54 protein-coding genes (1 of these 54 running past the window's edge) are annotated in these 55,466 nt (G+C 71.1%); 31 read left to right on the plus strand and 23 right to left on the minus strand.

Annotated elements, in window-relative coordinates:
• From B2W79_RS09980 to hpf, 5 genes are all read left to right on the plus strand, one after another.
• Window positions 1-461 (plus strand): response regulator transcription factor (locus B2W79_RS09980; protein ID WP_292789149.1); only part of this gene is annotated, 461 nt, incomplete at its 5' end.
• Window positions 462-468: 7 nt separating this feature from the next.
• Window positions 469-2,148: an MtrAB system histidine kinase MtrB gene (gene mtrB, locus B2W79_RS09985; protein ID WP_071328285.1), complete on the plus strand. Its 1,680-nt coding sequence runs from the start codon at window positions 469-471 to the stop codon at window positions 2,146-2,148.
• Window positions 2,145-3,863: an LpqB family beta-propeller domain-containing protein gene (locus B2W79_RS09990; protein ID WP_071328286.1), complete on the plus strand. Its 1,719-nt coding sequence runs from the start codon at window positions 2,145-2,147 to the stop codon at window positions 3,861-3,863. Before mtrB ends, B2W79_RS09990 begins: the two co-directional genes overlap by 4 nt.
• A gap of 91 nt (window positions 3,864-3,954) precedes the next feature.
• Entirely contained in the window at window positions 3,955-4,602 is a 648-nt protein-coding gene (locus tag B2W79_RS09995; protein ID WP_292789153.1) for a ComF family protein, read from the plus strand.
• A gap of 131 nt (window positions 4,603-4,733) precedes the next feature.
• The gene (gene hpf / locus B2W79_RS10000; RefSeq protein WP_071328288.1) at window positions 4,734-5,390 is read left to right on the plus strand and encodes a ribosome hibernation-promoting factor, HPF/YfiA family; all 657 of its coding nucleotides are present in this window, start codon (window positions 4,734-4,736) and stop codon (window positions 5,388-5,390) included.
• Between the two features lie 63 nt (window positions 5,391-5,453).
• Here hpf and B2W79_RS10005 read toward each other — a convergent pair whose 3' ends face one another.
• Window positions 5,454-6,782, minus strand: a complete 1,329-nt coding sequence (locus B2W79_RS10005; RefSeq protein WP_071328289.1) for a hypothetical protein — start codon at window positions 6,780-6,782, stop codon at window positions 5,454-5,456.
• An 80-nt stretch (window positions 6,783-6,862) separates the two neighbouring features.
• Window positions 6,863-7,495 (minus strand): PadR family transcriptional regulator, encoded by a 633-nt coding sequence (locus B2W79_RS10010; RefSeq protein WP_071328290.1) that lies wholly within the window; start codon window positions 7,493-7,495, stop codon window positions 6,863-6,865.
• A gap of 189 nt (window positions 7,496-7,684) precedes the next feature.
• Here B2W79_RS10010 and secA point away from each other — a divergent pair, with 189 nt between their 5' ends.
• Together secA and B2W79_RS10020 are read left to right on the plus strand one after the other, a co-directional pair.
• A complete protein-coding gene (secA, locus tag B2W79_RS10015) occupies window positions 7,685-10,489 on the plus strand; it encodes a preprotein translocase subunit SecA (RefSeq protein ID WP_292789160.1) in 2,805 nt (934 codons plus the stop codon).
• 67 nt (window positions 10,490-10,556) lie between these two features.
• Window positions 10,557-11,783 (plus strand): pyridoxal phosphate-dependent aminotransferase, encoded by a 1,227-nt coding sequence (locus B2W79_RS10020; protein ID WP_292789163.1) that lies wholly within the window; start codon window positions 10,557-10,559, stop codon window positions 11,781-11,783.
• Here B2W79_RS10020 and B2W79_RS10025 read toward each other — a convergent pair.
• Together B2W79_RS10025 and B2W79_RS10030 are read right to left on the minus strand one after the other, a co-directional pair.
• Window positions 11,674-12,957 carry an AAA family ATPase gene (locus B2W79_RS10025; protein WP_292789166.1) on the minus strand — a complete coding sequence of 428 codons (1,284 nt, stop codon included), beginning with the start codon at window positions 12,955-12,957 and terminating at the stop codon, window positions 11,674-11,676. The two genes, B2W79_RS10020 and B2W79_RS10025, sit on opposite strands and share 110 nt — an antisense overlap.
• Window positions 12,954-13,574: an SAF domain-containing protein gene (locus B2W79_RS10030; RefSeq protein WP_292789170.1), complete on the minus strand. Its 621-nt coding sequence runs from the start codon at window positions 13,572-13,574 to the stop codon at window positions 12,954-12,956. The genes B2W79_RS10025 and B2W79_RS10030 overlap by 4 nt, the downstream gene beginning before the upstream one ends.
• A gap of 98 nt (window positions 13,575-13,672) precedes the next feature.
• Between B2W79_RS10030 and B2W79_RS10035 the strand changes: the two genes are divergently transcribed.
• On the plus strand, window positions 13,673-13,951 hold the full coding sequence (locus B2W79_RS10035; protein WP_060923181.1) for a helix-turn-helix domain-containing protein: 279 nt from the start codon (window positions 13,673-13,675) through the stop codon (window positions 13,949-13,951).
• Between the two features lie 3 nt (window positions 13,952-13,954).
• Here the strand turns inward: B2W79_RS10035 and B2W79_RS10040 are convergent, their stop codons facing one another.
• Entirely contained in the window at window positions 13,955-14,566 is a 612-nt protein-coding gene (locus B2W79_RS10040; protein WP_292789174.1) for a hypothetical protein, read from the minus strand.
• A gap of 184 nt (window positions 14,567-14,750) precedes the next feature.
• Here B2W79_RS10040 and B2W79_RS10045 point away from each other — a divergent pair, with 184 nt between their 5' ends.
• Entirely contained in the window at window positions 14,751-15,137 is a 387-nt protein-coding gene (locus B2W79_RS10045; RefSeq protein ID WP_071328294.1) for an Rv3235 family protein, read from the plus strand.
• Window positions 15,138-15,161: 24 nt separating this feature from the next.
• Window positions 15,162-16,646: a sensor histidine kinase gene (locus tag B2W79_RS10050; RefSeq protein ID WP_060923178.1), complete on the plus strand. Its 1,485-nt coding sequence runs from the start codon at window positions 15,162-15,164 to the stop codon at window positions 16,644-16,646.
• 60 nt (window positions 16,647-16,706) lie between these two features.
• Here the strand turns inward: B2W79_RS10050 and B2W79_RS10055 are convergent, their stop codons facing one another.
• Window positions 16,707-16,955, minus strand: a complete 249-nt coding sequence (locus B2W79_RS10055; RefSeq protein WP_017203224.1) for a WhiB family transcriptional regulator — start codon at window positions 16,953-16,955, stop codon at window positions 16,707-16,709.
• A gap of 230 nt (window positions 16,956-17,185) precedes the next feature.
• Here B2W79_RS10055 and B2W79_RS10060 point away from each other — a divergent pair, with 230 nt between their 5' ends.
• Window positions 17,186-17,572 carry a hypothetical protein gene (locus tag B2W79_RS10060; RefSeq protein WP_292789180.1) on the plus strand — a complete coding sequence of 129 codons (387 nt, stop codon included), beginning with the start codon at window positions 17,186-17,188 and terminating at the stop codon, window positions 17,570-17,572.
• A 15-nt stretch (window positions 17,573-17,587) separates the two neighbouring features.
• On the opposite strand, the gene bcp is transcribed toward B2W79_RS10060, so the two are convergent.
• Genes bcp through aroA form a run of 3 tightly spaced genes read right to left on the minus strand, consistent with a single transcriptional unit; the run spans window position 17,588 to window position 20,461 of the window.
• Complete coding sequence (gene bcp / locus B2W79_RS10065) at window positions 17,588-18,061, minus strand: thioredoxin-dependent thiol peroxidase (RefSeq protein ID WP_071328297.1); 474 nt, start codon at window positions 18,059-18,061, stop codon at window positions 17,588-17,590.
• Window positions 18,062-18,070: 9 nt separating this feature from the next.
• Window positions 18,071-19,141: a ribosome small subunit-dependent GTPase A gene (gene rsgA / locus B2W79_RS10070; RefSeq protein WP_292789185.1), complete on the minus strand. Its 1,071-nt coding sequence runs from the start codon at window positions 19,139-19,141 to the stop codon at window positions 18,071-18,073.
• Window positions 19,142-19,144: 3 nt separating this feature from the next.
• Window positions 19,145-20,461: a 3-phosphoshikimate 1-carboxyvinyltransferase gene (aroA, locus tag B2W79_RS10075; RefSeq protein WP_292789190.1), complete on the minus strand. Its 1,317-nt coding sequence runs from the start codon at window positions 20,459-20,461 to the stop codon at window positions 19,145-19,147.
• Window positions 20,462-20,584: 123 nt separating this feature from the next.
• Between aroA and B2W79_RS10080 the strand changes: the two genes are divergently transcribed.
• The 3 genes from B2W79_RS10080 to B2W79_RS10090 are packed head-to-tail and all read left to right on the plus strand — an operon-like array spanning window position 20,585 to window position 22,781.
• Complete coding sequence (locus B2W79_RS10080) at window positions 20,585-21,190, plus strand: sigma-70 family RNA polymerase sigma factor (protein WP_200839056.1); 606 nt, start codon at window positions 20,585-20,587, stop codon at window positions 21,188-21,190.
• Window positions 21,187-21,432 carry a zf-HC2 domain-containing protein gene (locus B2W79_RS10085; RefSeq protein ID WP_025103064.1) on the plus strand — a complete coding sequence of 82 codons (246 nt, stop codon included), beginning with the start codon at window positions 21,187-21,189 and terminating at the stop codon, window positions 21,430-21,432. The genes B2W79_RS10080 and B2W79_RS10085 overlap by 4 nt, the downstream gene beginning before the upstream one ends.
• A gap of 47 nt (window positions 21,433-21,479) precedes the next feature.
• On the plus strand, window positions 21,480-22,781 hold the full coding sequence (locus B2W79_RS10090; protein ID WP_071328300.1) for a GNAT family N-acetyltransferase: 1,302 nt from the start codon (window positions 21,480-21,482) through the stop codon (window positions 22,779-22,781).
• 62 nt (window positions 22,782-22,843) lie between these two features.
• Here B2W79_RS10090 and B2W79_RS10095 read toward each other — a convergent pair whose 3' ends face one another.
• Window positions 22,844-26,527, minus strand: coding sequence for a multifunctional oxoglutarate decarboxylase/oxoglutarate dehydrogenase thiamine pyrophosphate-binding subunit/dihydrolipoyllysine-residue succinyltransferase subunit (locus B2W79_RS10095; RefSeq protein ID WP_292789196.1), 3,684 nt, complete (start codon window positions 26,525-26,527; stop codon window positions 22,844-22,846).
• A 161-nt stretch (window positions 26,528-26,688) separates the two neighbouring features.
• On the opposite strand from B2W79_RS10095, the gene B2W79_RS10100 reads away from it, so the two are divergent.
• The 3 genes from B2W79_RS10100 (at window position 26,689) to B2W79_RS10110 (ending at window position 30,634) form a co-directional block, all read left to right on the plus strand.
• Window positions 26,689-28,143, plus strand: a complete 1,455-nt coding sequence (locus B2W79_RS10100; protein WP_292789199.1) for a GuaB1 family IMP dehydrogenase-related protein — start codon at window positions 26,689-26,691, stop codon at window positions 28,141-28,143.
• Between the two features lie 113 nt (window positions 28,144-28,256).
• A complete protein-coding gene (locus tag B2W79_RS10105) occupies window positions 28,257-29,576 on the plus strand; it encodes a hemolysin family protein (protein ID WP_071328303.1) in 1,320 nt (439 codons plus the stop codon).
• The gene (locus B2W79_RS10110) at window positions 29,573-30,634 is read left to right on the plus strand and encodes a hemolysin family protein (protein WP_071328304.1); all 1,062 of its coding nucleotides are present in this window, start codon (window positions 29,573-29,575) and stop codon (window positions 30,632-30,634) included. Before B2W79_RS10105 ends, B2W79_RS10110 begins: the two co-directional genes overlap by 4 nt.
• Before the next feature lie 59 nt (window positions 30,635-30,693).
• Here B2W79_RS10110 and B2W79_RS10115 read toward each other — a convergent pair whose 3' ends face one another.
• Window positions 30,694-31,761 (minus strand): NADH:flavin oxidoreductase/NADH oxidase, encoded by a 1,068-nt coding sequence (locus tag B2W79_RS10115; RefSeq protein ID WP_292789204.1) that lies wholly within the window; start codon window positions 31,759-31,761, stop codon window positions 30,694-30,696.
• Between the two features lie 56 nt (window positions 31,762-31,817).
• Here B2W79_RS10115 and B2W79_RS10120 point away from each other — a divergent pair, with 56 nt between their 5' ends.
• The 5 genes from B2W79_RS10120 to B2W79_RS10140 are packed head-to-tail and all read left to right on the plus strand — an operon-like array spanning window position 31,818 to window position 36,074.
• Entirely contained in the window at window positions 31,818-32,648 is an 831-nt protein-coding gene (locus B2W79_RS10120; protein WP_292789207.1) for an ADP-dependent NAD(P)H-hydrate dehydratase, read from the plus strand.
• A complete protein-coding gene (locus B2W79_RS10125; RefSeq protein WP_292789210.1) occupies window positions 32,645-33,883 on the plus strand; it encodes a hypothetical protein in 1,239 nt (412 codons plus the stop codon). The genes B2W79_RS10120 and B2W79_RS10125 overlap by 4 nt, the downstream gene beginning before the upstream one ends.
• Before the next feature lie 4 nt (window positions 33,884-33,887).
• The gene (locus B2W79_RS10130) at window positions 33,888-34,220 is read left to right on the plus strand and encodes a thiamine-binding protein (protein ID WP_292789213.1); all 333 of its coding nucleotides are present in this window, start codon (window positions 33,888-33,890) and stop codon (window positions 34,218-34,220) included.
• Between the two features lie 9 nt (window positions 34,221-34,229).
• Window positions 34,230-35,459 carry an MFS transporter gene (locus tag B2W79_RS10135; RefSeq protein ID WP_292789216.1) on the plus strand — a complete coding sequence of 410 codons (1,230 nt, stop codon included), beginning with the start codon at window positions 34,230-34,232 and terminating at the stop codon, window positions 35,457-35,459.
• Between the two features lie 9 nt (window positions 35,460-35,468).
• Complete coding sequence (locus tag B2W79_RS10140) at window positions 35,469-36,074, plus strand: NUDIX domain-containing protein (RefSeq protein ID WP_292789220.1); 606 nt, start codon at window positions 35,469-35,471, stop codon at window positions 36,072-36,074.
• Between the two features lie 6 nt (window positions 36,075-36,080).
• Here the strand turns inward: B2W79_RS10140 and metX are convergent, their stop codons facing one another.
• Complete coding sequence (gene metX / locus B2W79_RS10145; RefSeq protein ID WP_292789223.1) at window positions 36,081-37,286, minus strand: homoserine O-acetyltransferase MetX; 1,206 nt, start codon at window positions 37,284-37,286, stop codon at window positions 36,081-36,083.
• A gap of 104 nt (window positions 37,287-37,390) precedes the next feature.
• On the minus strand, window positions 37,391-38,713 hold the full coding sequence (locus B2W79_RS10150; RefSeq protein ID WP_292789224.1) for a bifunctional o-acetylhomoserine/o-acetylserine sulfhydrylase: 1,323 nt from the start codon (window positions 38,711-38,713) through the stop codon (window positions 37,391-37,393).
• 159 nt (window positions 38,714-38,872) lie between these two features.
• Here B2W79_RS10150 and B2W79_RS10155 point away from each other — a divergent pair, with 159 nt between their 5' ends.
• Genes B2W79_RS10155 through B2W79_RS10165 form a run of 3 tightly spaced genes read left to right on the plus strand, consistent with a single transcriptional unit; the run spans window position 38,873 to window position 40,977 of the window.
• Window positions 38,873-39,655: an SDR family oxidoreductase gene (locus B2W79_RS10155; protein ID WP_177173796.1), complete on the plus strand. Its 783-nt coding sequence runs from the start codon at window positions 38,873-38,875 to the stop codon at window positions 39,653-39,655.
• Entirely contained in the window at window positions 39,652-40,365 is a 714-nt protein-coding gene (locus tag B2W79_RS10160; RefSeq protein WP_292789228.1) for a uracil-DNA glycosylase, read from the plus strand. Before B2W79_RS10155 ends, B2W79_RS10160 begins: the two co-directional genes overlap by 4 nt.
• A gap of 9 nt (window positions 40,366-40,374) precedes the next feature.
• Window positions 40,375-40,977 (plus strand): GNAT family N-acetyltransferase, encoded by a 603-nt coding sequence (locus tag B2W79_RS10165; RefSeq protein WP_071328315.1) that lies wholly within the window; start codon window positions 40,375-40,377, stop codon window positions 40,975-40,977.
• An 87-nt stretch (window positions 40,978-41,064) separates the two neighbouring features.
• On the opposite strand, the gene B2W79_RS10170 is transcribed toward B2W79_RS10165, so the two are convergent.
• The 6 genes from B2W79_RS10170 to B2W79_RS10195 form a co-directional block, all read right to left on the minus strand.
• Window positions 41,065-41,853 carry an ABC transporter ATP-binding protein gene (locus tag B2W79_RS10170; protein ID WP_292789232.1) on the minus strand — a complete coding sequence of 263 codons (789 nt, stop codon included), beginning with the start codon at window positions 41,851-41,853 and terminating at the stop codon, window positions 41,065-41,067.
• Window positions 41,850-42,641 carry an ATP-binding cassette domain-containing protein gene (locus B2W79_RS10175; protein ID WP_071328316.1) on the minus strand — a complete coding sequence of 264 codons (792 nt, stop codon included), beginning with the start codon at window positions 42,639-42,641 and terminating at the stop codon, window positions 41,850-41,852. Before B2W79_RS10175 ends, B2W79_RS10170 begins: the two co-directional genes overlap by 4 nt.
• Window positions 42,638-43,507, minus strand: coding sequence for an ABC transporter permease (locus tag B2W79_RS10180; RefSeq protein ID WP_071328317.1), 870 nt, complete (start codon window positions 43,505-43,507; stop codon window positions 42,638-42,640). Before B2W79_RS10180 ends, B2W79_RS10175 begins: the two co-directional genes overlap by 4 nt.
• Window positions 43,504-44,454: an ABC transporter permease gene (locus tag B2W79_RS10185; protein WP_071328318.1), complete on the minus strand. Its 951-nt coding sequence runs from the start codon at window positions 44,452-44,454 to the stop codon at window positions 43,504-43,506. Before B2W79_RS10185 ends, B2W79_RS10180 begins: the two co-directional genes overlap by 4 nt.
• A gap of 16 nt (window positions 44,455-44,470) precedes the next feature.
• A complete protein-coding gene (locus tag B2W79_RS10190; RefSeq protein WP_071328319.1) occupies window positions 44,471-45,988 on the minus strand; it encodes an ABC transporter substrate-binding protein in 1,518 nt (505 codons plus the stop codon).
• A gap of 92 nt (window positions 45,989-46,080) precedes the next feature.
• Complete coding sequence (locus B2W79_RS10195) at window positions 46,081-46,998, minus strand: alpha/beta fold hydrolase (RefSeq protein WP_071328320.1); 918 nt, start codon at window positions 46,996-46,998, stop codon at window positions 46,081-46,083.
• Between the two features lie 177 nt (window positions 46,999-47,175).
• Here B2W79_RS10195 and B2W79_RS10200 point away from each other — a divergent pair, with 177 nt between their 5' ends.
• From B2W79_RS10200 to B2W79_RS10210, 3 genes are read left to right on the plus strand one after another with little or no spacing between them, the layout of a single operon-like run.
• Entirely contained in the window at window positions 47,176-47,652 is a 477-nt protein-coding gene (locus B2W79_RS10200) for a carboxymuconolactone decarboxylase family protein (protein WP_071328321.1), read from the plus strand.
• Window positions 47,649-48,383 (plus strand): tyrosine-protein phosphatase, encoded by a 735-nt coding sequence (locus tag B2W79_RS10205; protein ID WP_071328322.1) that lies wholly within the window; start codon window positions 47,649-47,651, stop codon window positions 48,381-48,383. The genes B2W79_RS10200 and B2W79_RS10205 overlap by 4 nt, the downstream gene beginning before the upstream one ends.
• A gap of 33 nt (window positions 48,384-48,416) precedes the next feature.
• The gene (locus B2W79_RS10210; protein WP_071328323.1) at window positions 48,417-48,887 is read left to right on the plus strand and encodes an SIP domain-containing protein; all 471 of its coding nucleotides are present in this window, start codon (window positions 48,417-48,419) and stop codon (window positions 48,885-48,887) included.
• 1 nt (window position 48,888) lies between these two features.
• Here the strand turns inward: B2W79_RS10210 and B2W79_RS10215 are convergent, their stop codons facing one another.
• The 4 genes from B2W79_RS10215 to B2W79_RS10230 form a co-directional block, all read right to left on the minus strand.
• The gene (locus tag B2W79_RS10215; RefSeq protein ID WP_292789245.1) at window positions 48,889-49,332 is read right to left on the minus strand and encodes a Fe-S oxidoreductase; all 444 of its coding nucleotides are present in this window, start codon (window positions 49,330-49,332) and stop codon (window positions 48,889-48,891) included.
• Complete coding sequence (locus B2W79_RS10220) at window positions 49,329-50,132, minus strand: arginase family protein (protein ID WP_292789248.1); 804 nt, start codon at window positions 50,130-50,132, stop codon at window positions 49,329-49,331. Before B2W79_RS10220 ends, B2W79_RS10215 begins: the two co-directional genes overlap by 4 nt.
• A gap of 63 nt (window positions 50,133-50,195) precedes the next feature.
• Entirely contained in the window at window positions 50,196-50,939 is a 744-nt protein-coding gene (locus B2W79_RS10225) for a PspA/IM30 family protein (RefSeq protein WP_071328326.1), read from the minus strand.
• A 59-nt stretch (window positions 50,940-50,998) separates the two neighbouring features.
• Window positions 50,999-53,032 (minus strand): TPM domain-containing protein, encoded by a 2,034-nt coding sequence (locus B2W79_RS10230; RefSeq protein WP_292789250.1) that lies wholly within the window; start codon window positions 53,030-53,032, stop codon window positions 50,999-51,001.
• 122 nt (window positions 53,033-53,154) lie between these two features.
• Here B2W79_RS10230 and B2W79_RS10235 point away from each other — a divergent pair, with 122 nt between their 5' ends.
• The 3 genes in view from B2W79_RS10235 to B2W79_RS10245 are tightly spaced (at most 41 nt apart) and all read left to right on the plus strand, a layout consistent with a single transcriptional unit that may run on beyond the window.
• Window positions 53,155-53,994 carry a DUF3097 domain-containing protein gene (locus B2W79_RS10235; protein ID WP_071328328.1) on the plus strand — a complete coding sequence of 280 codons (840 nt, stop codon included), beginning with the start codon at window positions 53,155-53,157 and terminating at the stop codon, window positions 53,992-53,994.
• 41 nt (window positions 53,995-54,035) lie between these two features.
• The gene (gene trmB / locus B2W79_RS10240) at window positions 54,036-54,761 is read left to right on the plus strand and encodes a tRNA (guanosine(46)-N7)-methyltransferase TrmB (protein ID WP_292789255.1); all 726 of its coding nucleotides are present in this window, start codon (window positions 54,036-54,038) and stop codon (window positions 54,759-54,761) included.
• Window positions 54,758-55,466 carry the 5' portion of a CPBP family intramembrane glutamic endopeptidase gene (locus B2W79_RS10245; RefSeq protein WP_292789258.1) on the plus strand. Its footprint extends 143 nt past the window's final position, so the window shows 709 of its 852 coding nt (coding positions 1-709); it begins with the start codon at window positions 54,758-54,760; its stop codon lies off the right edge, out of view. Before trmB ends, B2W79_RS10245 begins: the two co-directional genes overlap by 4 nt.

Raw genomic sequence — 55,466 nt, forward strand, 5'->3', positions numbered from 1 at the left:
TGCCGATCATCATGCTGACGGCACGCAGCGACACGGCCGACGTGGTGCGCGGTCTCGAGGTCGGGGCCGACGACTACATGGTCAAACCGTTCAATCCCAAGGAGCTCGTGGCGCGCATCCGTACCCGGCTGCGGCCGACGCCGCAGGCCTCCAGCGAGCAGCTGCGGATCGGCGACCTCACCGTCGACGTGGACGCGCACGAGGTGCGCCGCGGGACGACGCCGATCGCCCTCACACCGCTGGAGTTCCAGCTCCTCGTGGCCCTCGCCTCCAAGCCCCAGCAGGTGTTCTCCCGGGAGATGCTCCTCGAGCAGGTCTGGGGGTACCACTACAAGGCCGACACCCGGCTCGTGAACGTGCACGTGCAGCGCCTGCGGGCGAAGGTGGAACTCGACCCGGACAACCCCAAGATCGTCATGACGGTCCGCGGCGTGGGCTATCGCGCCGGCAGCGTCACCTAGGGACCCCATGGCCGCGACGACAGCGACCACGGCCGTCGCCGTCCTCCGCGACTGGCGCGGTTGGCCGGACGTGCTGGCGGCGCTGTGGCGACGGTCGCTCCGGTTCCGCACCCTCGCGATCACCCTGGTCGCCACCTCGTTGGCGATCTTCATCACGTGCGTCACGATGGCGCTCGTCATCCAGAACGACCTCTTCGTCTCCCGGAAGAACGTGGCGCTGGAGGACGCACGGCGTGCGGTGGACCAGGCGCAGTCGCTTCTGGACGTGGCGGAGGTGGGCGATGATCCCGCCGCTCTGACCGATCTGTGGAACGGCATCCCCGACACCCTCTCCCGGACGTCGAGTGCTGATCTGCTCGCCGGCTTCAAGATCCAGGACGGCTCGGGGGCGGTCCGGCTCAACGGCTTCACCGCCGGACTCACACCGGATCTGCTGAGCCCCGAGCTGCAGGCCAGGGTCCGCGAGTTCGACGACCGGCAGGCCTGGCAGTCCGTCGCCCTGCCCACGGAGGACGGCGGCGTGGTGCCGGGCATCGTCGTGGGGCAGCAGCTCCAGGTGCCGCAGGCCGGGTCCTTCGAGATCTACTTCGCCTACGACCTCGCCGACGCCGACCAGACCCTCGTCTTCGTGCAACGCACCCTGTGGATCGCCGGGATCGGGCTGGTGGCCATCGTCGCGGCCATCTCCTGGATCGTGCTGCGGACGGTGTCCACTCCGATCGTCCAGGCGGCGGAGACGAGCGCGCGGCTCGCGGCGGGTGACCTCGGGGTGCGGCTGGAGGTGCACGGTGAGGACGAGCTCGCGACGCTCGGTCGCTCCTTCAACGCGATGGCCGACAGCATCGAGGCGCAGATCAAGGAGCTCGGCGAGCTGTCGATGGTCCAGCAGCGCTTCGTGTCCGACGTGTCGCACGAGCTGAGGACCCCGCTGACGACGATCCGCCTCGCCGCCGACATGCTCAACGACCAGCGCGACGAGTTCGACCCCACGACCGCACGCACCGCCGAGCTCCTGCACGCGCAGGTGCAGCGGTTCGACACGCTGCTGGCCGACCTGCTGGAGATCAGCCGGTACGACGCGGGGTCCGTGCAGCTCGAGCTGGAGGCGACGAGTCTCGCGCAGCTCGCGGAGGACGTCATCGAGCAGATGCGGCCGCTCGCGGAAGGACACGGCACGGAAGTCCGTCTGGTGGCGCCGGGGGGCTACTCGCCGGTGGACATGGACCCGCGCCGCGTGCGGCGGGTGCTGCGCAATCTCATCGGCAACGCGATCGAGCACGGAGAGGGACGCCCGGTCGTCGTCACGGTGGACAGCAACCAGCACGCGGTGGCGGCCGGTGTCCGCGACTTCGGGCTCGGCATGGACCCCGGAGACGCGGAACGGGTGTTCGATCGTTTCTGGCGGGCCGATCCGTCGCGCCAGCGCACGATCGGCGGCACGGGGCTCGGACTGTCGATCGCCCTCGGCGACGCCACGCTGCACGGCGGGACCCTGGCGGTCTGGTCGGAGCTCGGCGTCGGCTCGCACTTCGTGCTCACCATCCCGCGCCACGACGGAGTGCTGGACGGTCCGAGCCCGATCCCGGTGGAGCCGCAGGAGCCGCTCGCCGAACTCGGTGATGCCACGCAGCCGATCTCCATCGCCGAGGCCTACTCCGATCTGCTCGACGGGAAGGATCAGTCATGAGCACGCGCATGAGGAGTCGATTCGTCCGTGGCGCCGCACTGGCGTTGGTCGCGCTCCTGCTTCCCGCGTGCGCCGGGCTGCCGACGAGCGGAGACGTCGCCGTCGGGCTGGAGCTGGGGGAGTCGCCTGACGACGTCGACGTGCTCCCGGTGGCCTCCGGTCCCGTGGCGGGGGCGGGGCCAGAGGAGATCGTGGAGGGGTTCCTCGAAGCCGGCATCACCACCTCCGACAACTGGGCGACGGCCCGGGAGTTCCTGGCCCCGCCGCTGCAGCGCAGCTGGCGGCCTTCGGCGGGGGTTTCCATCGACGCCGGGCCGGAAGCCCGCACGTTCACCTCCGACCTCGCCGACGATCAGCTCGAAGACGCCGAGGAGGCCGAGGTCCAGGTCCTGCTCGAGCTGGTCGCGAGCGTCGACGACTCCGGGGCGTACAGCGGCGCCCCCGGCGATTCGAGCGTGCCGTTCGCTCTCGCCCGTGGCGAGGACGGCGAGTGGCGGATCACCGAGGCACCGGACGGCGTGGTGATCGACCAGAGCAGGTTCCCGAACGTGTTCGAGGGATACTCGCTGCAGTGGTTCGATGCGCGCTGGTCGCGGCTGGTCCCGGACATGCGATGGTTCCCGCGACGCCAGAGTCCGGCGACGACCGTCACGCAGGCACTCGTCAGCGGCACGCCGGCGGAGTGGCTCGATCCGGCTGTGCAGACGGCTTTCCCCGCGGACGTCCAGCTCGCCCAGGACGCGGTGCTGATCACGGGGCAGGCGGCGGAGGTGGCGCTGACGCGCCCCGCGGCGAGCCTGGACGACACGACCCTGGCCCGGATGCGCACGCAGCTGCAGGCCACGCTGAAGGCCGCGGGGGTGAACGTCACCCAGGTGCGCTTCAGCGTCGACGGCAGAGCGCTCGATGCGGGGGTCGTCGACGTCGTGGGCACCACGCCGGAACCGGGGACGCTCGTGCTGAAGGACGGCAGGTTCGGTCGCATCGTCGGCGACGAGATCGCGTCGATCCCCGGGATCAGTGCGCAGATCCAGGCCGTTCCGCAGCCGATCTCGGCGATCGACGTGGCCGCGGACGATGCGACCGCCGCATTGCAGCTGGACGACGGTCACGTGTACCTGGCGACCGAGGATGCCCGCAACGAGCTGGATGCCCGCCCGGGTCTCGTGCAGCCGTCCCTCGATCCCTATGGCTACGTGTGGTCGGTGCCCGCGGGAGCGCCGCAGGCACTGCTCGCGGTCGGCCCGGATGTCGTCGGGCACCAGGTGGCCGGCGCGTGGCCGAACGCCTCGGCCATCTCGGACATCCGGGTCGCCGCCGACGGCGCCAGGGTCGCTGCGGTGGTGCGCGTCGGCGGCCAGCTCTGGGTCGTCGTCGCGGCAATCGTCCGGGACGGCGCCGGGGTGCCCACAGAGCTCGGTGAAGTGCGACAGCTCATCCAGCTCACCGAGCCGTCGACCGGGCTCGTCTGGCTGGGACCCGATCGGCTCGCCGTGCTCACGGATTCCACGACGCCCCGGCTGATCATGCAGCCGGTCGGCGGACCGGCATCGGCGGAGAGCGCGCCCAGCGATGCCGCGTCCATCGCCGGTGCCAGGACTCCTGCAGGCGTGCGCATCCTGGACACCACGGGGCAGTTGTTCGCGCACGCCGGTTCGGCGTGGCGGGAGATCGCCGAAGGGGTCTCCGTCCTCGCCACACGCGCCGGCGAATGACCTTTCCTGCACGGAACGGGATCCCCCTCGATCGGTTTCACCGCTGCCGCGGGATGATTCGCGAGCACGCTTCCGGCGGCAGGATCTCGGCATGGGGATCACGACACGGATCGGCGAGCTCGCCGCGGAGACCGGGGCGTTGCTGCTCGCGGCGAGCTGCGCGGGGTGCGAGCATCCCGGTACCGTGCTGTGCGACTCCTGCCTGGGCGCTCTCGCTCCCGTGCCGCGGGAGGTGCGTACCCCGGACGGGCTGCGGGTCCACGCCGCCCTCGCCTTGGACGGCCCGGTCGTTTCCTGCATCCGGCGGCTGAAGGGAGCGGGGCAGACCGTGCTGGCCCGGCCGCTGGGTGCCGCACTCGCCGCCGTGCTCCTGCCGGCCCTCGTGCCGGGGGCGTGGGTGGTCCCCGTCCCCACCTCCCGGGCCGCGTTCCGTCGGCGCGGCTACCGCGTGCCCGAGCTCCTGGTGCGGCGCGCCGGCGCGGAGCCGCAACGCGTCCTCGCGCTCACCCGGCGCGTGCGGGATCAGCGGGAGCTGCCTGCTGCGGCGCGGTCCGACAACGTCCGCGGGGCGATGCGCGCGCGCCGACAGGGGCACGGTGCGCCTGCGGTCCTGGTGGACGACGTGGTGACGACGGGGGCCACGCTCGACGAGTCCACGCGAGCCCTCACCGCCGTCGGATTCGTGGTCGTCGGGGCCGTCGCGCTCGCCGCCACGCCGTCGCCGACCGAATCCGGATGAGGTTCATCGGAGACTCACTGGAGACACAGGGCCTCAGGCCGTGACATCCGCGGCGGGTCGGACTACGGTGGGATGTCACAAGGCGACCACGGTCCGCCCTTGGCCGGGAGGACCGGGACAAGGAGGCAGCAATGGAAACGAGCATCGTGGGCGTCGGAGTGGGCATCACCGATCGCTTCCGCACCGTCGTCGAAGAGAAGATCGCCAAGATCCAGACCCTCGCCGCCAAGGCGCAACGTCTGGACGTGAAGGTCACGCACCGGGTCTACCGCAACGGTCGCGTCCCGGATGAGACGGTCGAGCTGACCCTGGTCGGCAAGGGCCCCGTGGTCCGTGCCGAGGCCGTCGACGGCGACAAGTTCGTGGCGCTCGACCTGGCGATCGACAAGATGACCGAGCAGCTGCGCCGCGCGAAGGAGAAGCGCGTCGACGGACGGCAGCATCCGCGCGGACCGCACTTCGAGAAGGGCAGCGGTTCGCTCGAGGGCATCGATGTGCAGCCGGCCTCCGCCGAGGTGCTGCACGCCGTGGCGACGGGCAGCATCCCAGTGCAGACCGAGGAGGAGGAGGACTACTCCCCGGTGGTCATCCGCACGAAGAGCTTCGAGGCGGAGTGGATGACCGTGGAGGAGGCCGTCGACCGGATGGAGCTCGTCGGGCACGACTTCTTCCTCTTCGTCGATGCGCGCACGGACCACCCGAGCGTGGTCTACCGCCGCAAGGGCTGGGACTACGGAGTCATCGCCCTGAGCACGCAGGCGCCGCCCGCCGAGGCGCTCGCCTCCTGAGACGACCGAGAACGGCCCGACCCCGCGGGGGTCGGGCCGTTCTCGTGCGAAGACCGGACGGCGTCAGTCGAAGATGCCGTCGAGGAGGCTGCCGATGACGAGGCCGCCGAGGATGCCGGAGGCGAGGTCGCCACCGCCCATGCCGCCGCCGCGACGAGGGCCGCCACCCCAACCGCCGCCGCCCCAGTCCTGGTCCTGCGGGCGCGAGGAGTCGATGTCGCGCTGTGCGAGCTGGAGAGCCTCTGCCGCGAGATGAGCCACCCGGCGGGCCTGAGTCAGTGCCGCCTCGCGGGTGTCCTCGGCGGGGAGGAGAGCCGGCAGGTCGACCCGCAGCCGCTCGGCCTCCGCCAGCCGCGTGCGGGCGTCCGCGCCGATCCATCCGCGGTGGCCGGCGATGAGCCCGCGAGCGACGCCGAGCTGGCGGTCGGCGTCGTCCATCGCGTGCTGCACCTGTGCGATGGACGGCAGCGGGTTCTCGGCGCGGTGCCGCGCGGTGGCGATGGCGTGGTCGAGGCCCGCGTTCGCTTCGCGCAGCTGCGAGAGCTCGGCGAACGGGTCGTTGGGCTGACCCGAGGGTGTGAGCGCGGCGAGAGCCGCCTGCAGACGGGCGACGGCTTCCGCCACCGCGGGCGTGGACGGAGCGGTCCGCGCCGCGATGAGGTCGTTGCGGGAGTCGGCGATCACCTCGGCGAGGGTCGATTCGGCGCGCAGCGCCTCGATCTCGAAGTCCTCCACCGCATCGAGCAGGGCGCCCGCACGACGCGTCGCCTCGGTGGCCGTCTCCAATGCGAGGTTCGCCTCCTCGTTCTGCTTCGCGGCACGGCGGCGCTCCGAGATGTCGGCGCTGTGGGTGGCGAAGCGGATCAGCTGCTCCGCCTCGGCGGCGCTCGCGGTGATCTGGTGCATGGCGGAGTCGGAGTAGCGCGCGGAGAGCCGGGACACGGTCTCGTCCGTCTGCGGGATGCGGGCGCTCAGCGCCTCCGCGTCCGCCCGGACCTGCGCGATGATCTCGGGCGCGCGCCGCACCTTCGCGACGGACTCCGCGAGCACGGTGGTCTTCTCGTCGAGCAGGTCCTGGGCCCAGTCGCAGAGCTGCAGGATGCGCGCGTTCCGCGTGCGCAGCTCCTCGTCGGTGTCCGGGATCTCGTCGTGGTTGAGCTGGTGGAGCTGGAACGCCTCTCGCAGGTGCGTCCGCACCGACAGCAGCGCGGCCTTGAGGTCGGCGGTCAGGGACTCGCCGAGCTCGGCCTCCGCGAAGACGAGCTCGTCGGAGGTGGTGCGGATGCGCTCGTCGGCGGCGACGAGTGCCTGCTCCGCACGCCGGGCGAGGTCCGCGTCCTGCGCGGCGAGTTCTTCCTGTTCGCGTTTGCGTCTGCCCCAAAATCCAGCCATGTGCCGATCCTAGTTTCCCGGGCGAGTGCGCGGGCTGAGCATCCGCTCCAGGCGAACGGAGGGCGTCGTCGCCGAACTCTTCAGGCGGGCACCGCGACGGGGTCGCCGCCGGCGACGGCGGACGGCAGCGTCTTCGCCGGGCGCCCTCTCTTGGGGCGTTCCGTCGTGAGCTCCAGGGCCATCTCCGGATGCGGGTGCTGCGCGAGTCGTGCCTCCGCCTGATCGAGCCATCGCAGCTCGGCCTCCGCGGCGCACACAAGGGAGTCGAGGACGAGCGACCACGCGAGGTCCTCGGGACTGCCCGCCGCGAGTCCGGGGGAGGGCGTGCGGCGCAGCTCGTCCAGCCGCTGCTGCGAGGCGTCCCGCTGACTGCGGAGGATGGTCGCGGCATCGACTCCGGGCAGGGTGGCGGCGACCGCGAGCTTCACGGCGAGCTCCTCGCGCGTCGCCGGGGCGCGGAGCACCGGAGCGGCGAGCCAGCGCGCCGCCTCGGCCGAGCCCGCCGCGGTGATGCGCCAGTAGACATGGCCGTGCTCGTCGGCCTCCCCGCGCTGGACCAGCCCGTCGCGCTCGAGCCGCTCCAGGGTGTTGTAGATCTGGCCGACGTTGAGCGGCCACGTCGATCCGGTCCGGCGGTCGAACTCGTGCCGCAGCTGGTAGCCATAGCAGGGGCCCTGATCGAGGATGGCGAGCAGGCTCTGGCGTACGGACATGACCGGTCTCCTGAAGGCTGGCGGATGGAAAGCAGTGCCGAGTATATGCATACCGGGCAACTTCCCGGACGCGACGCGGCGGACCCATGCAGGCGACGTGGAGGTCACAGGCCGGTAACATGGCAAAGTATGCCTGGCGCCCGCCTTACGGCGGCCGGCGAATGACCCAATGACAGGGAGATGACATCCGTGGCGAATCCTCTTGAGAAGCTGCTGCGCGCAGGTGAGGGGCGGATCATCCGCCGTCTGAACCAGGTGGTGAAGGCGGTGAACGCCCTCGAGGAGGACATCTCCCAGCTCACGGACGACGAGCTGCGCAACGAGACCGCCGAGCTGCGCGCCCGCTACGAGAAGGGCGAGACGCTCGACCAGCTCATGCCCGAAGCCTTCGCCGCGGTGCGTGAAGCCGCCAAGCGGACACTCGGCATGCGCGCTTACGACGTGCAGATCATGGGTGGCGCCGCCCTGCACCTCGGGAACATCGCCGAGATGAAGACCGGTGAGGGCAAGACCCTCGTCGCCACCTTCCCCGCCTACCTGAACGCGATCGCCGGCGAGGGCGTGCACGTCATCACCGTGAACGACTTCCTCGCGAGCTACCAGGCGGAGCTCATGGGCCGCGTCTACCGCGCGCTCGGCATGACGACCGGGATCATCGTCTCCGGCCAGACGCCCGCCGTGCGCCGCGAGCAGTACGCGGCCGACATCACCTACGGCACGAACAACGAGTTCGGCTTCGACTACCTCCGCGACAACATGGCCTGGCGCAAGGAGGACCTCGTCCAGCGCGAGCACTTCTTCGCGATCGTCGACGAGGTGGACTCCATCCTCATCGACGAGGCCCGCACGCCGCTCATCATCTCCGGGCCGTCCTCCGGCGAGGCGAACCGCTGGTTCGCGGAGTTCGCCAAGATCGCGCGCACACTCGTCGCAGGCGAGGACTACGAGGTCGACGAGAAGAAGCGCACCGTCGGCGTCCTCGAGCCGGGCATCGAGAAGGTCGAGGACTATCTCGGCATCGACAACCTCTACGAGTCCGCCAACACGCCGCTCATCTCGTTCCTGAACAACTCGATCAAGGCGCTCGCGCTGTTCAAGAAGGACACCGACTACGTCGTGATGAACGACGAGGTCATGATCGTCGACGAGCACACCGGGCGCATCCTCGTCGGACGCCGCTACAACGAGGGCATCCACCAGGCGATCGAGGCGAAGGAGGGCGTGCCGGTCAAGGCCGAGAACCAGACCCTCGCCACCGTCACGCTGCAGAACTACTTCCGCCTCTACGACAAGCTCGCCGGCATGACCGGTACCGCCGAGACCGAGGCCGCCGAGTTCATGTCGACGTACAAGCTCGGCGTCATCCCGATCCCGACGAACAAGCCGATGATCCGCAAGGACCAGCCGGATCTGGTGTACAAGAACGAAGCCGCGAAGTTCGCGCAGGTCGTCGAGGACATCGCGGAGCGCCACGCGAGCGGGCAGCCGGTGCTCGTCGGCACCACCAGCGTCGAGAAGAGCGAGTACCTGTCGCGCCTGCTCGCCAAGAAGGGCGTCAAGCACGAGGTCCTCAACGCGAAGAACCACGCGCGCGAGGCGGAGATCGTCGCCCGCGCCGGCCGCCTCGGGGCCGTCACGGTCGCGACGAACATGGCCGGTCGAGGTACCGACATCATGCTCGGTGGAAACGCCGAGTTCCTCGCGGTGCAGGAGCTGAAGGCGAAGGGCCTCGACCCGGTGGAGACGCCGGAGGAGTACGAGGTCGCCTGGGACGAGACCTACGAGGCCATGAAGAAGGTCGTCGAGGAGGAGGCCGAGAAGGTCATCGAGGCCGGCGGCCTCTACGTGCTCGGCACCGAGCGGCACGAGTCGCGCCGCATCGACAACCAGCTCCGTGGTCGCTCCGGTCGTCAGGGAGACCCGGGCGAGAGCCGGTTCTATCTGAGCCTCACCGACGACCTCATGCGGCTGTTCCAGTCGGGTGCCGCCGAGGCGATCCTGGCCCGCACGAACTTCCCCGACGACGTCCCCATCGAGTCGGGCCTCGTGTCCCGGGCGATCCGCAGCGCGCAGTCGCAGGTCGAGGCGCGCAACGCTGAGATGCGCAAGAACGTCCTCAAGTACGACGACGTCCTCAACCGTCAGCGCGAGGCGATCTACGCCGACCGCCGTCACATCCTCCAGGGCGACGACATCGCCGACCGCGTGCAGCACTTCATCGAGGACGCGATCAGCGGTGTCGTGCGTGACCACACGGGCGAGGGCCACAACGAGAGCTGGGACTTCGACGCCCTCTGGACCGAGCTGAAGACCCTGTACCCGGTGAGCGTCACGATCGACGAGGTCGTGTCGGAGGCCGCAGGACGCAAGGGCGGCATCACCGCCGAGGGCCTGACGCGCGAGCTGCTGTCGGACGCGAAGATCGCCTACGAGAAGCGCGAGGAGTCGCTGGGCGAGGCCGCGACCCGCGAGCTCGAGCGCCGTGTCGTCCTCCAGGTGCTCGACCGCCGCTGGCGCGACCACCTCTACGAGATGGACTACCTCAAGGACGGCATCGGCCTCCGGGCGATGGCGCAGCGCGATCCGCTCATCGAGTACCAGCGTGAGGGCTACGCGATGTTCCAGTCGATGATGGGTCAGATCAAGGAGGAGTCGGTCGGCTACCTCTACAACCTCGAGGTCGAGGTCCGTCGCGCCGGCGATGCCGAGACGGCAGAGGTCGAGGCCAAGGGGCTCGCCACCGACGGTGGAGAGCAGCGCCTGGAGTACTCGGCGGCGAACGACGCCGGAGAGGTCGAGGTCCGCAACGACCGCGGGCAGGTCCAGCAGGCCGCGACCGACCGGATGCGCCAGGCCGCGGCACGGGCGCAGGCTCCGCAGCAGGCCGAGCCGGAGGAGGCCCCGCGCGGCGCCTTCGGCCAGCGCACGGAGCCGGCCGCCCCGGCGGCGGGCAACCGCGAGCAGCGGCGCGCGCAGAGCAAGAAGAAGAAGTAGCCTTCGGGTGACGAGGAGGGCCAGTCCGTGCGGATTGGCCCTCCTTGCGTCCCTGTAGGCTTGATCGATGACACCATCGCGCACCTTCGACCAGTCGTCGAAGCTCAAGAACGTCCTGTACGAGATCCGCGGAAACGCCCTCGTCGAGGCGGCGCGATTGGAAGCAGAGGGCCACCGGATCCTCAAGCTCAACACCGGCAATCCCGCGATCTTCGGCTTCGACGCCCCGCATCAGATCGTGCACGACATGCTCGCCGCGCTCCCCACAGCCCACGGGTACAGTGACAGCAAGGGCATCATCTCCGCCCGGCGTGCCGTGGTGAGCCGGTACGAGGAGATCGAGGGGTTCCCCCGTTTCGATCCCGATGACGTGTACCTCGGCAACGGCGTCTCCGAGCTGATCACCATGACCATGCAGGCGCTGCTGGACGAGGGGGACGAGGTCCTCATCCCCGCTCCCGACTACCCGCTCTGGACGGCCATGACCAGCCTCGCGGGCGGCACGCCCGTGCACTACCTCTGCGACGAGGAGCAGGGCTGGCAGCCCGACCTTGAGGACATCCGGTCGAAGATCACCCCGCAGACCAAGGCGCTCGTGATCATCAACCCGAACAACCCCACCGGGGTGGTCTATTCGCGACAGGTGCTGGAGGGCCTCGTGCAGATCGCGCGCGAGCACCAGCTCCTCATCCTCTCCGACGAGATCTACGACCGCATCCTCTTCGACGACGCGGTGCACATCCCGACGGCGACCCTGGCCCCCGACCTGCTCTGCCTCACGTTCAACGGGCTCTCCAAGACGTACCGCGTGGCCGGCTACCGCTCCGGCTGGATGGTCGTCACCGGGCCGCAGGACCACGCCAAGGGCTTCATCGAGGGCATCACGCTGCTGGCGTCGACGCGGCTCTGCCCGAACGTCCCGGCGCAGCACGCCGTGCAGGCGGCGCTGTCCGGCGTGCAGTCGATCGACGCCCTCATCGCACCGACCGGGCGGCTGCACGAGCAGCGCGACATCGCCTGGGAAGGTCTGGAGGCCATCCCCGGCGTGTCCTGCGTGAAGCCGCAGGGCGCCCTCTACGCGTTCCCCCGCCTCGACCCGGACGTGCATGAGATCCGCGACGACGCCAAGCTCGTCTACGACCTGCTGGTGTCCGAGCACATCCTGCTCGTGCAGGGGACGGGTTTCAACTGGCCGACGCCGGACCACCTGCGCCTGGTGACCCTGCCAGAGCCGCGAGTGCTGAGCGAAGCCGTCGAGCGCCTCGGGAACTTCCTGTCGAGCTATCGGCAGTAGTCTCCACGGAGACGGACGGGTCGAGGTCGGCCGCGAGCCGGCGCACGGCGGCCACCAGCGCCGACCGCGGCGCGACATCGGAGATCGGCCGGGCATGCAGGAGAGCCGCATCGACGGCACGGCGGTCCAGAGGGAGGAAGGCGATATCGGTGAGCCCGGCGAACCGCTCCAGCGTGCGTCGGATCTGACTGCGGGCGTCGAGGCCGAGCGGCCCGGGACGGACCTGGTTCACGACGACCGTCACCGGAGTCTGGCCGACCAGACGCCGCAGCTCTGCATGGTCCCGTAGGAAGCGGCTGATCCCCAGCGGGTCCGCCAGGGCCACGGCCACGACCCGGTCCGCCTCGCTCAACGTCGCGACGGTCGCGGCGTGTCGCCGCGGGCCGACCACGTCGTACATCGCCTCCTCGTCCGTGTCGACGGCGGCCGAGACGTCCACCACCGTCTCTTCCGCCCACCTCCGGCAGACCGACAACGTCGCCCGCATCCGCGCGTCGGAGAGCTCGGGCCAGCGGCTCGGCCGGTTGAGGCCCGCCAGCACGTCGACCTCGGTGCCGCCTGCCGCGAGCCGGGCGGACAGGCGGGTCAGCTCGGCCGGATCGAGCGCACCGGCCTCGGCGCGACGGCAGGCTGCCGCGAGCCCGGGGCCGTCGTCGTCCATCCCGAGGAGCAGAGCCAGAGAGGGCGCTACGGTGTCGGCGTCGATCAGCGCCGTCCGGCGTCCGCGCCGGGCGAGTTCCACGGCGAGCTGAACGGCGATCGTGGAACGCCCTGGTGCTCCGTGCGAGCCCCAGATAGCCGTGAGGCGGGACGCCGCCATCGGTGTGCCCGCGACAGGGGGCCGCACGTCGGTGGAGAGCGCTGCAGCGATCTCCCACCCCGGAGCATCCGCGCGCAGGGGCGGGGCGAGGCCCATCCGCAGGACCGCCCGACTGTCCGTGCCCCCGAGGGTGACGATGCGGACGCCGGCGCGATCGCACGCCGAAAGGAGTTCGGGGGTCAGCACAGCCCTGGTCGCGGGGGCGACGACAGCCTCCACGTCCGGTTGCAGGCGGGCGATGATCGCGGAAGCGGACGCGGACGGAAGGCTGAGCGCTGAGACGCCCTCCCATTCGAGTTCGGCGACCAGCTCGTCGGCTCGAGGCTGGGTCACGGCGAGGAGGACGACGCTCACGACCCGGCTCCGACCGGGACGACCGAGAGCGCGGCGCCACCGGTGACCGCGGCGAGGACCGCAGCGACGTCGCTCCGATCGATCACGATCTCCAGCTCCGCCGCATTCTCCGCCAGCAGTCCCTCCGGCTCGAGGACAGCGCGCACGACGACGTCTCCCACGAGGATGCGGGGTTCATCGTACGAGCGTCCGTCCTCGCGCAGCGGTGCCTGCCAGATCTCCACCTCGGTTCCCGCTGCGACGTCCTCCGGGAGACCCACGCTGCTCTCGACGACGACCGTCGTCGTGCGACTGTCCGAGGCCGCCGTCGTCGCTGTCCTTGGCACCAGCTCGCCCTCCGTGAGCGTTCGGACGGCGACCTGTCCCGCAGGGAGCTGATCCGGCCGGAGGTACTCGTCCGTCGCCGCGCCGAGCGCCACATCGACCGTCTCGAGATCGGCGGCTCGGAGGACCTCCCCGCGAACGATCGTGCGTCGTGCCTGGAGCACCGGGACCGCCTGGTCCGACGAGGTGAGCACGAACCAGACGCCGGCGATCGATGCGAGGACGAGCACGATGCCCACCGCGAAGCGGGCATCGCCGCGGAAGCGACGAGGGGAGCGGGAGAGCGGGGCCATGGCGATATGGTCACAGAAGCAGGGGACCGGGCCGTCGAGTTATCCACAGGCTCGCGCCTGCCCGTACGGCGTCCGCCGTGGGCACCCAGAATGAGGGCATGACACCCCCGCACCCGCACACCCCCCGGTTCCTCGCGCCTGCGCAGGTGGCAGAGCTGCTGAGCATCGACGTGGACGAGGTCATCGCGCTCGTCCACGCCGGTCACCTTCGCGGCGCCCCCCTGGGCGCTCCCGCGCGCTGGCGCATCGAGGAGCCGAGCATCGAGGAGTACCTCGCCGCGCAGACGGAGGAGGCGCGCCGGATGGCCCTGTGGCGGCAGTCGCAGGCCGCGAGCTTCCCCGAGCTGTGGGGCTCCTCCGCGGCGCGGCACCGCTGAGCGTCAGAGCGTCGCCGTCCCCTGCACCCGGATCGCCGCCAGCGCCGTGTACGGCACCATCCTGAATCCTCGGACGGCGTCGGCCCGACGCGCTGCGCCGCTGTCGTGCTCGGCGAGGTCGAGATGATCGGCGGCGGCGCGATCGATGGTCCCGTGGAGGTCGGCCCCGACGAGGAGACGGAGGTGCACCGGGAGGCGACGACGCGCGAGGTCGCGGAGAGCGAACCCCAGCGACATCCGCTCGCGGAGCGTCAGCGCCCCCTGGCTCTCGTCGACGAGGCTGCTCAGCATCGCACCATGGTCGACGCTGAGCCCGAGGACCGATGTCATCGGGATCAGCAGCAGGGAGCTCGGCACGCGCGCACCCTGGGGCACTCGGGAGACGGCGGCGAGCCAGTCCACTCCCAAGGACCGCAGCCCGACGGGGACGCGGGCCCCGTCGGCGAGGTGGAGCGTCGTGTCGGTGTGCTCGGCGCACAGATGCCGCAATCGTGCGCGCAGATCGAGCCGGGCTATGCGGAGCCGCTCGGACTCGGCGTCGCGGGCGGCGCGTTCCGCCTCCCACTCCGCGGCGAGCTGTCCTTCCAAGTCGTCGAAGAGGGATTCCCAGTGCACCCGACCGAGCGTAGGGGCCGGCGTCGCCTCGTCCGAGTTATCCACATCGCTGCCGAGACCGCACTCCTTTCGGCCCGTGGTGCGGTCGTCTACGGGTTGTCCACAGACCTGAGCCGGTGGCGCCCGCACCGCACCGGGATCGTGTTCTGCTGACGGCTCGCCGACCCCGTGAAGGGAGATCGAGATGATGCTGGCCGAGTACTTCGGACCGCAGCCCACCCCGGCCGATGAGCTTCCGGACCCCGCACTCCTCGTGCGGAGCCTCACCCAGGGCGCGCTCGAGGCTCTGGCGGGGGTGCGGGAGGTGGATCAGCTCGCCCGGTGGTTCAGCGAGGAGGCCTACCGCAGCGTGGTCGTCCGGGCCAACCTCGCCGCCCGTGCGCGCAGCGCTCGTGGTGTCGCGCCGACCCGGCCCACCTTCGTCATCCGCACCGTGCGGGTGACCCACCCACGGGACGGCATCGTTGAGGCAGTCGTGGTGGTGGCGGGACCGGGGCGCACACGTGCCGTGGCCATCCGGCTCGAAGGGCTGGACCGACGGTGGCGCGCGACGTCGCTCGCCATCCTCTGAGGCGGGGGAGCCTAGGCTGGTGAGGTGTCAACCCTCAGTGATCTCGCCCAGGCCCAGGGCCTTCTGACCGACGACGACGTGGAGTGGCTGCACCGGCTCGCCGGTGACGGACAGCTCCTCGCGGACCTCGCCTCCGCCGACATCGTCCTGTGGATCCAGACGGACGACGGATCGTTCGTCGCCGTCGCGCACGCACGACCGAGCGGCGCGGCGACGCTCTTCTACCGCGACATCGTCGGGGAGCGGGTGCGTCCGCAGTGGCGCACTCAGGTGCAGGGCGCCTTCGAGTCGGCGGAGATCGTGGACTCCTCCTCGCCCGACTGGTTCGAGGAGACGCCGACCAGGGTCCGCGCCGTCCCGATCGTCATCGAGCGTCGGGGTGAGGATAAGGCTCCCCGCGTCATCGGCGTGGTCACCCGGCACACGAACCTCGGGGAGGTGCGTACGCCGTCGCGTCAGCAGATCACCTTCGACGAGTGTGCCAACGACCTGTTCCGCATGATCGCAGACGGCAGCTTCCCGGACCCGGCAGCACCGACGTCACCGCGCCGTGGCGCTCCACGGGCGTCGGACGGCCTGATCCGGATCGACGTGGACGGCATCACGACTTTCGCCAGCCCCAACGCCCTGTCCGCGTTCAATCGGATGGGTTTCGACGACGAGTTGGAGGGGGAGTCCCTGGCCGAGGTGACCACCCGGCTCGTGCCGCCCTCCCGGCAGGTCGACGAGTCGCTGCCCGTGGTGGTGACCGGACGGGCACCGTGGCGGACGGACATCGAGGCGCGTGGCGTGACGGTCTCGCTCCGTGCCATCCCTCTGAAGGATCACGGCACGCGCATCGGGGCCATCGTGCTCTGCCGCGACGTCTCGGAGCTGCGCCACCAGGAGCAGGAACTCATCACCAAGGACGCGACGATCCGGGAGATCCACCACCGCGTCAAGAACAACCTGCAGACCGTGGCCTCCCTGCTCCGGATCCAGGCGCGACGCACCCACTCCGACGAGGCGCGGGATGCTCTCACACAGGCCATGCGTCGTGTGGACGCGATCGCGGTCGTGCACGATACCCTCGCCCAGGGTCTGACGCAGAAGGTCGACTTCGACGAGGTCTTCCATCGCGTGCTCAAGCTCGTCGCCGAAGTGGCGTCGGCTCCCAACACGCGCGCCCGCACCCAGTCGACGGGACACTTCGGCGTGCTCCCGAGCGAGTACGCCACTCCGCTGGCCCTGGCCCTGACGGAGGTCGTGACCAACGCGGTGGAGCACGGCCTCGCCGGGCAGGAGGGTGTCGTGACCATCGACGCCAAGCGCACCGAGGACAATCTCCGCGTGACGGTCCGCGACACGGGACACGGGCTTCCGGAGGGCCGGATCGGTCAGGGCCTGGGTACACAGATCATCCGCACCCTGATCCAGGGCGAGCTCGGTGGCACGATCGACTGGCGGGGGAGCGAGGGCGAGGGGACCGAGGTGGTCATCGACATCCCGCTGCGCTGGCTCGAGCGCTGACGCTCTACCGGAACATGCAGAAGCGGCCTGAGACGATGTCTCAGGCCGCTTCTGCGAATCTCAGGAAGCGCGGCGGGCGCGTGCGGCGCGACGCTTGAGCGCGCGGCGCTCGTCTTCGGACAGGCCGCCCCAGACGCCCGAGTCCTGGCTGGTCTCCAGGGCGTACTGCAGGCAGATCTCGGTGACCGTGCACGTCGCGCAGACGGTCTTGGCCTTCTCGATCTGATCGACGGCCGGGCCGGTGTTCCCGACGGGGAAGAACAGTTCGGGGTCGACGGTCAGGCAGGCGGCCTTGTCACGCCAGTCCATGGGGGCTCCTCGGTGTGGATTTCATGAGATGTCGCGATGCGACCTCTCGATTCGGGTGACGGTTCGGGTTCCGCTACCCTGTTGAGATACGGGCGGATGCCCGCTGATTGTGATGCGAACGCGAACGTTCGCCCCACGCCGCTGTGGGAGCACATGACTTTCTCTATTCTGTTACATGAATACCCTGAAATCAAGGGTTTTCTCGTCATTCGATCCCCGGGAGGACACCCGTGCGCGCACCGGGAATCGCCCGCGCCGCCGCCGCCGTCTTGGCGGTCGAAGCCGTCGCCCTGCTCGTGTTCGCCGCGATCGAGATGGCCGGCCTGGGGGCGGGGGACGCGGCGTCGCTGCCGACGGCCATCGCCCTCATCGTCCTGACGCTGATCGGCGCCGCGGCGCTCGCGGCTTTCGCGTTCGGCACCCGGGCCGGACGCTCCTGGGCGCGATCAGGCGGGGTGGTGTTCCAGGTCCTCGCGATCGCGCTGGCGCTCGGCGCTCTCACGCTGCCGCCCATACCGTGGGCCTTCGTGCTCGGACTCGGTATCCCGGCCGTCGCCGGACTCGCGCTCCTCATCGCGAGCGCGCGCCGCGAGGGGACCCGACGCGAAGCGGAGTGAGTCCGCGCCGTCCTGTCAGGCGTCGATGCCGAGCTGCTTGCGCAGCCGCGCGACGTGACCCGTGGCCTTCACGTTGTACTGCGCGCTGGTGATGACGCCGTCCTCGTCGAGGACGAACGTCGAGCGGATCACCCCTTCGACGAGCTTGCCGTAGTTCATCTTCTCGCCCCAGGCGCCGTACGACTCATGCACGGCGTGATCGGGGTCGCTGAGCAGCGGGAACGTGAGGCCGTCGCGGTCGCGGAAGGCGGCGAGCTTCGCCGGTTCGTCCCTCGAGACGCCGACGACCTGATACCCGGCGCCCTGGAGCGACGAGATGCTGTCGCGGAAGTCGCAGGCCTCGGTCGTGCACCCCGGGGTCATCGCCGCGGGGTAGAAGTACAGCACCGTCTTCGTGCCGCGGAGGTCGGCCAGGCGGACGGTGTTCCCGTCCTGGTCGAGCAGGGTGAAGTCGGGGGCGGCGGTTCCGGTTTCCAGGCGTTCGGTCACCGCCCCAGCCTATCGTCCGGGGGGCTGCTCCGCCTTGTCGGCGAAGGTCTGCAGGAGGCGCTGCAAGGAATCGAGGCGAGCGCGTCCGGTCTCGCTCAGCTCTCCGCGGTCCGCCGCTTCGATGAGGGCGCAGTCCGGGGCATCGGGCAGGTGGGTGCAGCCGCGCGGGCAGTCCTCCGCGATCACGGCGAGCTCGGTGAAGGCGGCGAGGATGTTCGCGGGGTCGACGTGCCCGAGGCCGAAGGAACGGACACCGGGGGTGTCGATGACCCAGCCGGTGCCGTCGGCGCCCTCGTAGCGCAGCGAGACGGTCGAAGAGGAGGTGTGGCGTCCGCGGCCGGTCACCTGGTTCACGTGTCCGGTGGCGCGGCCCGCGGTGGGCACCAGGGCGTTCACCAGCGTCGACTTGCCGACACCGGAGTGCCCGACGAAGACCGTCGAGTGGCCGACGAGCGCAGCGCCGATCTCGTCGATCGGCATCTCGTCCTGCGCGCTGGTGAAGACGCGGAGGTCGAGGCCGTCGAAGTGGGCGAGGAATGGCGCCGGGTCGGCGAGATCGGTCTTCGTCACGACGAGGAGGGGTCGGATGCCGGCGTCCAATGCGGCGACGAGGTAGCGGTCCACGAGACGGGCGCGGGGCTCGGGGTCGGCCGCCGCGACGACGACGAGCATCTGGTCCGCGTTGGCGACGATCACGCGCTCGACCTCGTCGGTGTCGTCGGCACTGCGACGGAGGAGCGAGGTGCGCTCGACGATTCCCACGATCCGGCCGAGCGTGCCCTCGTCTCCCGAGGTGTCGCCGACGACACGAGCCCGGTCGCCCGTCACGATCGGCGTGCGCCGCAGCTCCCGCGCGCGCGCCGCGGTGATCGTGCGCTCCTGCGGGGTGTCCTCGTCGAGGAGCACGGAGTACCGGCCCCGATCCACGCCGAGGACGCGGCCGATCTGCGCGTCCTCGTGCGCAGGACGGCGTTTGGTGCGCGGCCGGTTGGCCTTCGGGTTCGGACGCGTGCGGATGCTGCTCTCGTCGTAGTCCTCGAAGTCGTCCTCGAGGTCGTCGGCGTCGTTCAGCCAGCTCACCCGTCAGCCTCGCAGCATCCGCTCCCAGAGCATGGTGAACTCCGGGAGGGTCTTGGCGGTGGTGCCGATGTCATCGATCACGACATCCGGGACGCGGAGGCCGATCAGCGCGCCGGTCGTCGCCATCCGGTGGTCGTGGTGCGCGGCCCAGGTGCCGCCCCGGAGCGGGCCGGGAACGATACGGATGCCGTCGGGGAGCTCCTCGGCGGTCCCGCCGAGCGCGCGCAGGTTCCCGACGAGCGCCGCGATCCGGTCGGTCTCGTGGAGACGGATGTGGCCGATGCCGCGGATGGTCGTGGGGCCCTCGGCGAAGGCCGCGAGACCGACGAGGGTCGGCGTCAGCTCGCTGGCGGCGGAGAGATCGAGATCCAGTCCGCGGATTCCGGATCCGGCCCGCACGGTGAGCACCCCGCCGTGCCGGCTGACGTGCGCACCCGCCGCCTGCAGGATCTCGGGGAGCAGTGCTCCGGGCTGGGTCGAGTGCGCCGGCCAGCCGGTGATCGCGACGGAGCCGCCGGCGACGAGGGCCGCGGCGAGGAACGGGGCGGCGTTGGAGAGATCCGGCTCGATCGGGATCTCCTTGGCGCGGGGGACTCCGGCCTCCACCAGCCACTCGCCGACCGCGGGGCGCTCGATCCGGATGCCGCGGCGGCTCAGCGCCTCGATGGTCATGTCGATGTGCGGCAGGCTGGGCAGGCGCTCGCCGGTGTGCACGAGGTGCAGACCGACGTCGAAGCGCGGGGCGGCGAGCAGCAGGCCGGACACGAACTGGCTGGAGGCCGACGCATCGATCTCCACGCGGCCACCGCGGATGTGGCCATGGCCGCGGATGGTGAATGGAAGGGCCCAGGTGCCCTCGTCGTCGATGTCGACGCCCAGGTCGCGCATGGCGCTGATCAACCCGCCCATGGGGCGGTGCAGAGCCGTCTCGTGCGCGGTGAGATGGACGTCCTGCTCGGCGAGGCCGGCCAGCGGCGCGATGAAGCGCATGACGGTCCCGGCCTGGCCGCAGTCGATCGTCGTGCCGCCGCGGAGCTTGCCGGGCGTGATCACGAGGTCGGGACCGAACTCGTGGCCGGCCTCGACCTCCTCGATACCGACGCCGAGCGCGCGGAGGGCCTCCACCATGCGCTGCGAGTCGTCCGAGTGGAGCGGGGCGATCAGGCGACCGGGGCCGTCCGCGATCGCTGCGATGAGGAGTTCGCGGTTCGTGAGGGACTTGGAGCCGGGGATCGTGAGCTCGGCGTGCACCGGGCCGTCGATCGTGGGCGCGGGGTAGGCGCCCTGCACTCGGGTGGGGGAATACCTTTTGGCGCTCATCGGTTCTCACCTTAGTAAACACAGCGCCGTCATCGTGAGAGGCGGCCTCGGTGCGAAGGGAAGAGGATGCCTGCGACGCTGGAACGCGAGGTGATCGACCTCAGCCGCCTAGACTGGCCGGTGATGGACGACACCGCAACCGCAGCCACCGTCGGCGACCCTCGGCGCGAGTTCGAGGAGCAGGCGCTCCCCTTCATGGACCAGCTGTACGCCGCCGCGATGCGTATGACGCGCAATCCCGCCGACGCTGCCGATCTCGTGCAGGAGACCTTCGTCAAGGCCTACGGCTCGTGGTCGACCTTCGCGCAGGGCACGAATCTCAAGGCGTGGCTGTACCGCATCCTCACCAACACGTACATCAACATCTACCGCAAGCGGCAGCGAGAGCCCTTCCAGGGCACCATCGACGAACTCGAGGACTGGCAGCTCGGCGGCGCGGAGTCGACGACGGCTTCGCACAGCCGGTCGGCGGAGGCGGAGGCCATCGACCGCATGCCGGCGTCGGTCGTGAAGGACGCGCTGCAGGCGGTTCCGGAGGACTTCCGGCTCGCGGTGTACCTCGCCGACGTCGAGGGCTTCGCGTACCAGGAGATCGCCGACATCATGAAAACCCCCATCGGCACCGTGATGAGCCGTCTGCACCGTGGCAGGCGGATGCTGCGGGAGCTGCTGGCCGACTACGCCGCGGAGCGGGGAATCGCCGCGGCTGACCCGAGGAGCAAGAAATGAGCGACTGCGGCTGCGACAAGGCCCGTCAGGATCTGGAGGAGTACCTCCGCAACGAGGTGTGCAAGACCGAGCACGCCGAGATCCGCGAGCATCTGGAGAACTGCCCGGCGTGCCGGGACGAGGCTCTGGTGGCGACGACCCTCACCGAGGTCATCGCCCGCGCCTGCAAGGAGACCGCTCCGGAGGAGCTGCGCGACCAGGTGTTCGCCCGGCTCCGCGAGGTCCAGGCCGCGCAGCACTGAGCGCCCCCGGGGCGCGGAGCGTCGGAGACCGCCCGTAGGCTGTGTGCATGGCCCTCATCGATGCGCGCGGGATCCCCGCTGACCAGACGTCCGTCGACCGCCTCGCGGGGGAGGGCCTCGAGTACCGGGTCCTCGATACGACGGATTCGACGCGCGTCGCCGCTTTCCAGCGGGCGATGGCCCGCGGGTTCCTCGGCGCCGACCCCTCGGAGGCGGCTCGTGAGGAGGGCGTGGGCACGCTGAGGAGCCGGCGCAACATCGGCGTCTACGAGCCCGACGCCCCGGCCGACCGCTTCCCGGTGGCGACCATCGACTCCTGGGTGACGCCGCTGACGATCCCCGGCGGCGAGATCGGCATGTGGGCGATCAGCGGCGTCACGGTGGCAGGCACGCATCGCCGCCGTGGCATCGCGCGGGCGCTGCTGGAGGGGGAGCTCCGTGCCGCCGTCGGGGCCGGCCTCCCGATCGCGGGGCTCACCGTATCCGAGGCCACGATCTACGGGCGCTACGGCTTCGGTTCCGCGGTCCCGGTGTCGCGGTTCACTGTCGACGTCCGCCGCGCCGGGTGGGCGGGTCCCGTTCCGGCGGGCCGCGTGGAGTACATCGAGCGGCAGGAGCTCGCCGACGCGCTGGCGGAGGTGCACGAGCGCGCCCGCACCGCGCGGTCGGGGCAGGTCCCGGGGTGGGCTGCCCGCTGGGCGGGCATCGGCGGGCTCTCGACCACCGACACCGACCGGGACCGGGTGCGCGGCGTCCGCTATCGCGACGAATCCGGTCAGGTGCGCGGCGTGATGGCCTTCCACCTCAGCGAGCGCGGAGGAACATTCCGGTTCGCGTTGCACGTGCGCCTGCTCGTCGGCGAGACGGCGGAGGCGACGGCTGCGCTGTGGCGGTTCGCGCTGCAGCACGACCTCGTCGATGAGGTGACCGCCGATCTCCGACCGCTCGACGACGCCCTGCCGTGGCTGGTCGCGGATCCGCGCGGCGTCACCCAGGAGGTGCACGACCACGGTTGGCTCCGCGTCCTGGACGTCCCGTCCGCGCTCACGGCCCGGACCTACGCCGCGCCGCTGGACGCGGTGCTCCGCATCGACGACGCGCTCGGTTTCGCCGCGGGAACCTGGCGCCTCCGTATCGACGCCGAGGGCCGGGCGCACGTCGACGATGCTCCGGGCGCCGAGGCTGACATCGTCCTCGACGTCTCCGCGCTCTCGTCGATCTACGCCGGCAGCATCCGTGTCGCCGCGCTGCACGGTGCGGGCCGGATCGTCGGCGCGCCCACGGACATCGAAGCCCTGGACCGTGCGTTCGTCGCCTTCCCGGCGCCGTCCCTCGACATCTGGTACTGACCCACGGACCGAGAAGGGCGCCCCGGCCGAAGCCGGGGCGCCCTTCGTCGTCGGAGAGGCGGTCAGCCCAGGGTGACCGCCGCGCGGATGAGTGTGGCCTGCTCGGTGGCGTGCACCTTGGACGAGCCCGTCGCCGGCGAGGCAGACGCCGGACGCGAGACCGGGCGGAAGGAGCGGTCGCCGGGGACGTCCGCGAAGGCCAGTGCCAGGAACGGCCAGGCTCCCTGGTTCTCCGGCTCCTCCTGCACCCACACGAGCTCGGCGTTCGGGTACGAGTCGGTGATCTTCTTCAGCTCGTCGATGGGCGTCGGGTAGAGCTGCTCCAGACGCACCAGGGCGATCTCCGGGTTCGGGTTCTTCTCCAGCTCGGCGCGGAGGTCCCAGTGCACCTTGCCGCTGTGCACGAGGACGCGCTTCACGGCGGAACGGTCGAGACCGCGGTCGTCGTCGAGGACCGGCTCGAAGCGGCCGCCGGTAAACGCCTCCACCGGGCTGGTCGCGCCGCGCAGGCGCAGCATCGCCTTCGGCGTGAACACGATCAGCGGCTTGCGCGGACGGGCGTAGGCCTGACGGCGCAGCAGGTGGAAGTGCGACGCCGGGGTCGACGGGCGCGCCACGATCATGTTGTCCTGGGCACACAGCTGCAGGAACCGCTCGATGCGTGCGGAGGAGTGGTCCGGCCCCTGACCCTCGTAGCCGTGGGGGAGCAGGAGTGTGACGCTGGACTGCTGACCCCACTTCTGCTCCGCGGCGGAGATGTACTCGTCGATGACCGACTGGGCGCCGTTGACGAAGTCGCCGAACTGCGCCTCCCACAGCACCAGGGCCTCGGGAGCCTCCACGGAGTAGCCGTACTCGAAGCCGAGCGCGGCGTACTCGCTGAGCAGCGAGTCGTAGACGAAGAAGCGGCCCTGCGCGTCGGACAGGTTCGACAGCGGCAGCCACTCCTGGCCGTTCGCACGGTCGTGGAGCGCGGCGTGCCGCTGCACGAACGTCCCGCGGCGCGAGTCCTGGCCGGCGAGGCGCACCGGGGTGCCCTCGACCAGGAGCGAGCCGAAGGCGAGCAGCTCGCCGAAGCCCCAGTCGATGTTCCCGTTGCGGCTCATGTCGAGGCGCTTCTCCAGCAGCTGCTGGATCTTCGGGTGCACCGTGAAGCCCTCGGGCTTGTTCACGAACGCGTCGCCGATGAGGCGGATGACCTCGGCCGGCACACCGGTGACCTCGGGGGCTCCGACCTGGTCCTCGACCTGCGGGGCCTCCTCCGGGGCGATCGGGGTCGCACCGGTCTCGGCGGCGTGCGTCTCGGCGAAGGCGATCTCCAGACGGTTCTGGAAGTCGGCCTTGGCCTCGTCGTACTCCTCCTCGGTGATGTCGCCGCGACCGACGAGAGACTCCGTGTAGAGGCGGCGGACGGAGCGCTTCGCCTGGATGAGGTCGGTCATCAGGGGCTGCGTCATCGACGGGTCGTCGCCCTCGTTGTGGCCGCGACGGCGGTAGCAGACGAGGTCGATCACGACGTCGCGGTGGAAGCGCTCGCGGTACTCGAACGCGAGCTGCGCGACGTGGATGACGGCCTCGGGGTCGTCGCCGTTCACGTGGAAGACGGGCGCCTGGATCGTCTTGGCCACGTCGGTCGCGTAGACCGAGGTGCGGGCGTCGCTCGGCGTCGTGGTGAAGCCGACCTGGTTGTTGACGACCACGTGGATCGTGCCGCCGGTGCGGTAGCCGCGCAGCTGCGACATCTGCAGCGTCTCGACGACGACGCCCTGGCCGGCGAAGGCCGCGTCGCCGTGGACGAGGATCGGCAGCCAGGCGAAGGTCCCGATGGGCTTGCGGTCCTGCTTGGCGCGGACGATGCCCTCCAGCACGCCGTCGACCGTCTCCAAGTGGGAGGGGTTGGCCGCGAGATACACCGGCAGCGCCGAGCCGTCGTCGGCGACGAACGTGCCCTCGGTGCCCAGGTGGTACTTCACGTCGCCCGAGCCGCGCTGGTTGCCGGGGGTCTGCGTGCCCTCGAACTCGCGGAAGACCTGGCCGTACGTCTTGCCGGCGATGTTGGTCAGCACGTTCAGGCGGCCGCGGTGAGCCATGCCGATCGCGGCGCCCTCCAGCCCGGCCGTGGCCGCGCCCTGGAGGATCTCGTCGAGGAGCGGGATCAGCGACTCGCCGCCCTCGAGCGAGAAGCGCTTCTGGCCGACGAACTTCGTCTGCAGGAAGGTCTCGAAGGCCTCGGCCTCGTTGAGCTTGCGCAGCACGCGCAGCTGCTCGTCGTGGCCGGGCTTCTGGTACTTGACCTCCACCTTCTCCTGGAACCAGCGGCGCTGCTCCGGGTCCTGGATGTGCATGTACTCGATGCCGAGCGTGCGGCAGTACGAGTCGCGCAGCACACCGAGGATGTCGCGGAGCTTGGCGACGCGGCGTCCGCCGAACCCGCCGGTGACGAACTCGCGGTCGAGGTCCCAGAACGTCAGGCCGTGGCTCTCGATCTCCAGGTCGGGGTGCGAGCGCTGACGGTACTCGAGCGGGTCGATGTCGGCCATGAGGTGGCCGCGCACGCGGAAGGAGTTGATGAGCTCCTGCACCCGGGACTGCTTGTCCACGCGCTCGGCGAGGTCGACCGCGATGTCCGGGTTCCAGCGGATCGGCGCGTACGGGATGCGCAGCGCCGCGAAGATGTCGTCGTAGAAGCCGCGCTGGCCGATCAGCAGCTCGTGCACCTTCTTCAGGAACTCGCCCGAGCCGGCACCCTGGATGACGCGGTGGTCGTAGGTGCTCGTGAGCGTGATCGTCTTGCCGATCGCCAGCTCGTTGAGCGTCTTGTCGCTCGCGCCCTGGAACTCGGCCGGGTACTCGAGGGCGCCGGCGCCGATGATGCAGCCCTGGCCCTTCATGAGACGCGGGACCGAGTGCACCGTGCCGATGCCGCCCGGGTTGGTCAGCGAGACCGTCGTGCCCTGGAAGTCGGCGGCGGTGAGCTTGTTGGAGCGCGCGCGGGTGACGAGATCCTCATAGGCGGCGAGGTACTCGGTGAAGGTCATGGTGTCGGCACGCTTGATGCTCGGGACCATGAGGGCCCGGGTGCCGTCCGGCTTGGGCAGGTCGATCGCGATGCCGAGGTTGACGTGCGCGGGGGCCACGACGGAGGGCTTGCCGTCGATCTCGGCGTAGAAGACGTTCTGGCTGCGGAACTCGTCGAGGGTGCGGATGAGGGCCCAGCCGATGAGGTGGGTGAAGCTGACCTTGCCGCCGCGGGTGCGGGCCATGTGGTTGTTGATGACGATGCGGTTGTCGATCATCAGCTTGGCCGGGACCGTGCGGACGCTCGTGGCGGTGGGGACGGTGAGCGATTCGTCCATGTTCGCGGCGAGGGTCTTCGGCAGACCGCGCAGCGGGGTGACCTTGTCCTCTTCGGACGGCGGCTGCGTCTCCGTGGACTCCTGCTTCGGCTTCGGCGCCTGGGCGGGGATCGGCGCGGCGGCCGCCGGCTTCGCCGTGGTGCGGGCGACGGGCTGTGCACCGATCACGGGGATGGGAGCGGTCACGGGGTGCGCCGGTGCCGTGGTCGCGGCGGGAGAGGCAGCGCCTCCGGCTGCGGTGGTCTCGGAGTGGTACTTCTCCAGAATGGGCCACCACTCCTTGTCGACGGAGTCGCGGTTCTCCTTGAACTGCTCGTAGAGCTCTTCGACGAGCCAGGAATTGGCTCCGAACCCCCCGTCGCCACCGACGCCGGTCACCTGGTTCGACACGCTCTATCGCCCTCTTTCATCGCTGAAGATCTCCGATGCGGACGCACGACGCAGGATGCGCTCGGGCCCGCACACTCTCGACCACCAAGCCTAACCTGTTTCGATCCCAGAGACGTCGAAGAGACCGACCCGTGCCGCGCCGATCTGGGTACCGTGGAGGCATGGAGTTCTCAGGTGCGCAGCCGACCGTCGATCTGACCTACTCGGACGTCTTCCTGGTGCCGCGCCGTTCGGCCGTCACCAGTCGCCTCCAGGTCGATCTCGCTCCGCACGACGGTACGCCGGCGACGCTGCCGCTCGTCGCCGCGAACATGAACTCGGTGACCGGGCCGAGGCTCGCGGCCGTGCTCGCGCGCCGCGGGGCGCTGGGCGTGCTGCCGCAGGACCTCCCGCTCCAGGAGCTCGACGCCGCGATCCGCGACGTGAAGGGTCAGCCGGTGCTCTGGGACACGCCGCTCGTGCTGCCCCCGGAGGCGACCGTCGCGGACGCCCTCCGCCTGCTCCCCGCTGCGGCGGGCCACGGGATCGTGGTGGCCTCCGGCGCGGCGCCGATCCCCGTCGACCGCATCGTCGGCGTGCTCCCGGCCACCCGTCTCGCGACCGCGCTGCCCGACGCGCAACTCGGCGACCTCGTGCACCGGGGGATGCCGTCGATCGACGCGGACGACATCGGCTCCGAGCGGCATGCCTTCGACGTCATCACCGAGGCGGACGTCGAGATCGTCACCGTCGTCCACCACGGACACCTCGTCGGGACGCTGAGCGCCCGCAGCGCTCTGCGCGCCACGCTGTACCGGCCGGCCGTGGACGCCGACGGGCGCCTCGCCGTCGCCGCGGCGGTCGGCATCAACGGCGACGTCGGCGCCAAGGCGAAGGCGCTCGCGGCGGCCGGGGTGGACGTGCTCGTCGTGGACACCGCGCACGGCCACCAGGAGGGCATGCTCCGGGCGCTGCAGGAGGTCGCGTCCCTCGGACTCGGGCTCCCCATCGTCGCGGGGAACATCGTCACGGCGGACGGCGTGCGGGATCTGGTCGACGCGGGCGCCTCGATCCTCAAGGTCGGCGTCGGCCCCGGGGCGATGTGCACGACGCGGATGATGACGGCGGTGGGTCGTCCCCAGTTCTCCGCGGTGCTGGAGACCGCGCAGGCCGCCGCCGAGGCCGGAGCGCACGTCTGGGCCGACGGCGGGGTGCGCTACCCGCGGGACGTCGCGCTCGCGCTCGCGGCCGGTGCGGCCTCCGTCATGGTCGGCTCCTGGTTCGCCGGCACGATCGAGGCCCCGGGGGAGCTCCAGCGCGATGCGGACGGGCGTCTGTTCAAGGAGTCCTGGGGCATGGCCTCGACCAAGGCCGTGCAGGCGCGGTTCGGTCGGCTCGACGCCTACGAGCGGGCGCGCAAGGAGCTGTTCGCCGAGGGCATCTCCTCCTCCAAGATCTACCTCGACCCGCTGCGCCCGGGGATCGAGGACCTGCTCGACATGATCACGTCGGGCGTGCGGTCGTCCTTCACCTACGCCGGGGCCGCGACCGTGCCGGAGTTCCACGACCGCGCCCTCGTCGGACTGCAGTCCGCGGCGGGCTACGAGGAGGGCAAGGCGCTGCCGGTCAGTTGGTGACCACCCGCCGCGACCACAGTCCGCTTCTGTAGAATCGAGCGCACTATGGACGACCCTCCCAGTTGCCGAACATCGCCCCACCGTCCCGTTCTCTCCCCGGAGAGGAAGATCTGATGGACTACATCATGTTGGGCGTGGGGCTTCTGCTCACGGTCGGCACCGGCCTCTTCGTCGCGAGCGAGTTCGCCCTCGTGAACCTCGACCGTGCGGACCTCGAAGCGCGGCAGGCGCGAGGCGAGTCCCGCCTCTCGCTGACGATCAGCGCCCTGCGGCACACCTCGACGCATCTCTCCTCCGCGCAGCTCGGCATCACGCTGACCACGTTGCTGACCGGATACACGATGGAGCCGGCGCTGTCGAACCTCCTGCGCCCCACGCTCGTCGCCTGGAACATCCCGGAAGCCGCCGTCGCCCCCATCGCGACCGTGGTGGCGATGTTCGTCGCGACAGTGCTGTCGATGATCCTCGGCGAGCTCGTCCCGAAGAACTTCGCGCTGGCGCTGCCCCTGGCCACGGCGAAGCTCGTCGTGCCGTTCCAGATCGCCTTCACGACGGTGTTCAAGCCGGCCGTGGTCGTGCTGAACGGCAGCGCCAACGGCGTGCTGCGCAGCATGGGCATCGAGCCCAAGGAGGAGCTCTCCGGCGCGCGCAGCGCGGAGGAGCTCTCCTCGCTCGTGCGACGCTCGGCGAGTGCCGGAGTGCTGGAGGCCGACACCGCGACGCTGCTCGACCGCACGCTCACCTTCTCCCGGCTCACGGCGGCGGACGTCATGACGGCGCGCCCGAGCATGCACGCCATCGCCGCCGGCGACTCGGTGGACGACGTGATCCAGCTGGCGCGTCGCACCGGCCACAGCCGCTTCCCGGTCTTCGATGAGGACCTCGACGACATCACCGGCGTCGTACATCTCAAGGCCGCCATCTCGGTGCCGCGGGAGCGCAGGGCCGAGGTGCCCGTGGGTGCCCTCGCGACCGACCCGCTCCGCGTGCCGGAGACCGCCCACGTCGACGCGCTCATCTCCGACCTCCGCGGTCGCGGCTACCAGCTCGCGGTCGTCGTCGACGAGTACGGCGGGACGGCGGGCATCGTGACGCTGGAGGACCTCGTGGAGGAACTCGTCGGCGAGGTCTCCGATGAACACGACCGGAGCAGGGCCGGCGTCATCCGCAACCGCGACGGGGTGACCTTCCCCGGCGAACTGCGTCCGGATGAGCTGCGCAGCCGTGCGGGCGTCGAGGTCCCGGAGGGCGATGTGTACGACACGGTCGGCGGCTACGTCATGAGCGTCCTCGAGCGGGTGCCGGTCGTCGGCGACGAGGTGCCGCTGGAGAGCGGCACGCTGCAGGTGGTCCGCATGGACGGCCGCCGGGTGGATCGGGTGCGCTACGTCCCGAGACCGGATGCCGTCGTCATCGAGGGGGTGTCCCTGTGAGCGATTGGGGAGGCCTCGCCTGGCTCGTCGTCCTGCTGGCGGCGAACGCGTTCTTCGTCGGCGCCGAGTTCGCCGTGATCTCCGCGCGGCGCTCGCAGATCGAGCCGAAGGCGGAGCGCGGCTCGCGCCCGGCCAAGACGGCGCTGTACGCCATGGAGCACGCGACGCTCATGCTCGCGACCTCGCAGCTCGGCATCACGATCTGCTCGCTGCTCATCCTGAACGTGTCCGAGCCCGCCATCCACCATCTGCTCGCCGTGCCGCTGCACGCGCTGGGCTGGTCGGACGGCGCGGTGGACGTCGTGTCGTTCACGATCGCGCTGCTCATCGTGTCGTTCCTGCACGTCGTGTTCGGCGAGATGGTCCCGAAGAACCTCGCGTTCTCCGTCCCGGACCGGGCTGTGCTGCTGCTGGCGACGCCGCTGGTGTGGGTGTCGAAGGTGTTCATGCCGGTGATCTGGCTGCTGAACGCGGCGGCGAACGGCGTGCTGCGCCTCTTCCGCGTGGAGCCGAAGAACGAGGCGGCGTCGACGTTCACCCTCGACGAGGTGGCGACCATCGTCAACCAGTCGCGCCGTGAGGGTGTGCTCATGGACACCGCGGGCACGGTCACGGCCGCGGTCGAGTTCACCGACAAGAAGGCGCGCGACGTGGCCGTGCCGCTGGGCGACCTCGTCACGCTGCCGCAGACGACCACGCCCGACGACATCGAGAAGGCGGTCGCCCGCTACGGGTTCTCGCGCTACGTGATCGTCGACGACGAGGACGTCCCGATCGGCTACGTCCACCTCAAGGACATCCTGCGGGCCTCGGAGGGCCCGGATGCCGAGGCCAAGGTGCTCGAGCCGATCCCCGGCAAGCGCATCCACCACATGGTGCCCGTGCAGGAGGACACCGATCTGGAGGACGCGCTCGCCGTCATGCGACGGGCGGGTCGCCACCTGGCCAAGGTCCGCGACGCCCGGGGGGAGACCACCGCCGTGCTGTTCCTGGAAGACATCCTCGAGGAGCTCGTCGGCGAGGTGCAGGACGCGACCCGTCGCGTCCGCGGCCACTGACATCCGGACACGCGAAGGCCGCCGGCTCCCTCGGGAACCGGCGGCCTTCGTCGTGGGCGTCAGCGCCAGTGCGCTCGCTCGTACTGCGGCGGCCAGGCGACCTCGTCGCCCAGCTCGTGTGCGGCCCGCAGCGCGAAGTGCGGGTCGCGCAGCCACTCCCGTCCGGCGAAGATCGCGTCGGCCGCCCCGTCGGCGAGCACCTGCTCGGCCTGGGCGGCGGCGGTGATGAGGCCCACGGCCGACACCGGGATCCGCCCGCCCTGGCGGACGGTCTCGGCCAGCGGGACCTGGTAGCCGGGGGAGACGCTGATGCGCTGGTGCGCGACGAGGCCGCCGCTGGAGACGTCGATGAGGTCGGCGCCGCGCGCGGTCGCCCAGCCGCCGACCGTCGCGGCCTCCTCGGGCGTGAAGCCGCCCTCGGCATGATCGGTCGCCGAGATGCGGACGAACAGCGGCACGTCGTCGCCGGCCGTCTCGCGCACCGTGTCCACGAGACGCAGCAGCAACCGGGCCCGGTTCTCCAGCGAGCCGCCGTAGGCGTCCTCTCGGAGGTTCGACAGCGGAGACAGGAACTGGTGCAGGAGGTAGCCGTGGGTGCCGTGGATCTCGATGACGTCGAAGCCCGCATCGAGCGCCCGCCTGGTCGCCGCGGCGAACCCGTCGACCACGCGGTCGATGCCCGCTGCGTCCAGGGCGACCGGGGCGGCGAACCCCTCGTAGGCCACCGCAGACGGTGCGCTGGTGATCCATCCGCCTGCCGCGGCGGGGACCGAGCCGCGCTCGTCGGCCCACGGCCACCAGGTCGAGGCCTTCCGCCCGGCGTGCGCGAGCTGGATGCCCGCAGCGGACCCTCGATCGTGGATCGCGCGGACGATCGGGGCCAGTGCGTCGCGCTGAGCGTCGTCCCAGAGGCCGAGGTCGCGCGGGGAGATCCGCCCCTCCGGGACGACGGCCGTGGCCTCGGCGACGATGAGTCCGGCACCGCCCGAGGCGAACTGCGCGAGGTGGGTGTGATGCCATTCCTGCGCCACGCCGTCGACGGCGCTGTACATGCACATGGGGGACACCCAGAGGCGGTTGCGGAACGTGGCGGAGCGGATGGTCAGCGGAGAGAAGAGAAGACTCACCGTTCGACGGTACCGCCGGCGCGGACCGGACAGGGCCGTCGGGCTAACGTGGAGTCATGAGCGACGTGCGCGAGTGGTCCCGCAGCGACGCGGCGCGGTTCTTCCGCACGCCGACCGCCGAGGATGACAAGTACTCGCGGGGCGTCGTGGGCGTGCGCACCGGATCGGCCGCCTATCCCGGCGCCGCGGTGCTGGGCGTCGAGGCCGCGTGGCGCACCGGTGCCGGATTCGTCCGCTACGTGGGAGCGGCCGCGGCGGTGGCGGCGGTGCTCGCCCGGCGCCCCGAGACCGTCGGCGGGCCGGACGCCGGACGCACGCGCATCGGCGCCTGGGTGATCGGCTCCGGGACCGATCCGGACGACCGGAGCGAGACGGAGGCGCAGGCGCTGCGGGGGATCGTCGACGGGGACGTTCCCGTGGTCATCGACGCCGGAGCGCTCGATCTGGCGCCGACCGCCCGCGCCCCGTTCGTCGCCACGCCGCACGGCCGGGAGTTCGCGCGGCTGCGGGAGCATGTCGGCATCGACGGGGCGGGGGACGATCTCGCCGATGTCCGCGACGTGTCCGCCGCGATCGACGGCGTGGTGCTGCGCAAGGGCGCGCGCACCGTCCTCGCGGCACCGGACGGCACGCTCATCGCCGTCGAGGCGGGGACCGGGTGGCTCGCGACGGCCGGGACGGGGGACGTGCTGGCGGGGATCGTCGCCGCCGTGATCGCCGCGAATCCGGGCGGCCCGCTCGTCGAGTCCGCCGCGGCGGCCGTCTGGCTGCACGGGCACGCCGCCCGCCTCGCCGCCGCGGCGACCGCGGGCGCGAGCGGTCATCCGATCGTGGCGCTCGACGTCGCGGAGGCGCTGCCCCGCGCGGTCGCGGACCTCCTGTCGTGAGGACCACGGCCCGGAGGAACGTAGTCGCGCTGTGGATAGCCTTCCTCCTCGTCCACGTCCTGACCGCATGGCTGGGCTGGGTCTACCCGAGCCAGCCCATGGGGGACGTCGTGCTGGTCTACGAGCCCTGGGCGACGGCCGCGTGGAGCGGCGGGGAGATCGTGGGCGTCACGGAGTCCTGGGTGTACCCGCAGCTCGCGCTCCTGCCGATGATGCTCGCTGCCGTGCTCGCCGCCCCGTTCCTCCCGCTGCTCGGCGTCTCCGGCGCCTACCTCATCGGCTGGGCGCTGCTGGTCACGGTGCTCGACGCCGTCGCCTTCGCCGTGCTCGTCGGGCGCGGACACGTGCGGGCGCGGCGCACCGCCGCGTGGTTCTGGTGCGCGGCCCTGCTCCTCCTCGGACCCATCGCGCTGTACCGCATCGATGCCGTCACCGTGCCGATCGCCGTCGTGGCCGGCCTCTGGCTGGTGACCCGCCCGACCATCGCCGCGGCGCTGCTGGCCATCGGCGTCTGGATCAAGATCTGGCCCGGTGCGCTCCTCCTCGCGGCGGTCGCGGCCGGGAGGGCGCGGCTGCGGATGCTTCTGGCCGCCGCGGGCGTCACCGCCGGTGTGGTGGTGGTGCTCCTGATGCTCGGCGCCGACACCGAGATCCTCGGCTTCCTCACCGCGCAGACCGGCCGGGGGCTCCAGATCGAGGCGGTCGCCGCGACGCCGTTCCTCTGGATGGCCGTGACGGGGGCCGCCCGCATCGAGTACAGCTACGACATCCTCACCTTCCAGATCGTCGCGCCGGGCGCGGAGGTCGTCGCGACGGTCCTCACCCCGCTCCTGGTGCTCGCCGCGGCCGTCGTCACCGTCGTCGGCGGGGTCAAGGCCGCGCGCGGTGCGTCGTTCGCGCGACTCTTCCCGCCGCTGGCCCTGCTCCTGGTGACGGTGCTCATCGGCCTGAACAAGGTCGGCTCGCCGCAGTTCCAGACCTGGCTGCTCGCACCCGTGATCCTGTGGCTCGTGCTCGACCGCCGCAGGGCACGCACCGCCGCCGCCCTGGTGCTCGCGCTGTGCCTGCTCACGTGTCTCGTGTATCCGCTGAGCTATGACGGGCTGCTGCGTGCCGAAGCCGCCCCCGTCCTGCTGCTGACGATGCGCAACGTCCTGCTCGTCGTCCTCGCCGCCGTGAGCGCCGTCGCGCTCGCGCGGGTCCCCGTCGTCCGTCGTCCTCGAAACCAGGAGTGAACCCATGCTGATCGCCTTCTCCGTCGCCCCCAGCGGCACGCCCGCCGACGGCGCCGAGCGCCCCGATGCCTCCGTGCACGATGCCGTGGCCGCCGCGGTGCGCGTCGTCCGCGCGTCGGGCCTCCCGCACCGTACGACGAGCATGTTCACCGAGATCGAGGGGCCCGACTGGGACACCGTGATGGACGTGGTCAAGCGGGCGACCGAGGCGGTCATGCCGTACGGATCGCGGGTGTCCCTCGTCCTCAAGGCGGACATCCGCCCCGGCTACACGGGAGAGCTCGACGCGAAGGTCGAGCGCCTGGAGGCGGCGATCGAGGAGTCCGACGACCGGTAAGCTGAACCGGTGAATCCCTCGACACCTTCGAGGGGTGCGGCGAAGTGGGCGCTCCTCTCCCTCGCCATCGGCAGTTTCGGCATCGGCATGACCGAGTTCGTCGTCATGGGCCTGCTGCCGAACATCGCCGCCGACCTCCTCCCGTCCGTCTGGGCGTCGAGCCAGGAGGAGGCGCTGAGCCAGGCCGGCTGGCTGATCTCGCTGTACGCACTCGGCGTCGTCATCGGCGCCCCGACCATCGCCGGCTTCGTCGCCCGCTACCCGCGGCATCGGGTGATGATCGTGCTCGCCCTCGCGCTGACCGTCTTCAACGCCCTCACCGTGGTGCTGCCGACGTTCGAGCTCGTCGGGGTCTCGCGCTTCCTCGCCGGACTCCCGCACGGCGCGTACTTCGGCATCGGCGCGCTGGTCGCCGCCGATGTGATGGGGCCGGGCAACCGTGCCAAGGGCGTCGCGTTCATCCTCACCGGGCTCACGGTCGCCAATGTCGTCGGCGTGCCGCTGGGCACCTTTCTCGGCCAGGAGTGGGGCTGGCGCGCGGCCTTCGCGGTCGTCGCGCTCGTCTTCGCGCTCGCCACCGTCTTCATCGCGCTGTTCGTGCCCGCGCACCCGGGGAACCCCGGACGCACGATGCGGGCGGAGCTCGGGGTGTTCCGCATCGGTCAGGTCTGGTTCACGCTTGGCGTGGGGGCGATCGGCTTCGGTGGGTTCTTCGCCGTCTACAGCTACATCGCCCCGCTCGTGACGGAGGTGGCGGGGTCCCCGGACTGGGTCGTGCCGATCGTGCTCGTGCTCATGGGGCTCGGCATGACGGGCGGGAACCTCGTCGGCGGTCATCTCGCCGACATCGACCTCCGCCGGACGCTGCTGCTGGGCCTCGCCGCGATGGCCGTCGTGTTCGCTCTCCTCGCCGTGCTCTCGTTCTGGATCGTGAGCCTGAGCCTCGTGGTGGTCCTCGTCGGGTTCGTCTCGTCCGTGCTGAGCCCGACGATCCAGACGCGGTTGATGGACGTGGCCGGCGACAACCAGTCCATCGCGGCGGCCATGAACCACTCCGCCCTGAACATCGGCAACAGCCTCGGTGCCTTCCTCGGCGGCATCGTGATCGCGATCGGCTGGGGCTTCACGGCGCCGGCATGGACCGGGGCGGTGCTCGCGGTGGCCGGACTCCTCATCGCTCTGGTGTCGTTCCGCGTGGAGGCACGGCGGGTGGCGCAGACGCCGGTCCTCGCGTCGTAGAGTGACGGGGTGACCGCTCCCGACGACGACCTCCCGCTCGCCGGGACCGTCGTGCTGCTGCGCCCGAGCCCCGGCGGCTTCGAGGTACTGCTGCTGCGCCGTCCGTCGCGAGGCTCCTTCGCGGACGCCTGGGTGTTCCCCGGCGGGAAGGTCGAGCCGGGGGACCGTCAGGCGGGCGCCGCGGACGTCGAGGACGCGCGCCGTGCTGCCGCCAGAGAGACCGCGGAGGAGGTCGGACTCGTCGTCGACGACCTGGTGCCTCTGTCGGAATGGCGGCCGCCCGCAGAGGCGCCCGTGCGGATCCGCACCTGGTTCTTCCTCGCCCTCGCCCCCGACGCCGAGCCGTCGCCTGCCGCCGACGAGGTCGTCGAGCTCGCCTGGGTGTCACCGGGCACGGCCTTCGAGCGGCACGCGGCGGGGGAGTGGCGGCTCTTCCCGCCCACCTGGCTCACGCTGCACCGGCTCTCCGCCTTCACCGACGTCGAGGCCGCGCTGGCCTCCGGCGGAGCGGTCGAGCTGTTCCAGACGGAGGTGCGCGACGGGGGGCGGGCGTTCGGCTGGGCACAGGGGACCCTGCACGCCCACATCCTGCCGTGGCGGTTCGACCCGGCCTGACGCGGTTCAGGCGTCGAGCAGGCGCCGCAGGTGCGTGCCGACGGCCTCGGTCTCGATGAGGAACCCGTCGTGGCCGAAGTCGCTCGTGAGTACCACCGCCTCGCCGTCGAGCACGTTCCGGATGCTCCGGGCGATCCGCTGCTGACCGTCGACGGGGAAGAGGCGGTCGCTGTCGATGCCGAGGACGAGGGTCGTCGCGGCCACCGCCTTCAGGGCCTCCTCCACACCGCCGCGGCCCCGGCCGACGTCGTGCGAGTTCATGGCCTCGACGAGGGCGATGTAGCTGTTGGCGTCGAAGCGGCGCGTGAACTTGTTCCCGTGGAAGTCGAGGTAGGACTCCACGGCGAAGCGTCCGCCGTGGCCGAGCGGCGACACGTCCGACTGCCAGGAGCGCTGGAATCGCTGGTTGAGCTCGATCGGGCTGCGGTAGTTCAGCAGCGCCATGCGGCGGGCCAGGGCCAGGCCGCGGTGCGGGCCGTCGCCGTCCGCGAGGTCGTAGTACTCGCCGCCGTGGAAGCGCGGGTCCATGCGGATCGTCTCGAGCTGCACGGTGTTGAGCGCGATCTGGTCGGCGGTGGTGACCGGGGGCGAGGAGAGCACGGCGAGGCGCTGCACGCGGTCCGGCTGCGCCACGCCCCACTCGAGCGCGTGCATGCCGCCCATCGAGCCGCCGATCACCGCCGCCCAGCTGTCGATGCCGAGCGCGTCGGCCAGGCGCACCTGCGCCGCCACCTGGTCGCGGATGGTGAGGTAGGGGAAGCGCGACGCCCACTCGTAGCCGTCCGGGGCGATGCTCGCGGGGCCGGTCGATCCCTGGCAGCCGCCGAGCATGTTCGGCGCGATCACGAACCACTCGTCGGTGTCGAGCGGCGCACCGGGGCCGACGACGTCCTCCCACCAGCCGGCGGTCGGGTGGCCGGCACCGGCCTCTCCACGCACATGGCTGTCCCCGGTGAGGGCGTGCAGGACGAGAACGGCGTTATCGCGAGCCGCGTTGAGCTCGCCCCAGCTCTCGTACGCGAGGCGGATGCCGGGGAGCTGGGCTCCGCTCTCCGTGGTGAAAGCGCCGAACGCGGCGAACCGGCGGCCGCCGACGGGGTCGCCGTCCCGCCAGGCGCCGGTGGCCGGCGGGCGGGCACGGAGCAGCCGGACGTCGGCCTCCGTCACCGGTGCCGACGGCACCGTGTCCTCGGAGGTCGTCTGCCAGTCCATGTCTCCATTCTCGCCTGGCCGGTCGGTCCCGGCCCGCAGGTTACGACACCGGGGACGACGAAGGCCCCGGACTTTGCGGTCCGGGGCCTTCGCGGAGAGGGTGCTCAGGCGCGCGCGGCCTCGGAGACGGCGCGGGCGGCGGCGAGCGCCTGGTCGAGATCGGACTTGAGGTCCTCGATGTTCTCGAGTCCCACGGACAGGCGCACGAGGCCGGGGGTCACGCCCGCGGTGAGCTGCTGCTCCGGGGTGAGCTGCGCGTGCGTCGTGGAGGCCGGGTGGATGACGAGCGAGCGCACGTCGCCGATGTTGGCGAGGTGGCTGAACAGGGAGAGGCTGTTGACGAACTCGCGTCCGGCCTCGACCCCGCCCTTGAGCTCGAACGACAGCACGGCGCCGACACCCTTCGGGGCGTACTCGTTCGCCTTGGCGTACCAGGGCGAGGACGGCAGGCCGGAGTAGTTGACCGCGGCCACGTCGTCACGGCTGTCCAGCCACTCGGCGATCTCCTGGGCGTTCTGCACGTGGCGCTCGATGCGCAGCGACAGCGTCTCGACACCCTGGATGAGGTTCCACGCGCTCTGCGGGGCGATGGCCGAGCCGAGGTCGCGGAGCAGCTGCACGCGGGCCTTGATGATGTAGGCGAGCGGGTCGCCGACCGCGGCCGTGTAGCTGGCGCCGTGGTAGGAGGGGTCCGGCTCGGTGAGACCGGGGAACTTCTCGACGTTCTCCGACCAGGCGAAGGAGCCGCCGTCGATCACGACGCCGCCGATCGTGGTGCCGTGGCCGCCGAGGAACTTCGTGATCGAGTGGACGACGATGTCGGCGCCGTGCTCGAACGGACGGATGAGGTACGGGGTGGCGATCGTGTTGTCGACGATCAGTGGGACGCCGCTCTCGTGCGCGATGTCGGCGACCGTGCGGATGTCGAGCACGTTGATCTGCGGGTTGCCGATGGTCTCCGCGAAGAAGAGCTTCGTGTTCGGGCGGACGGCGCGACGCCACTCCTCGGGGTCGTCCTGGTTCTCGACGAAGGTGACCTCGATGCCGAGCTTGGCGAGGGTGTACTTGAAGAGGTTGTAGGTGCCGCCGTAGATCGAGCTCGACGCGACGAAGTGGTCGCCGGCCTGCGCAATGTTGAGGATCGCGAAGGTCGAGGCGGCCTGACCGCTGGAGAGGACGAGGGCGCCGGTGCCCCCTTCGAGCGCGGCGAGGCGCTGCTCCAGGACGTCCTGGGTCGGGTTCTGGATGCGGGTGTAGATGTTGCCGAACTCGGCGAGCGCGAAGAGGTTGGCGGCGTGGTCGGCGCTGTCGAACACGTAGGACGTGGTCTGGTAGATCGGCGTCGCCCTGGCCTTGGTGACGGGGTCGGGGGCGGCGCCCGAGTGGATCTGCTTGGTCTCGAAACGCCAGGTCTCGGGTGCGGACATGTGTTCCCCCTGGAACGGTCGGAAGGTCGGATGGGCTGGTGCCCTTGCAGCGAGAGTACGGAATATCGCGCCGTGTCAACAACGACCGGGAAATGTGACGTAACACGATGAGGGGCCGAGAACGGGCGGAACCTCCGCGGACATCGTACGGTGGAGGGCATGGCCAACAGACGTGCAGTGGTGACAGGTGCGAGTTCCGGGATCGGTCAGGCGACGGTGCGGGTGCTGCGGTCTCGGGGGTGGGACGTCGTCGGCGTCGCCCGCCGTGCCGACCGGCTCGCCGCGCTCTCCGCGGAGACGGGGGCATCGACCATCGCCTGCGACCTGACCGACGACGCGGCGGTGGCGGCGCTCCTCGCCGAGCTGGAGCGCACGGGACCGGTGCACGCGCTCGTCCAGGTGGCCGGCGGCGCGCGGGGGACCGACCGCGTCGAGGACGCCGCGCTCGCCGACTGGCAGTGGATGTACGACGCGAACGTGCTCGCAACCCAGCGCCTCGTCGCCGGGCTGCTGCCGCTGCTCCGCCGCACCGCGGACGCGGACGGCCATGCCGACCTCCTGTTCGTGACCTCGACGGCCGCGCAGACCGCCTACCCGGGCGGCGCGGGCTACAACGCGGCGAAGGCGGCTGAGGCGATGCTCGTCCGGGCGCTGCGTCAGGAGCTCAACGGCGAGCCGCTCCGGGTGGCCGAGGTCGCCCCGGGCATGGTGCACACCGAGGAGTTCACGCTGAACCGGCTCGGGGGCGACGCCGTCGCCGCGGAGGCCGTGTACTCCGGGGTCGAGGCGCCCCTTCGCGCCGAGGACGTGGCGGACGTGATCGCCTACGCCCTGGACGCGCCGGCCCACGTGAACCTCGACCTCATCACGATGCGTCCGGTCGCGCAGTCGGCGCAGCACCTGCTCGCGCGGGGACCGCTGCGGGTCCGGCCCGTCGAGTGACCGGAGGACGCACCCTCGCCGAGCTCGCGGACGAGGGGCTGATCGACGCAGGGTGGGCGGAGGCGCTGGCTCCGGTGCAGGACACCGTCACGGCGCTCGGGGAGCGGCTGCGCGCCGAGCAGGCGGCCGGCCACGGCTACCTTCCGGCGGGGCCGAACGTGCTGCGTGCCTTCCAGCGACCGCTCGCCGACGTGCGGGTGCTGATCACGGGTCAGGACCCGTATCCGACCCCGGGGCACCCGATCGGACTGTCGTTCGCCGTGGACCGCGACGTGCGGCCGCTGCCGCGGAGCCTGACGAACATCTACAAGGAGCGGGAGACCGACCTCGGCCTCGCGCCCGCGCCGCACGGAGACCTCACCGCGTGGAGCGATCAGGGCGTGCTGCTGCTGAACCGAGTCCTGACCGTCCGCCCCGGTGCGGCCGCCTCCCACCGCGGCTGGGGGTGGGAGCAGGTGACGGAGCTCGCGATCCGTGCCCTGGTCGCGCGCGACCAGCCGCTCGTCGCGATCCTCTGGGGGCGGGATGCCGCGAACCTCCAGCCGCTGCTCGGCGACACCCCGGTGATCGCGTCGGCTCATCCGTCCCCTCTCTCCGCCCGCCGCGGCTTCTTCGGCTCCCGGCCCTTCTCCCGCGCGAACGCGCTTCTGGAAGAGCTCGGCAGCGCTCCGGTGGACTGGAGGGTGGAGGGCGAGGGCCCTGGTCTCTAAGCTGAGCGCATGCAGTTCGAGCCCGGGGACCGACGTCGCGTTCTCCCGCGTCATCTCCGCAGGACCACCGCGCCGGACACGTTCTCCTATGTCATCCGTCCCGCGCGGGCGGCGGATCTGCCCCACGTCCGGGAGATCTACAACCACTTCGTCAGCAATTCGGCCGTGACCCTGGACGAGCGACGCAGCAGCATCCCGTACTGGAGGGACAAGTTCACTCTCCTGGAGCGCCTCGGGCTGCCGTTCCTCGTGGCCGTGTCGCCGTCCGGTGCGGTGCTCGGATACGCGCTCGTGCAGCCGTGGGCCGGCAAGAACGCCTACCGCTACACCGTCGAGGACGCGATCTACCTCGGGCCGGGGGCTGCGGGGAAGGGGCTGGGATCGGCGCTCCTGCAGGCGCTGATCGAGGCCTGCGAGCAGCGGGGACTCCGCGAGATCATCGCCGTGATCAGCGATCAGGGGGCGGAGGCCTCGATCCGGCTGCACGAGAAGCTCGGCTTCGTGGAGGCCGGACGCATGGGGCGCGTCGGTCGGAAGTTCGGGCGCGATCTGGGCACGGTGTCGCTGCGTCGCCCGCTGCGTCCGCGTCGTCGTTCCCTCTTCCCGCGCTGACCTGTCGACCCACCCCCTTGCGCGCCTCCCACCCCGTTGCGGGCGAACGCAACGGGCCGGGGCGGCCGCAAGGGGGTGGGTCGGCGATCAGGCGTCGGGGATGACGGGGATCGCGGAGAGCAGCGTGCGGGTGTAGTCGGCGGTCGGGTGCAGGAGCACGTCGCGGGTCGGACCGCGCTCGACGATGCGGCCGTCCTTCATGACGACGACCGCGTCGCAGAGGTTCTGCACCACGCCGATGTCGTGCGACACGAGCAGCAGCGTGAGCTCGTCCGCGACCCGCAGCTCCGCGAGAAGCTCGAGGATCTGCGCGCGCACCGTGACGTCCAGCGCCGACAGCGGCTCGTCGCCCACGAGGATCCGCGGACGATGGACGAGAGCGCGCGCGAGAGCGATCCGCTGCCGCTGTCCGCCGGAGAACTCGTGCGGATAGCGGTCGCCCATCTCGGGGTCCAGGCCGACCCGGGCGATGACCTCGCGCACCCGGGCGCGGTGATCGCCGTCGATGCCGAGGGCCCACAACGGCTCCCGCACGATCTGCCCCGCGGTCATCCGGGGGTCGAGGGAGGCGTAGGGATCCTGGAAGACGAGTCCCGTCTGCCGACGCAGCCAGTGCAGCGACCGGGCGGAGGCCCCCGCGTCGACGATCCGGCCGTCCACCGACACGGTTCCCGCGGTCGGTCGGTCCAGACCCAGCAGGAGCCGCACGAGGGTCGACTTCCCCGAGCCGGACTCGCCGATGATCCCCAGGGAGGCGCCCTCGGAGACGTCCAGGTCGGTCGGCTCCAGGGCCGTCTGCCGCCGGGTGCGCTCGAACGCCGTCCGCTTCGGCATGACGAAGTCCCGTCGCAGCCCGCGCGCTTCGATGAGGCTCATGCCTCTCCTCCCTCAGGCCGCCAGAGCGTCGCGGTCGCGTCCCGCAGCAGCCCCTGCGTGACAGGAGAGGTCGGCGCGGTCAGCAGTCGCGACACCGGCGCGCTCTCGACGACCCGACCGTGTTCGAGCACCACTCCCTCCGTCGCCACCTGGGACAGCACCGCGAGGTCGTGCGTGATGAACAGGAGCGACATGCCCTCGTCGGCGACGAGCCCGAGCATCAGGGACAGGATCTCGGCCTGGATCGTCACGTCCAGGGCCGTCGTGGGCTCGTCGGCGATCAGCAGCCGCGGACGGCAGGCGAGGGCCATGGCGATCGCGACGCGCTGCCGCTGGCCGCCGGAGAGCTGGTGCGGATACCGGTCGACGATGGTCTCCGGGTCGGGGAGTCGCACGCGGGCGGCTTCCGCGATCGCCCGGTCACGGGCCTCGCGCCGGCCCAGGCCTTCGTGGATGCGGATGGACTCCGCGATCTGGCGGCCGACCGTCCGGATCGGGTTGAGCGCCGTCCGGGGTTCCTGGAACACGATGCCGATGTCGTCGCCGCGCAGCCGGGCGAGCTCACGGTCCGGCATCCCGATCAACTCGGTCCCGTCCCACCGGATGCTCCCGCGTGCCGTCGCCCCCTCCGGCAGCAGTCCGAGCACGGCGAGCGCCGTGAGGGACTTCCCGGAACCGGACTCGCCGATCACCCCGAGGCGGGTGCCGTCGGGGACCTGGAGCGAGATGCCGTCGACCACCCGGCGTCCGTCGATCTCGATGACGAGATCCTCGACCGTCAGACTCATGCGACCACCGCCGGTGTGTGCGTCTCAGCGGCACGGTGCCGCAGGGTGGGGTCCGTGGCTTCCCGGAGCCCGTCGCCGAGCAGGTTGAGGGCCAGCACGGTCAGGGTGATCGTGAGCCCGGGCCAGATCACGGTGAGCGGGTGCACGCCGATGTAGCGCTGGAGATCCGCGAGCAGCAGACCCCAGCTCGGTTCCACGACCGAGGCCCCGAAGCCGAGGTACGACAGGCCGGCCTCCGCGAGCACGGCCACGGCCATCGACCATGAGAGCTGCACGATGAAGACCGGTGCCACGTTCGGCAGGAGGTGACGGACGAGGCTCTGCGCGGGGGTGAGGCCCGACGCGCGCGCGGCGAGCACGAAGTCGCTCTGCTGCACGCGGCGCAGCTCCGGCCGCGTGACCCGCGCGATGTTCACGCCGAAACCGATCCCCACCGCCCAGATCACGACCCAGAGCGATCCGCCCCACACCGACGAGATCATCATCGCGATCAGCAGCACGGGGAAGGCGATGAGGATGTCGACGAACACGGCGACCGTCTCCCGCACGAGCCGGGTGGTCAGGGCGCCGAGGGCGGCGAGGGCGATCCCCACCACGGTGGCCACGAGTCCGGCGCCCACGCTGACGAATACAGTGGTCCGCGCCCCCGCCATGAGCAGGCTCAGGATGTCGCGCCCGGTGTCGTCGGTCCCGAGCACGTGCGGCCACCCCGGCGGCAGCCAGCGGTCGCCGATGTTCGAGGCCCGCGGGTCGAACGGCGTCCAGAAGAGGGACACGACGGCCGCCAGGGCGACGAGGGCGATGACGATCAGTCCGAACCGGCCGGTCGAGGTGCGCCAGAGTCGAGGGAACCAGCGCGTGCTCATGCGGCCTCCCGCTGTCGAGGGTCGATCGCCCGGTGCAGCAGATCCACGAGGAAGCCGACCACCAGCACGAAGCCGGTCAGCACGAGCAGCTCACTCTGCACCTTGACGAGGTCACGCGTGCCGACGTCGGTCACGAGCATGCGGCCGATGCCCGGAAGCGTGAACAGCTGCTCGATCACGACCGACCCGACGATGATCCCGGCGACCTGGAGGCCGAGGACCGTGATGATGGATAGCCCGACCGCCGGGATGCCGTGCTGGATGAGGGCGCGGGTCTTCGTCAGCCCCTTGGCGGCCGCGGTGCGGACGAAGTCCTGTCCGGCCGCCTGCAGGGTCGCGCTGCGCACGAAGCGCATGAGCATGGCGCCCTCGACGATGCCGATGGTGAGGGCCGGCAGCAGCAGCGCCTCGATCGCTCTTCCCGGCGTGGACCATCCGGTGCGGGGGAAGCCCTGGGGCGGCAGCCAGCCGAGCCACACGGAGAACACGACGATCAGCATCATGCCCGCCCAGACGACGGGCACCGCCGCGAGCGCCTGGGCGCCGACGCTGAGCGCCGTGCCGTCGCGGTGGCCGCGGCGCAGGGCGGCGAGGATGCCGAAGGGCACCGCGATGAGCACGGCGATCACCAACGACATGATCCCGAGCGGAACGGTGACCTGTGCCTTGAGCAGCAGCTCCTCGCCGACGGAGGCACCGGACAGCAGCGAGGTGCCCAGGTCGCCGCGGAGGATGCCGCCGATCCAGTCGGCGTACTGCGCGAGCAGAGGCTGGTTCAGCCCCAGCGACTCCCGCAGCGCCTCGACCTCGGCGGGGGAGGCCTGGGTGCCGGCGATGAGCTGGGCCACGTCGCCGGGGAAGACGCGCAGCGTGAGGAAGATGAGCGCGCTCGACACGAGGAGCCCTGCGATCAGCAGGGCTCCTCGGACGAGCGCGTAACGCAGCACGGAGCGTCGACCGTCGTCAGCTCGCGGCGGAGACGGTCACACCCGCGAGGTTGATGCGCGAGTTGATCGAGTCCTCCGGGAAGCCGCTGACGATCGGGCTCACCGCCGTGATCGTCTGACCGTTGTAGAGCCAGTCCGCCGCGTGGTCCTCGGAGACGATCCGCGCCGCCTCGGCGAGGAGCTTCGCGGAGGCATCCGGGTCGACCTCGGCCAGCGCCTGCGCGTAGAGGTCCTGCACCTCGGCGTTGTCGTAGCCGAAGTAGTAGTCCGGGTTGGCGAAGTTGCCGAAGTCCCGGGGCTCGACGTGCAGGACGAAGCTGAGGTCGTAGTCCTTGTTGGTGTACACGTCCTCGAGCCAGGTCGGGAACTCCACGGAATCGACCTCGAGGTTCACGCCGACCTTGTCGAAGTCCGAGATGAGGACCTTGGGGACGGTGGTGCCGTAGAACGACGGGATGGTCAGGGTGAGGTCGAGGTCCTCCTGGCCGGCCTCGGCGAGCAGCTCCTTGGCCCGCTCAGGGTCGTAGGAGATGACGTCGGAGAGGTCCTCATAGCCGGGGTCGAGCTCGGGGATGGGGCCGTACAACGGCGTGCCGGCGCCGACGGCCTCGATGAGCGCGTCGTGGTCGATGGCCAGGCGCAGCGCCTCGCGGACCCGGACGTCGTCCAGCGGAGCCTTCTTGTTGTTGAAGGCGAGCGTGGCCTTGTCGGTCGTGCGGCCCGTCGTGAGGGTGAAGTCACCCGAGTCCTCGAGCTGCGGAGCGAGGTTCGGGTCGACGGCGGTGAGGACGTCCACGTCACCGGCGAGAGCGGCGTTCACTCCGGCCGTGAAGTCGGGGATGTACTGGAACTCGACCTCGGCGACGCCCGCCGGCTCGCCCCAGTAGTCGTCGTTGCGGGCGAAGGTGATCGTGCTGCCCTTGTTCCAGCGCGTGAGGGTGAACGGTCCGGTGCCGTTCTCCGCGGTCTTCAGGTCGGTGGTGTCGCCCTTCTTGAAGACGAGGCCGGCCGGGCCGGTGAGGGCGAAGAGGAAGTTCTGGTTCGGCTCGGACAGCACGATCTCGACGGTCGTGTCGTCCGGAGCGGAGATCGAGGAGACGGACGCGAACTCCGCGTTGCCCTGCACCGTCGCGTCGGTGCGGACGGTCTCGTAGGAGGAGACGACGTCGGCCGCCGTCAGGGGCGAGCCGTCGTGGAAGGTGATCCCGTCGTTGAGGGTGAAGGTGTACGTGAGGCCGTCGTCCGACACCTCGTACTCCGAGGCGAGCCGCTCGACGATCTCGTTCTCCTGGGTGCGGCTGACCAGTCCCTCGTAGATGTTGTCGATGAGGATCTGCTCCAGCGCGGCACCGCTGGTGTGCCGGATGTCGAGATTGGTGGGCTCGAGCACGAGACCGACATGCAGGGTGGCGTCGGGGTCGGGCTCGCCACCCGTGGACGGGGCAGGCTCGGCAGAGCCGGAGCAGGCGCTGAGGATCACGGCGGTGGCCGCGAGCGCGGAGATCAGCGCGAGGCGTCGATAACGTCGGAACATGGGTGTTTCCTCTCGGTGCGGCAGGTGCTGTGTGCCGGTGGGACGAGCCTAGGGTCGGGCGGGATGCGGCGCGGCGGCCGTGGAACGGAACGTCATATTCCGGCCGCGGCCGCGGAGCCGACGAGGGCGGCGAGGTCGCGAGGCGCCGTCTCCTGCACGTTGTGCGTGGCGTCCATCGCGACGACGCGCGCTTCGGGGAGGCGGCGCTGGAACTCCTCGGCGTCGGCAGCGCTCACGAAGCCGCGCTCGGCGCGGACGAGCGTGACGGGCGCGGTGACCGCCGCCAGGTCGTCCCAGCCGTTCTCGTGCAGGACGGACGGGTCAGCCGAGGTGCCGGGGTCGTGGGCGGCGAGTGCGGTGGCGGCGAGGTGGGCGAAGTGGTGCTTCCATTCGACCCGGCCGTCCGGACGGACGCGGGTGTTGAGGAAGACACCCCGCTCGGTCTCGGGGCGGGTGCCGCCGAACCCCAGGGACATCGCCTTGTCGACGAGCTCGTCTCGGGTCGCGAAATCCGTCGGCCCGGCGTAGAACTGCCGAAGCGCCGCAGGGCCGGCGGTGACGTCGATCCCCGGCGTGATGTCGACGACGATCAGCGCGGCCACGAGGTCCGGCCGGGCCGCGGCGACGGCGGCCCCCGTGAGACCGCCGAGCGACTGTCCCACCAGGATCTGCGGCGAGGAGGTCCAGGCGTCCAGCGCGGCGATGACGTCGGCGGCGAGGGTGCGGGGGGAGTAGTCCGCATCGTCGCGCCAGGAGGAGTCGCCGTGGCCGGCGAGGTCGATCGCCAGGAGCGGCTGCCCCAGGGCCAGCGCCGTCGTGTCCCATGTGTGGGCGTTCAGGCCGGCGCCGTGCAGCAGGGTGATGCGTGGCGGCGCGGACCCGAAGCGCAGCCCGCTCACGACGCGACCCTCAGGGAGGGGGAGCGTCAGGCGCTCCACGGTCGGAAGGGGAACGCCGAGCGCGTCGGCCTGCGCGGGAAGATAGGAGAACTCGCTGGTGTCGATCGGCACGCGGCTATTCTGCGCCCCGTTTCGACCCCACGGGAAATGCCGGAGCAAAGTGAGAAGAAATAGGGCGTCCAGACAGGGCGATATGCAAGTTAATCGCGTAGTCAGGTTGGCAGAGTGCATTTCCGAGTGGCCGGTCCTGCACCGTCTCCTGCGCCCGTCGCCGAATATCATGGAGGTATGACCGAACAGCGCGTGCACCTGTCCAAGACGGAGCCTGCGGCCTATCAGGCCCTCGACGCCTTCTCGAAGACGGTCGGCACGATCTGTGCCGAGAACGGCATCGACGATCGGCTGAAGGAGATCGTCATGATCCACTGCTCGCAGCTGAACGGGTGCAGCTACTGCACGCGGATCCATGTGGACCGTGCGGTCGCCGCCGGGCTGGACGTCGACACGATCAGCCAGATCGCCGTCTGGCGGGAGAGCGGTGTGTTCAGCGACCGGGAGCGTGCCGCCCTCGAGCTGGCGGAAGCTTTCACCTTCATCGCGGAGGACGGCATCTCGGACGACGTGTACGACCTGGTGGGGAGTGTGTTCACGGAGAAGGAGTACGCCGCGTTGAGCTGGGCATGCGTGTCGATCAACGCCTTCAACCGCATCGTCATTGCGGGGCGGTACCCGGTGCCCCCGCGCAGCCCCCAGGCGGGCGCGTGACGATCCTCGACGTCGACGGCGTGGCCAACGTCCGGGACGTCGGCGGCATCCCTGCGGAGGGCGGACGCATCCGCAGCGGCGTACTGCTGCGCTCCGGTCAGCTCTCCACCGCGACGACGAACGGCGCCGCGCTCCTGAGGTCGGCGGTGCGCCGCATCGTCGACCTCCGCGACGGCGAGGAGGTCGCCGCGGAGCCGAGCGAGATCGAGGGGCCGGAGACGACCCATCTGCCCCTGTTCCTCGGATCCGTGCGCTCCTTCTTCGAATCCGACACGAGTCTCGACGACCTGTACCTGCATCTGCTGGAGGAGAGCGGCGATCGCCTGGTCGCCGCCGTCCGCGTGATCGCGGCCGGGGAGCCGACGCTGGTGCACTGCACCGTGGGCAAGGACAGGACCGGGGTGACGGTCGCCCTGGCCCTCTCGGCGGTCGGCGCTGATCGGGAAGCCGTCATCGACGACTACGCCCTCACCGAGTCGCAGCTGCCCGCCGAACGGTCGCGGCGGATCGCCGCCTATCTGCGGAGTCAGCATCCGGAGGCGGTCCATGCGGTGGATCTTGCCACCCGCTCGCCGGCCGAGGTGATGCGTCGCCTGCTGGCCCAGGTCGACGAGCGGTGGGGGTCGGCCGCCGGCTACCTGCGCGCGAACGGCATGACCGAGGAAGAGCTCGCCGCCCTGCGTGATGCCCTCGTCGAGCCGGTGTCGGAGGACACCACCCGCGAAGGTTAGGCAAGCCTTCGCTTGGTGTACGATGGGATCACCATGGACACCACGCTCGACACCCGAGGCACGCGCGCGGCTCGCCGCGCGGCGCGCCGTCGCGCACACCACCTGGTGACCGCCGATGAGCACTCGCTGCTCGACCTCGAGGCATTCCTCGCGACTCTCCCGCTGTGCGCGTCCGGTCGCATCTTCATCGAGGTTCCTGATGTCTCCGACATCGGCGTCATCCACGCGCCCGGTCGCATGACCGTCACCTGGCTCGCGCGCTCCGCGCGCTCGGGAGCCCCGGGAAGCGGCCGTGGCTGCGCGCCCGGTGAGGCTCTGGCCCGAGCCACCTGCGCATGGGCGGACGAGATGCTGGTGGACGACGAGGTCGAGACCCACGTCACGCTGCTCGGGGGCTACCTCGGTACCGCTGACATCGTCGAGCACCTCACGGACCGCCTCCGCGTCGCCGTGAACCGGATCCGCGTGCCGGAGCGCTTCGGACTGCTTCGCGTCGAGGGCTGAGTCAGCGCGGGCGGCGCACGTAGTTGCCGTCTTCCAGCCCCGCTTCGATCTCGAAGCGGTTCCGCAGCGGGTCGCGTCCCGCGAACAGATAGAGCACCGGCATCAGGAAGCCGTAGCGCAGCCACTGCTGCTTGTGCACGGCCTCGTGGCGCAGCACCGAGTCGGTGGGCCGCGCGTCGCCGGTGAGGAAGCACCCGCCCACGCAGACGCCGCCCCGGTGGAAGGCCCATCGGGGCATGCCCCGGAACACCCAGAGCCCGCCGCGCCGTTCGATCGGGCCGGTGCTCCACAGCGTGCCCCAGATCCAGCCGACGGCCGTTCCCCAGAGGTAGCCCAGCCGGCTGATCGGCGAGCGCAGCAGGAAAGACGGGATGCGGCGGTCCGCACGGCGTCCGCGGGCGAGGCGCTCCGCCGCGACCGCCTCCCAGTCGGGTGCCGGGCTCACGCGACGGCTCCGACCAGGCGCAGGATCGCTCCGAGGTCATCGACGGCGTCGGCCGGAGTGCGGGGCGCGAAGCCCGCGATGGTCGCCCCGGCGAGGGGGACGCGGCTCCGGAGCTCCCGGATCGCCGTGCTCAGGGACGCGGGAGTCACGCCGAACGGTACGGCGGCGGAGACTCCGGTGAACGACGCCGGGTCGAGGACGTCGACGTCGATGTGCACCCACACCCGCTGCGTGCCCGTGGCCTGCACGGCGTCCGCGAGCGCCCCCGGGTCGTCGAGGTCTGCCACGCCGACGTTCCGGAGACGGTCCAGCTCGTCTGCTTCGGCGTCGTCCACGTTGCGGACCCCCACGGTGACGACACGGTCACGGGGAAGACCGGGGGAGAGGGCGAGCTGCGGTTCTCCCTCTCCGAGGACCGCGCGCAGGGCCATGCCGGAGAACGCTCCGGACGGCGACGTCTCCGGAGTGTGCAGATCGGCGTGCGCATCGCACCAGACCACGGCGAGGTCGTCGGTGCCGCCGGGGAGCGTGTCGAGGGCGGCGACGGTGATGCTGCAGTCGCCGCCGATCAGCACGGTGCCTGCTGCGAGATGTCCGGCGACCAGCTCGCGCGTGCGTGCGAGGGCGCTGAGCCGCCGGACACCCGTGCCCAGCGCCTCACCGGCTTCGACTGGAACGTCGAGGATGGTCGTCGCCGCACGCGGCAGATCGCCGGCGATCGCCGACGCGCCGTCGACGAGGAGCATCGCGCGCGCGGCGGGCGAACCCTGCCACTGCGGCACGACCAGGAAACGCACCATGGGGGACCTCCCGGAGACGGAACCGCGGATGCCCGGGCGTGCACCCGGGCATCCGCGTCGGTGTCAGTTGCCTTCGAGCGCCTGACGCGGCGCGCTGCCGCCGGCCTTCAGCTCGGCGAGGCGCGCCTCGACCTCGGTCAGCTCGCCGAGATCCTCGAGGCTCTCGAACTGCGCGTCGAGGCTCGAGGCGGCCAGCTCCGCCTTGCCCTGGGCGAGAGCCTCCTGGCGGCGGACCTTGTCCTCGAACCGGCCGAGCTCGCTGGTGGGGTCGAGCACGTTGATGGAGCTGACCGCGTCCTGCACCTTGGTCTGTGCCTCGGCGACCTTGGCGCGGGCGAGCAGCTCGCTGCGCTTGTTCTTCAGCTCGTTGAGCTTGTCCTTCATGCCGTTCAGGCCGCTCTTGAGCTTGTCGACGATCTCGGTCTGGGCGGCGATCTGCGGCTCGGCGCTCGTCGCCTCCCGCTCGGCGCTGATCTGGCGCTGCAGGGCGATCTTCGCGAGGTTGTCGAACTTGTCGGCGTCGGCGGTGTTGCCCGCGCCGCGCATCTCGTCGGCCTTGCGGCTGGCGGCGAGGGCCTTGTTGCCCCATTCGTTGGCCGCCTGCACGTCTTCCTCGTGGTCGCGCTCCAGCAGCCGCAGGTTGCCGATGGTCTCCGCGATGGCGGACTCGGCGTCGGCGATGCTGTTGGTGTAGTCGCGGACGAGCTGGTCGAGCATCTTCTGCGGGTCCTCCGCAGAGTCCAGGAGGGCGTTGATGTTCGCGCGGACGAGGGTGGAGATCCGTCCGAAGATGGACTGCTTGGTCATGCGTGGTTCCTTTCAGAGGGGCGTCTTCGAGAGCTTGGCGTATGTGTCTGTGCGGGGGATCAGAAGCGTCGACCTCCGGAGCGTCCGCGTCCGCCGCCCCCGCGGGATCCGCCTCCGCCGAAGCCGGAGCTGCGGAAGCCGCCCGAGGAGCGCCAGCCGCTGCTGCGCCGGGACGAGCCGCCGCCCCCGCCGCCGGCGAGGAGTCCGCCGATGATCCCGCCGAGGATGTCGCCACCGATGCCGGAGCCGCCGGAGCGGGACCCGGAGCCGCCGAAGACTCCGCCCCAGCCGTCGTCCGGATAGCCGCCGGGGGTGTACGCGCGCAGATCGGCCTCCGCGGCGGACGTGGCCTGGCGTGCGAGATCGAGGGCGCGCTGGGCCTCGGCGAGGGCCTTCTCGACATCCGACGTGCGCAGGGTGAGGGCCTGGGTCAACGCGGCGTCGGCAGCGGCGAGGCGCGTGCGGGCGGTGGAGCCCACGGTGCCGCGGCGCGTCTCGATGAACTCCCGGGCGGCCCGGACCTCGGAGGCCGCCTGGGCGAGGGTCTGCTCCAGGAGCTGCTGGGCCCGTCGAGCGCGCTCCACGGCTTCGTGTCCGTGCGCGATCGCACCGTCGATCTGCGCGTTCGCCGCCGTGAGGGCGTCGAGGGCCCGCTGCGGGTTGCGAGGCGTCGCGACGAGATCGGCCTGTGCCCTCTGCAACTGTGCGGTCACCGTCTGGGTGGCACTCGCCAGGGCACCGGTCGGGTCGGGCAGTTGCGCTGCCGCAGCGACATCGCCCTGGAGCTCGGCGACGAGCGCCTGCGCCTGCGCCTCGATGCCGGTCAGCTCGGTGCCGAGCGCGGTGATCGCCTGGATCAGCTGCGCCGCCTGCGCCACCGCCTGCTCGGCCGTGCGGATCGCGAACGCCGCTTCACCGGTGCGCCCGTTCGCGAGGGCCTGGGCCGCGGCGTCGATCGCCCGATCGGCCAAGGCTGCGCGCTCCTGGGCCTGAGCCGGGTTGTCCGTCACGGTGATCAGGGCGGCCTGGTCGTAGGTCGCGACGAGAGCGGCGAGGGCGGGAGCAGCCGAGGCGAGGAGCGGCGTCAGATCGGCGCGCTCTCGCCGCACCCGCTCCAGCTCCTGCGGCGCGTTCTGCTCCAGCCGGCGCAGCTCGTCGAAGGCCTCGGTGTTGTCGTCGAGGATCTCGTCGATCTCGTCGGCCAGCCGGATGATGCGGATGTGCCACGCACGGCGGTCGTGGACGGAATCCTCGATCTCGTCATCGAGCTTCTGCCGCAGATCGAACGCCTCGGCGATCTTCGCCTTCGCCTCGTCGACGGCGCGGGAGAACTCCGCGGTCGCGCCCTCGCCGTACTGCGCCACGGCGAATCCCAGCTCCTCCCGGCTGGAGGTGATGGCGTCGTCCGCACGCACGAGCGCGACGCCGGCCTGCTGCTCGACCTGGGCATCGGTGAGCGTGGAGAACGGGTCGGCGGGGTCGGGTGTCTCCGGCATGGCGCCCCGCTCGCGGATGGCCGCGGTACGGCGTGCGCGCCGGACCAGAGCGACGATGAGCCAGATGAGGAGGGCGGCCGCGACCACCCCGACGACGATCAGCGTGACGCGGAGCGCTCCGGCGCCGCCGTCCCCCTGGATCTCGTCGGCGGCCAGCGTGATCGCGCCGACCCAGTCGCCGTCGCCGGCGAGCGGGGCGATCGCGTCTTCGATGGCGGCGAGCTGCCCGTCGCTCAACGGCCCGGAGGAGTCCGCGGAGATGTAGAGGCTGCGGCCGTCCACGGCGATCGCGAGCAGGTACTGATCGGGGCCGAGCCGGTTGTCGTTCGCGACCTGATCGGCCCATTCGACGCTGTCGTTCGGGTCGGTGAAGTCGTCGACGAGGACGACGAAGAGATCGGCGGAGGAGTTGTCGGTGAGCTCCTGCAGGCGGGACTCGACCTGTTCTTCCTCGGTGGGGGAGAGGACGCCGGCCTGGTCGGTGACATACCCGGGGTCGAGCGTGAGCGGATCGGTCGCGGACGCCGCCGAGGCGGACAGCGCCGCCGTCGCGACCGCGAGGGCCAGAGCACCCAGCGTCAGCCACCGTTTCGTCATCGTGTTCCCTCCGACCGGCAGCCGAGCCCCATGTGTCGAGTCTATGCACTGGGTCCGACACGCGACAGCACTCGCGCGCGTCTCGGCGTTCGCCCTCAGCGGAGACACATACGCTGGAAGGCATGGACGACAGGTACGGATCCGACGTGCTGGCAGCGGGCTGGCGCGAGCGCGGCGTGAAGCCGGTGCCGCAGGTGCCCGCCGAGGTCGACCTCGTGGTCGAGGTCGCGGCGGACGGATTCTGCGGCGCCGTGACGAAGGTGCAGGGTGGCACCGTCGAGCTCGAGGACCGGCTGGGACGGCGACGGCTGTTCCCCCTTGGCGGCGGCTTCCTCATCGACGGGGCACCGGTGCGCCTCACCGTGCCGGCGGCATCCGCGCAGGGACCCCGCCGCACCGCCTCCGGCTCCTTCGCCGTGGCGGATCAGCGGGCGCGGACGGCGCTGCCCAGCCGCATCCTCGTCGAAGGGCGGCACGACGCCGAGCTCGTGGAGAAGGTGTGGGGGGCCGACCTGCGCGTCGAAGGCGTCGTCGTCGAGTACCTCCAGGGCGTGGACCTGCTGGACGACCTCCTCGCCGCGGAGCCGCCGAGCGCGCGCCGGCGATACGGCGTCCTCGTGGACCACCTCGTGCCGGGGTCGAAGGAGTCGCGTATCGCCGAGGCGGTCGCTCGCGGACCGCACGGTCGCCATGTCCGCATCGTCGGACACCCGTTCGTCGATGTCTGGCAGTGCGTCACCCCTCGAGCCCTCGGCATCGCCGCGTGGCCCGAGATCCCGCGCGGGGTCGACTGGAAGACCGGGATCTGCCGCGCCTTCGGCTGGCCGCACGAGACGCAGGCCGACACCGCCAGGGCCTGGCAGCACATCCTGTCGAAGGTCACGACCTACCGCGATCTCGAGCCCGCACTCCTCGGCCGGGTGGAAGAGCTGATCGACTTCGTCACCGCGCCCGCCGGCTGACCGCGTCCGGCGGCCGGGGTCCCGGCGACTACCCTGGATCCATGCCCGAACCGCGTACCTTCCGCGATGAGCCGGTGTCCTTCGTGCGTCGGAGCGGCCGGATGTCCGAGGCGCAGGAGCGCGCCTTCACCGATCTCGCCCCGCACTATCTGCTGGATGTGCCGCGCGCGGTGGCGTGGACCTCCGTGCATCCCGAGGCACGGCTCGACGTCGCCGCCGAGTACGGCCGCCAGGCGGATCTCTTCGTCGAGATCGGCTCCGGGCAGGGGCACGCCATCGTCGCTGCCGCGTCGAGCCGTCCGCACGACGACTTCCTCGCCGTGGAGGTCTTCCGCGCGGGGGTGGCTCGAACCATGCTCGATGCCGACCGGGCGGGCGCGCGGAACCTCCGCGTCGTGGAGGCCAACGCGCCGGAGGTGCTGTCCTCCTACCTCCCGGAGGCGGCGGCGGCCGAGGTGTGGATCTTCTTCCCCGACCCGTGGCACAAGAAGCGTCACACGAAACGGCGTCTGGTCCGGCCCGGATTCGGGGACACCGCTGCCAGGGCGCTGCGCGACGGCGGCCTGCTCCGGCTCGCGACCGACTGGGAGGACTATGCGCTCCAGATGCGGGAGGTGCTCGACGCCGAGCCCCTGTTCGAGCGGGCCTTCGAGGGCGACTGGGCCGAGCGGTTCGACGGTCGGGTCATGACCGCGTTCGAGCGGAAGGGTCTCGCGAAGGGGCGCGACATCCGCGACCTCGTGTACCGCCGACGGGATCGTGCATGACGCAGGCCCCTCCGAGCGCGCCCGTGGGGGTGCGCCTCGTTCCCGCGGCGCTGGTGTGCGCGGCCGCCCCGGCCTTCTTCGTCGTGGCGCTGCCCTGGCTCGGCTGGCTGCTGCTGGCGCTGGGTGTCGGCGCCGCTGTGCTCGTGGAGCGCCGCGAGGAGCCGCTCCCCGGGGCGGACGGATCCCGGCGGCCCTCGCTCAGCCGTGACCTCTCGCTGATCGCGCTCGGCATGCTCATCGTGAGCGTCATCCCGCTCGCGGCGGAGCTCGACCACCTGGCCATGCTCCGCTTCACCCTCGCGCTCGGCGGCGCGGTGCTGGTGCCGTATCTGGTCTCGCGGTTCGTCTATCGCGACCGGGCGATCCGGTTCCCCTGGCGCACCGGGCAGCGCTGGGGAGTGCTCCACTGGGGCTGGCTCGTCGCGGTGCTGGTGCTCGGCTGGCTGATCCTGCCCTTCTACTTCATCACCAGCGGCGTCTATCAGAACTGGCCCGCGGTGGACACGCCCGATCTCATCGCGCGGCTGTTCGTCGGCGTCGGCGCCGTCGGCATCTGGGATGAGCTGTTCTTCATCTGCACCGTCTTCGCGCTGCTACGACGTCATTTCCCTGATGCGCTCGCGAACGTGCTGCAGGCCGTCGTGTTCGTCTCGTTCCTCTGGGAGCTCGGCTACCGCGAATGGGGCCCGCTGCTGACCATCCCGT

Source organism: Microbacterium sp. UBA7513, assembly GCF_002478345.1.
Lineage (GTDB): Bacteria > Actinomycetota > Actinomycetes > Actinomycetales > Microbacteriaceae > Microbacterium.

Excerpts from the sequence above, each read along its gene's own strand:
- B2W79_RS10150 (WP_292789224.1), bottom strand. The coding sequence starts at position 38,713 with ATGTCCGCACCCGAGACCTGGCGTTTCGAGACCAAGCAGATCCACTCG.
- hpf (WP_071328288.1), top strand. The coding sequence starts at position 4,734 with ATGGAAACGAGCATCGTGGGCGTCGGAGTGGGCATCACCGATCGCTTC.
- B2W79_RS10055 (WP_017203224.1), bottom strand. The coding sequence starts at position 16,955 with ATGGACTGGCGTGACAAGGCCGCCTGCCTGACCGTCGACCCCGAACTG.
- B2W79_RS10130 (WP_292789213.1), top strand. The coding sequence starts at position 33,888 with ATGCTGATCGCCTTCTCCGTCGCCCCCAGCGGCACGCCCGCCGACGGC.
- aroA (WP_292789190.1), bottom strand. The coding sequence starts at position 20,461 with ATGAGCGCCAAAAGGTATTCCCCCACCCGAGTGCAGGGCGCCTACCCC.
- B2W79_RS10100 (WP_292789199.1), top strand. The coding sequence starts at position 26,689 with ATGGAGTTCTCAGGTGCGCAGCCGACCGTCGATCTGACCTACTCGGAC.
- B2W79_RS10120 (WP_292789207.1), top strand. The coding sequence starts at position 31,818 with ATGAGCGACGTGCGCGAGTGGTCCCGCAGCGACGCGGCGCGGTTCTTC.
- B2W79_RS10085 (WP_025103064.1), top strand. The coding sequence starts at position 21,187 with ATGAGCGACTGCGGCTGCGACAAGGCCCGTCAGGATCTGGAGGAGTAC.
- B2W79_RS10030 (WP_292789170.1), bottom strand. The coding sequence starts at position 13,574 with ATGGCCCCGCTCTCCCGCTCCCCTCGTCGCTTCCGCGGCGATGCCCGC.
- trmB (WP_292789255.1), top strand. The coding sequence starts at position 54,036 with ATGCCCGAACCGCGTACCTTCCGCGATGAGCCGGTGTCCTTCGTGCGT.
- B2W79_RS10045 (WP_071328294.1), top strand. The coding sequence starts at position 14,751 with ATGATGCTGGCCGAGTACTTCGGACCGCAGCCCACCCCGGCCGATGAG.
- B2W79_RS10090 (WP_071328300.1), top strand. The coding sequence starts at position 21,480 with ATGGCCCTCATCGATGCGCGCGGGATCCCCGCTGACCAGACGTCCGTC.
- B2W79_RS10080 (WP_200839056.1), top strand. The coding sequence starts at position 20,585 with ATGGACGACACCGCAACCGCAGCCACCGTCGGCGACCCTCGGCGCGAG.
- B2W79_RS10010 (WP_071328290.1), bottom strand. The coding sequence starts at position 7,495 with ATGTCCGTACGCCAGAGCCTGCTCGCCATCCTCGATCAGGGCCCCTGC.
- B2W79_RS10020 (WP_292789163.1), top strand. The coding sequence starts at position 10,557 with ATGACACCATCGCGCACCTTCGACCAGTCGTCGAAGCTCAAGAACGTC.
- B2W79_RS10170 (WP_292789232.1), bottom strand. The coding sequence starts at position 41,853 with ATGAGCCTCATCGAAGCGCGCGGGCTGCGACGGGACTTCGTCATGCCG.
- B2W79_RS10220 (WP_292789248.1), bottom strand. The coding sequence starts at position 50,132 with ATGGTGCGTTTCCTGGTCGTGCCGCAGTGGCAGGGTTCGCCCGCCGCG.
- B2W79_RS10005 (WP_071328289.1), bottom strand. The coding sequence starts at position 6,782 with ATGGCTGGATTTTGGGGCAGACGCAAACGCGAACAGGAAGAACTCGCC.
- B2W79_RS10190 (WP_071328319.1), bottom strand. The coding sequence starts at position 45,988 with ATGTTCCGACGTTATCGACGCCTCGCGCTGATCTCCGCGCTCGCGGCC.
- B2W79_RS10105 (WP_071328303.1), top strand. The coding sequence starts at position 28,257 with ATGGACTACATCATGTTGGGCGTGGGGCTTCTGCTCACGGTCGGCACC.
- B2W79_RS10235 (WP_071328328.1), top strand. The coding sequence starts at position 53,155 with ATGGACGACAGGTACGGATCCGACGTGCTGGCAGCGGGCTGGCGCGAG.
- B2W79_RS09995 (WP_292789153.1), top strand. The coding sequence starts at position 3,955 with ATGGGGATCACGACACGGATCGGCGAGCTCGCCGCGGAGACCGGGGCG.
- B2W79_RS10200 (WP_071328321.1), top strand. The coding sequence starts at position 47,176 with ATGACCGAACAGCGCGTGCACCTGTCCAAGACGGAGCCTGCGGCCTAT.
- B2W79_RS10180 (WP_071328317.1), bottom strand. The coding sequence starts at position 43,507 with ATGAGCACGCGCTGGTTCCCTCGACTCTGGCGCACCTCGACCGGCCGG.
- B2W79_RS10035 (WP_060923181.1), top strand. The coding sequence starts at position 13,673 with ATGACACCCCCGCACCCGCACACCCCCCGGTTCCTCGCGCCTGCGCAG.
- mtrB (WP_071328285.1), top strand. The coding sequence starts at position 469 with ATGGCCGCGACGACAGCGACCACGGCCGTCGCCGTCCTCCGCGACTGG.
- B2W79_RS09990 (WP_071328286.1), top strand. The coding sequence starts at position 2,145 with ATGAGCACGCGCATGAGGAGTCGATTCGTCCGTGGCGCCGCACTGGCG.
- B2W79_RS10225 (WP_071328326.1), bottom strand. The coding sequence starts at position 50,939 with ATGACCAAGCAGTCCATCTTCGGACGGATCTCCACCCTCGTCCGCGCG.
- metX (WP_292789223.1), bottom strand. The coding sequence starts at position 37,286 with ATGGACTGGCAGACGACCTCCGAGGACACGGTGCCGTCGGCACCGGTG.
- B2W79_RS10175 (WP_071328316.1), bottom strand. The coding sequence starts at position 42,641 with ATGAGTCTGACGGTCGAGGATCTCGTCATCGAGATCGACGGACGCCGG.
- B2W79_RS10230 (WP_292789250.1), bottom strand. The coding sequence starts at position 53,032 with ATGACGAAACGGTGGCTGACGCTGGGTGCTCTGGCCCTCGCGGTCGCG.
- B2W79_RS10210 (WP_071328323.1), top strand. The coding sequence starts at position 48,417 with ATGGACACCACGCTCGACACCCGAGGCACGCGCGCGGCTCGCCGCGCG.
- B2W79_RS10155 (WP_177173796.1), top strand. The coding sequence starts at position 38,873 with ATGGCCAACAGACGTGCAGTGGTGACAGGTGCGAGTTCCGGGATCGGT.
- B2W79_RS10165 (WP_071328315.1), top strand. The coding sequence starts at position 40,375 with ATGCAGTTCGAGCCCGGGGACCGACGTCGCGTTCTCCCGCGTCATCTC.